Origin of the sequence: Kitasatospora sp. MAA4 (assembly GCF_029893355.1) — a bacterium.
Classification (GTDB): domain Bacteria; phylum Actinomycetota; class Actinomycetes; order Streptomycetales; family Streptomycetaceae; genus Kitasatospora.
This window is the reverse complement of sequence record NZ_JARZAI010000002.1, coordinates 1-55,839: the sequence shown is the minus strand read 5'-3', so window position 1 is coordinate 55,839 and position 55,839 is coordinate 1. Positions and strand designations below refer to the sequence as shown.

Genomic DNA, 55,839 nt, shown 5'->3' with positions numbered 1-55,839 from the left:
CTCGGCGGGCTCTCCAGATGGCCCGCCGCCTGCAGGATGTCGCGCGCCGCGCGGTCGGCGGCGGCGGCCGGAACACCCGGTCCCAGCGCCTCCCGGCCGGCCCGCTGGGCCTCGAAGACCAGCCGGTGCAGCTCCACCTGCCAGGTGGCCGGGGCGGCGCCGATCACGAAGGTGCGGGCCGTGGAGACGGCATATCCGCGGTACTGGGCGCCGAGCGAGACGGTCAGGAAGTCGCCCTCCTCGACCCGCCGGTCGGTGGGCGGGTGGCCCGCCCGGCCGGAGTGGCTGCCGGTGCCCACCGAGACCGGGAAGGCCGCCCGATCCGCGCCGTGGTCGATCATGCGCCGCTCCAGCTCCATCGCCAGGTGCCGCTCGGTGCGCCCGACCAGGATGGACTCCAGCAGCTCGCCGAGCGCCTGGTCGGCGATCTCGGCGGCGATCCGCAGGTCGCCGATCTCGTACTCGTCCTTGATCACCCGCTGCCGCTCGACGGCGAAGTCCAGATCGGAGAACCGCACCCCGGCGGCCTGCGCGGACAGCGCCCGGTGGCGGCTGACGGTGAGGTCGTGGTCCTCGACCACCAGGTGGCCGACCCCCAGGGTGAGGGCGGCCGCGGTGGCGGTGGCGGCGGTGTCCTCGTCCGGCGCGGCGGCCAGGTGGGCCAGGTCGTCGGCGTACGGGTGCTCGCCGGTGTCGTCCGGCGGCAGGTCCGCGGGCAGCGCCAGCAGCGCCCGCTCCCGGGTCAGCAGCAGGGTGGCCCCGCACGGAGCGCAGCCCGTCAGGTATCGGACGTTCGCCGCGCTGGTGATCAGCGCCGCGTCGGCACCGACGGCACCGCAGTGCTCTCGGAGCCGCTCTCGGCGGGCCGCGTGCGCATCGGACATGCTCCGAGCCTACGAAGAGACACGCCCGGGCGCCTGTTCAGCGGGCCACGGAGGGGCAAGAAGGCAGTCTCACCCCTTTTCGCGTCCTACTCGGTGAACACGCGCATCAGATATGTCCCGTCAGGGAGCGCGAACGACAGGGTCACGTCGCCGTTGCGCCCCAGGTTCTCGGCCACGCGCTGCACAGCGTCGGGGCGCGTGAGGTAGCAGCCGAACCAGTCGTGTTGGAGCTCGCCGAGAGGCAGCGCTCTCATGGACTCCCAGAGTGCGGTGAGCGCGTCGGGGAGCCGGTTGAAGGTGGCCGGGTCGGTGATGCCGCTGATCTCCACTGTGACCGGGCCTGCCCAGGGGGCGGTGTCACGCTCGGGGTGTGTCATGGCTGGTCTGTCCCTTCCGGCGGTCCGTCCGGTGTTCAACTGGCCACCGCCGCAGCGCCGTTCTCCGGGCCGATCTCTGTCCATACGATTTTTCCGACATGCGGGCGGGGGCAGCAGCCCCACCGCAGCGAGAGCGACTTGACCAGGAACAGGCCGCGACCGGACTCGGCGTCACTGGCGACCGCGCGCAGAACCGGTTAGCGGTCGGCCCGTGCGTCGTGGACCTCGATCCGCAACCGGTCCTTGTCGACGTCGAGCGAGAGCCAGACCAGCTTTTCGCGGGGCGTGGCGTGTACGACGGCATTCGTGACCAGCTCACTGACCAGCAACAGGCCGATGTCCAGGAAGCGGTGACCGCCCTCGATCTCGGCCAGCAGGCCAGCCAGCAACCGCCGAGCCATCCCCGGCGACTGGTTGCTACGCGGCAGCCAGCAGTTGTTTTCGCCCGCGAACGCGGGCGGTTCATCAAGCGTTTCAGGCATGGCAAAAGCTCCGCTCACGAGCACGGGAACACCCGTTGACTAACCGTCAAGATCAATAGACGGCCATCCAACCCACCTCTCTGACGGTTAGTCAGCGAGTGGTCTATGTCACTATGGCAGTAATCTAGATTGCCTCGCTACCGCTTCAAGTCAACTAGTACGCTCTGGCGTTGACAGCACACGGCACCACCTGCGGAGTTGCCCTCATGCCTGCTGAGAAGACGTTCACTCGAATTACCGACCACTACCGGCGGCTGATACTGACCGGGGCTCTTCCCGCAGGCACCAAGCTGCCCAGCAACAAGGAACTCGCCACCAAGTGGGGTGTCGCGGTCGAGACCGTCCGAAGGGCGCTCTCCCAGCTCCAGGTCGAGAAGCTGATCCGCACCAGCCCGCGCGGCACCTTCGTGGCGGACGAGACCCCTGCGACCTCCAGCCCGGCCGACCGGCTCGAAGCCGTGCGTAGCACTATGCGGACCTTCATGGACGGCGAGACGAGCATCGTGGCGGCTGCTCAGCTGGTGGTGCCGCCCGTGTACGTCGCCGATCTGTTCGATCTCGACCACGGGGACCAGGTGGTCAGGCGGGAGTATGTCGCGGGCCGCAGCAGCGTGCGGACGCTGTTCGCCGTGGACTGGTACCCCGCCCAGTTCGCTGTGCTGGTTCCGGACCTGCTCAGCACCTCTCCTGGCAAGAACGACGGCCTGACCGCCCGCATCCTGGAGGCGACAGACCGCCGCGTCACCGCAGCCCGCGACGACATGCACGGCCGGGCGGCTGACGCGCGTGAGGCTGCTGCCCTCGGGCTCCCCGTCGGTGCGCCGATCCTCGCCGGTGCCAGTCGTTGGGGCGACGCCACGGGGATCATCCAGTACTCCGAGTGGTGCCTGCCGACCCGGTTGACGATCGGGTACGACTACAGCCTCTGACGGACTCCGACAGGTCGCAGGGCTGTCCCGCTGACCCGGCGTACTCCTACGGCGCGGTGGCGCGCCAGCCGTAGCCGGGCCTGGTAGGGAGGGGCGCGTGCACTGGTTCACCGCCCCCGCGTACGGGCATAGCAGGCTGGTCCTCCAGAAGGTCACCGCCGAAGCCATGTCCCTGGAGAAGTCGCTCAAATTCATCACCGATCTGAAAGACAGGCTCACCAAATGACCCACTACTCCGACGCTTCCGTCCTTGGTCTGACCTTCCGAAAGTCCTCCTACAGCAACGGCCAGGAGAACTGCGTCGAGTACGCCGTCCAGTCGGCCGCCAGCGCGGCCGTAGTCCGGGACTCCAAGGACCCGCACGGGCCCGCCCTGGTCTTCGCTGCGGGCGCGTTCGCCTCGTTCGTGGCTGGGATCAAGGCCGGAGAGTTCGGCACGGTCTGACCGCATCGCCGTGAGACCCCATCACTGCCGGTCGAGTGGTGGGGTCTCGGCGTAGTGCTGCGGCGCGGTGCCGGGCAGGAGCTGGCCGGGCCTGGTAGGGAGGGGCGCGTGCACTGGTTCACCGCCCCCGCGTACGGGCTGAGCAGGCTGGTCCTGCTGCGGCTGCTGGCCGCCGTCTACCTGGTCGGCTTCCTGGTCGCGGCCCGGCAGTTCCGGGCGCTGATCGGGGCGCACGGGATGCTTCCGGTGCCGCGGTTCCTGGCCTACGCGCCGTTTCGGCGTGCGCCGAGCCTCTTCCAGTTCGGCTACAGCGACCTCGGCTTCGCCGTCGTCGCCTGGACGGGCGCCGCGCTGGCGGCGGCCGTGCTGGCGGGCGGCGCGGACGCGGTGCCGCTCTGGGCGTCGATGCTGCTCTGGGCGGCGCTGTGGGTGCTCTACCTGTCGATCGTCAACGTCGGCCAGGTCTGGTACGGCTTCGGCTGGGAGTCGCTGCTGCTGGAGGCGGGCTTCCTGGCCGTCTTCCTCGGCAACGCCTCGGTGGCGCCACCCACCCCCGTGCTCTGGCTGTTCCGCTGGCTGCTCTTCCGGGTCGAGTTCGGCGCCGGGCTGATCAAGCTGCGCGGCGACCCCTGCTGGCGGGACCTGACCTGCCTGAAGTACCACCACGAGACGCAGCCGATGCCCGGGCCGCTGAGCTGGTTCTTCCACCACCTGCCGCAGCCGCTGCACCGGGTCGAGGTGGCGGCCAACCATGTCGCCCAACTGCTGCTCCCTGTCTGCCTGTTCCTGCCGCAGCCGGTGGCGGGGACGGCGGGGGCGCTGATGGCCGTCACCCAGCTCTGGCTGGTGGCCTCCGGCAACTTCGCCTGGCTCAACTGGCTCACCATCGCACTGGCCTTCTCCGCCGTCGAACTGCCGCACGGCACCAGCACCGCCGGGTCCGGCCCGCACTGGTTCCAGGGCGCGGTGCTGGCCGCCACCGCGCTGGTGGTGGGCCTGAGTTACTGGCCCGTGCGCAACCTGCTCTCCCGCCACCAGGCGATGAACCGCTCCTTCAACCAGCTGCACCTGGTGAACACCTACGGCGCGTTCGGCAGCATCAACCGGGTCCGGATGGAACTGGTGCTGGAGGGCACCGCCGAGCCGCGGATCACCCGGGGGACGGTGTGGCGCGAGTACGGGTTCCACGGGAAGCCCGGGGACGTGCGCCGGCTGCCGCGCCAGTTCGCGCCGTACCACCTGCGGTTGGACTGGATGATGTGGTTCGCCGCGATCTCCCCCGGGTACGCGCGGCCGTGGCTGCGCCCGTTCGTGAACCGCTTGCTGGTGAACGACCCGGCCACCCTGCGGCTGCTGCGCGACAACCCGTTCCCGGGCGCCCCACCCCTCTACGTCCGGGCCGTGCTCTACCGCTACCGCTTCACCACCGCCCACGAGCGGCGCGAAACCGGCGCCTGGTGGCACCGCACCCGCGTGCGCGAGTACCTCGCGCCGGTCAGGAGGTGAGGAGCAGCACCTTACCGAGGTTGGCCCGGGAATCGGTCAGGCCTGCTGGCAGCGGGGGCACCAGAAGAGGTTGCGGGCCGCGTGGGACTCGGTGCGGATCTCGGTGCCGCAGACCAGGCACGGCATCGCGGCGCGGCGGTAGACGTAGACCTCGCCGCCGTGGTCGTCCACCCGGGGCGGGCGGCCCATCGCCTCGGGGGTGTGCTCGGGGCGCACGGTGTCGATCCGGCCGATCGCGGCGCCCCCGTGCATCAGCTCCACCAGGTCGCCCCAGATCGCGTCCCACTCGGCCCGGGAGAGGTCGCGGCCGGCCCGGTGCGGGCTGATCGCGTGGCGGAAGAGCACCTCGGCGCGGTAGACGTTGCCGACGCCCGCCAGCACCTTCTGGTCCATCAGGAGCGCCGCCACCGTGCTGCGGCTGCGCGAGATGCGCTGCCAGGCGGCCTGCGGGTCGGCGTCGGCGCGCAGCGGGTCCGGGCCGAGCCGGGCGTGCACGGCGTCCTTCTCGGCCGGGGTGATCAGCTCGCAGGTGGTCGGCCCGCGCAGGTCGGCGTGGTGCTCGGCGTTCTCCAGCCGCAGCCGGATCAGCCCGACCGGCGCGGGCGCCGGGCCCGCGCCGAAGCTGAAGGCGCCGTAGAGGCCCAGGTGGATGTGCAGCCAGGAGTCGCCGAAGCCGAGGAAGAGGTGCTTGCCGTCCGCCTCGGCGGCGTCCAGGGTGCGGCCGTCGAGCAGCGCCGCGCCCTCGGCGAACCGGCCCTGCGGGCTGGCGACGGCCACCGGGCGGCCGCCGAAGGCGCGCAGGTTCTCGGCGGCGAGCCGGTGCAGGATGTGGCCTTCGGGCATGGCGGGTCAACTCTCGTACGGTGCGGGATGGTTCAGCGAACCGGCTGGCCGGTGAGGCGGGCGGTGACCACCCGGTCCAGGGCCTCGGCGGTGGCGGTCACGTCGAGCTGGGAGTTGTCGATGATCGGCAGGCCGGAGTTGTACCAGCCTGCCATCCGGCCGTGGATCCGGGCCACCTCCTCGTCGCTGAGCCGCCGGTTGCCGCTGCGCCGGGCGTTGCGGGCGAGCACCGAGTCCAGGCCCGGGAGCAGCACCACCGGGATCATGCCGGGGCCGATGTGGCGCTTCCAGCCGCCCAGGCCGATCGCCGGGCGGTCCGGGAAGACCGCGTCGTCGATGATGCACGAGATGCCGTTGGCCAGGTAGTTGCGGCAGGCAAAGCCGCAGGTGCGGCGGGCCAACCGGTACTGCGCCTCGGACGCGTTGTTCCAGCCGGACTGCGGGTTGGCGAAGCCGGACTGCACCCACTCGCGGACGTCGTCCAGGCTGATGTGCGCGGTGGTGGTGGGACGGCGCTCGGCCCAGTGCCGGGCGACCGTGGTCTTGCCGGCGCCGGCCGGGCCGATCAGCAGGACGGCGATCGGACCGGTGTAGGCGTGCGGGACGTGCGCCGGCAGGTGGACCGGCGCGCCGGTGGGCATGACGAAGTGCCCGGTCCCGCCGGGCGGCACGGCGGCGGACGGCGCGGCGGCCTGGACCCGGCGGGGCCGGTCGGCCGGCGGCGGGACGGGCGCGGGCACGGGCGCGGGCGCGGGCACGGCGGCGGGAGGAGCGGCAGGAGCGGCGCGAGGCCCGGCAGGAGGCCCGGACAGCGCGGGCGCGGGGGGCGGCGGTGCGGACGGCAGCACGGGCGGCGGGCCCTGCGGGAGCGGCGCGCTGGGCAGCGGCGGCGGCGGTCCCGGCGGCAGCGCTGCCCGCCTCGGCGCCGCCGGGTACGGCTGCACGGTCTGGCGCGGCGGCACCGGCGGTGGCGGGGCCAGCGGCCGCGGGGGCACCTGTTCCCCCCCTGCGTACTGCGTCACGGACACACCTCCCGTCCGGGACATTACACGGCGGCCCGGCAGGCGGCCCAGTCCGCCTGCCGGGCCGCCGGCCTCCTCGAGCAGCCGTGCTACCCCTTGGTGAGCTGGTCGGCGAGGGCGCGCAGGGCCAGCTCGTAGGAGCCCAGGCCGAAGCCCGCGATGGTGCCGGAGGCGACCGCGGCGATCACCGAGGTGTGCCGGAACTCCTCGCGCGCGTACGGGTTGGAGATGTGCACCTCGATCAGCGGCGCGGTCCGCTGGGCGGCCGCGTCGCGCATCGCGTACGAGTAGTGCGTGAAGGCACCCGGGTTGATCACCACGGGGGTCTTCTCGTCGGCCGCGCGGTGCAGCCACTCGATCATCTGCTGCTCGGAGTTGGTCTCGCGGACCTCGACCTCGAAGCCCAGCTCGCTGCCGAGCGCCGTGCAGCGCTCGACCAGTCCGGCGTAGCTGGTGGCGCCGTAGACGTCCGGTTCGCGGCTGCCGAGGCGGCCGAGGTTCGGGCCGTTCAGCACCAGCACGGCGCTCACGCCGACACCTCGGCGTACGCGGCGACCAGCAGCGACGGGTCCGGTCCCTCCAGGACGGAGGTCTTGGCCAGGCCGTCGAGCACGATGAAGCGCAGCAGGTCGCCGCGCGACTTCTTGTCGATCTTCATGGCGTCCAGCAACTTCGGCCAGGCGTCCCCGCGGTAGCTGAGCGGCAGGCCCACCGAGGCGAGCACGGTGCGGTGCCGGTCGGCCGCCTCGTCGTCCAACCGCCCGGCCAGCCGGCCGAGTTCGGCGGCGAAGACCATGCCGACCGAGACCGCGGCGCCGTGCCGCCACTTGTAGCGCTCGTTGCGCTCGATGGCGTGCGCCAGGGTGTGGCCGTAGTTGAGGATCTCGCGGCGGCCGGACTCCTTGAGGTCGCCGGAGACCACGTCGGCCTTGACCTGGATGGCGCGCCGGATCAGCTCGACGGTGTGCGGGCCGGCCGGAGTGGTGGCACCGGCCGGGTCGGCCTCGACCAGGTCCAGGATCACCGGGTCGGCGATGAAGCCGCACTTGATGACCTCGGCCAGGCCCGAGACGTAGTCGTGCTTGGGCACGGTCTCCAGGGTCGCCAGGTCGGCGAGCACGCCGACCGGCGGGTGGAAGGCCCCGACCAGGTTCTTGCCCTCGGCGATGTTGATGCCGGTCTTGCCGCCGACCGCCGCGTCCACCATGCCGAGCAGCGTGGTGGGCATGGCGATCCAGCGCACGCCGCGCAGCCAGGTCGCGGCCACGAAGCCGGCCAGGTCGGTGGTGGCGCCGCCGCCGAGGCCGATGACCACGTCACTGCGGGTGAAGCCGGTCTGCCCGAGGACCGACCAGCAGTACGCGGCGACGTCCGCGCTCTTGGCCTCCTCGGCGTTGGGCACCTGGAGGGCGATCGCCTCGTACCCCTCGCCGGCCAGGTCCTCGCGGATCACCTCGGCGGTCGCCTCCAGCGCCTCCGGGTGGATGATCGCCACCCGGCGGGCCTGCGTGCCGATCAGCGCGCCGAGTTCGCCGAGCAGCTGGTGCCCGATCAGCACGTCATACGGCTCGTGGCCGTCCGCGCCCCCGACGTGGATGGTGACGGTGCTGCTGCTCATACTGCCTTCAACTCCAGGGATTCCAGCACCGCGTCCGCGACCTGCTCCGGGGTGAGCCCCTCGGTGCCGATCACGGCGGCGGCGACCTCCAGGTACAGCGGCCGACGGGCCTCCATCAGCTCGCGCCAAGCCGCCCGCGGGTTGACCGCGAGCAGCGGACGCGGGGCGTCCAGGCCGACCCGCTTGACCGCGTCGGCCAGCGCCACCTCAAGGTAGACCACCGGCCGACCGGCCAGCAGCAGCCGGGTGGCGTCCGCCATCACGGCTCCGCCGCCGAGCGCCAGCACGCCCGGGTGGCTCTCCAGCGCGGCGGCGACGGCCTGCGCCTCCAGGGCGCGGAAGTGCGGCTCGCCCTCGTCGATGAAGATCTCCGGGATCGGCTTGCCGGCCAGCTGCTCGATGTCGGCGTCGGTGTCGCGGAACTCCGCGCCGAGCCGCTCGGCCAGCAGCCGGCCGACGGTGCTCTTGCCGGCCCCGGGCGGGCCGACCAGCACGACCAGTGGGCCGCTCATCGGATGATCAGGTGGTCGAGGAAGCTCTGGACGTTGCGACGGGTCTCCGAGACGTTGTCGCCACCGAACTTCTCGCTCACCGCGTCGGCCAGCACCAGCGCGACCATCGCCTCGGCGACGATCCCGGCGGCCGGCACGGCACAGACGTCCGAGCGCTGGTGGTGCGCCTTGGCGGGCTCGCCGGTGCGCACGTCCAGGGTCTGCAGCGCGCGCGGCACGGTGGCGATCGGCTTCATCGCGGCCCGCACCCGCAGCAGCTCTCCGGTGGAGAGGCCGCCCTCGGTGCCGCCGGAGCGGCCGGAGGTGCGGCGGACGCCCTCGGGGGTCGGCACGATCTCGTCGTGCGCCTGCGAGCCGGGGATCCGTGCCAGCTCGAAGCCGTCGCCGACCTCGACGCCCTTGATCGCCTGGATGCCCATCAGCGCGGCGGCGAGCCGGGCGTCCAGGCGGCGGTCCCAGTGCACGTGCGAGCCCAGGCCCACCGGCACGTTGTACGCGAGCACCTCGACGACGCCGCCGAGCGTGTCGCCGTCCTTGTGGGCCTGGTCGATCTCGGCGACCATCCGCTTGGCGGCGTCCGCGTCCAGGCAGCGCACCGGGTCCTCGTCCAGGCGCGCCTCGTCGCCGGGCAGCGGCAGCACGCCGGCCGGGGCCTTGGCCGCGCCCAGCTCCACCACGTGCGAGACCAGCTCGATGCCGCAGGTCTCCTTGAGGTACGAGCGGGCGACGGCGCCCAGCGCGACCCGGGCGGCCGTCTCACGGGCGCTGGCGCGCTCCAGGATCGGGCGGGCCTCGTCGATGCTGTACTTCTGCATGCCGGCCAGGTCGGCGTGGCCGGGGCGCGGGCGGGTCAGCGCCTCGTTGCGGGCCAGGCCCGCGAGGATCTCGGGGTCGACCGGGTCGGCCGACATCACCTGCTCCCACTTGGGCCACTCGGTGTTGCCCACCATGACCGCGACCGGGCTGCCCATGGTCAGGCCGTGCCGAACACCGCCGAGGAAGGTGACCTCGTCCTGCTCGAACTTCATCCGGGCGCCGCGACCGTAGCCGAGCCGGCGACGCGCCAGGGCGTCCGCGACCATCGCGGTGGTCACGGGCACGCCCGCGGGCAGGCCCTCCAGAGTCGCGACCAGTGCGGGGCCGTGCGACTCCCCCGCCGTCAGCCAGCGCAACGTACCCAACGGTGCTCCTTCGTCAGCGGTCCGGTCGCGGCGGGTGAGGCTGCGGGTCCGACCGGGATTCGTCTGCGGGCTCCGGCGTGCGGTGCCCTCGCCCGAATCCTTTCACGACTGAGGGCGGTATCGGTCCACAGTCCGGTTGGCGGACAGCACTCTCAGGCATAATGGGGGTGACCGCCTTCCTGCGGCCACCGGACGAGACGCGCCGTACCCGGACAGACAAGACGACGCACACTGTCAGGAGTGTGCCGTCATGGAGCAGGCCGTCCAGATCCTCGGGTCGATCCTCATACTGATCCCCTTCGCGCTGGCCCAGTCGGGTCGGCTCAGCCCGCGGTCCAAGGGTTATCTGATCTTCAACCTGTGCGGCTCGGCAATCCTCGCCGCCCAGGCCGCCGTCACTCTCCAGTGGGGTTTCCTGCTGCTGGAGGGGGTCTGGGCGATCGTCTCGCTGCTCGGCCTGGTCACCGTCCTGCGCGGCCGCGAGCCCCGCACCGAGCACTGACGTCCGGACGCTATCCGGCGGCCAGGGCCTGCTCGCCGGCGGCGCGCATCGCCGCGAGCGGGCCAGGGGTGATGCGGGTGAAGCGTTCGCACTGGAGCACCGCCTGATGGACCAGCAGGTCGAGGCCCCCCAGGATGGTGCCACCGCGCTCCGCGCAGGCCGCCGCCAGGGCGGTCGGCCACGGGTGGTAGAGAACGTCGAAGAGCACCCCGGGTGCGGCCGTCAGGCCCTCGGCGAAGGCGTCGGTGGCGCCGACCGGCGTGGTGGAGACGGTCAGCGGTCCGGCGAGTGCCTCGGCGCCCTGCTCCCAGGGCGCGGTGCGGACCGCCAGCCCGAGCCGCTCCCCGAGCGCCAGCATCTCGCGCGCCCGCTCCAGGCTGCGCACGTACACCGTCACCTCGCCGGTGCACACCTGCGCCAGCGCGGCCAGCGCGGAGGAGGCGGTGGCCCCGGCCCCGAGCACGGCGGCGGCCGGCACCGACGCCACCCCGCGCTCGCGCAGCGCGGCGACCAGGCCGGGCACGTCGGTGTTGTCACCCGTACGGCGGCCGTCGGCCTCGAAGACCACCGTGTTCACCGCGTCCACGGCCCGCGCCGTGGCGCTCACCTCGTCCAGCAGCGGCATCACCGCGCGCTTGAGCGGCATGGTCAGCGACAGGCCCGCCCACAGGCCCGGCTCGAGCCCCGCGACGAAGCCGGGCAGCCCCGCCTCGTCCACCTCGAAGCGCCCGTACTCCCAGCCCTCCAGGCCGAGCGCGCGGTACGCCGCGTTGTGCAGCACCGGCGAGAGCGAGTGCGCGATCGGCGAGCCGAGCACGGCGGCCCGGCGCTGGGGTGTGCTCATCGGTTCCTCAGCCCTAGTTGCAACTGGTGTTCTTCGCGTTGAAGCTCTGGCCGTGCGCGGCGCAGTTGGCCTTGACGGCCTTCGCGAAGTCGTCCTGGTTGTTGAAGAACAGCGTCTGCGTCGGGCTCGTCGCGTAGAAGAACTTCCAGTCACCCGGCGTCGGGTTCAGCACCGCCTTGATCGCGTCCGCGCCCGGGTTGGCGATCGGCGTCGGCGGCAGGCCCTGGTTGAAGTAGGTGTTGTACTTGTTCGAACCGTCGTTGATCTGCGCCGAGGTCAGCGTCTTGGCACCCACCGAGTACTCCAGCGTGGTGTCCATGCCCAGCGGCATGTGGGTGGCCAGGCGGTTGGAGATGACGCGAGCCATCTGGCCGAAGTCCACCGAGTTGTTGCCCTCGCGCTGGAGGATGCTGGCCTCGGTGATGACGTCGTAGGCGTTCTTCAGGCCGACCGCCTGCGCCCCCGCGTCCAGGCCGAGGCTGGTGTAGTTGCTGTTGGCGTTGCTGACCATCTGCTTGAGCAGGTCCAGCGGCTTCATGCCGTCGCCGATCGAGTACTTGGTCGGCCAGAGGTAGCCCTCGGGGTTGCCGTTGGCGGAGGCCGGCAGGCCGAGACTGGCCACCTGGCTCTTCGCCACGCCGGCCGTGGTGCCCACCGGGAGCTTCAGCTTGTTGTCGATCAACGTGTAGACGGCGCTGGCCGGTTGGCCCTCGGGGACGATCAGCGCGTCGCCACCGGCCGCGCTCAGCATCAGCTGGATGGCGGCGGCGGCGGACATCTGGTGGTGCATGGTGTAGAACCCCGGCTGGATGCCTCCCGCCTTGGGGAGGTTCTTGTTGAACGCGTCGCTGAACGCCTGGGCGCTCTTCACCACGTCGGCGTTCTTCAGCACGGTGGCCATGTCGGTGCCGGCCGCACCGGAGGCGATCTCGACCTGCACCTCGCCGGTGCCGTCACCGACGTAGTCGGCCGGCGGACCGAAGTGGCTCTTGTAGTAGCCGTAGCCGAGGTAGCCGACACCGCCGGCGCCGCCGAGCATCACGAGGGCGACCACCAGGCAGGCGCCGCGGTTGCGGCGGCCGGACTTCTTGCCCTTCTCCTTGCGCTTGCGCTCGGACTCGCGGCTGGTGTCCTGCTCCTCGCCGCCGAAGAACGGCGCCCGGTCCTCGTCCTCGGCGTACTCGTCCTCGGTGTGCCCGTCGTGCTCCGCGAGCTCGCCCTCGGCGTACTCGCCCTCGGCGTACTCCCCTTCGGGGTACTCACCTTCGACGTACTCGCCCTCGGCGTAGTCGCCCTCGGCGTAGAGCTCTTCCTCGTACTGCTCCTGCGTACCGGCGGCCGGGTTGTCCAGGGCTGCCGCCTCGGCCTCCCAGTCGATGCCGTCGGGGCCGGGCCCGGAGGGCTGCGGCGCGACCGGCGCGACCTGCACCACCGGGACGGCCTGCGTGACGGGGACGGGCTGTTGCTGCTGGTACTGCTGCTGCTGCGGGAACGCGCCCTGCGAGTAGCCCTGCTGCTGTTGCTGCTGGGGATACGGCTGCTGCTGCCACTGCTGCTGCTGCTCGTACGAGACCTGCTGCATCTGCTGCATCGGCTGCTGCTGGCCGGGGTGCATCGGCTGCATGGGCTGCATCGGCTGGCCCTGCTGCTGCACGAACTGGCCCTGCTGGACGTAGCCCTGCTGCTGGCCGTACGGCTGGCCCTGCTGCGCGAACTGGTCCTGCCCGTACGGTCCCTGCTGGTGCGGGATGTGCTGCTGCTGCGCGTACGGGTCCTGCCCGACGTAGCCCTGCCCGTCGGGAACGACGACCTGCTGCGCCTGCTCCCCGTACCCGGGCTCGGCGGGGTTCCACGGCTGGGAGCCGTAGCCCCGACCCTGATCAGTCATCGAATCCCTTTTGCCGACGGAGACGGACGGTTGATCGGACCGGCCGTCCGGGACGGCGTCCCGGCAACGTCTCGAACCGGCGTGCTAGCGCAACGCCTGTTGGGAGACGTTACCGTACCGCACGGTAAAGCCTCGGATCCCGTCCTCGCGCACAGTGGCCCGCAGCGGCCTCAGGACGGGCTCGCGCTGGGCGAGGGAGCGTGTTGCGCCTGGTACGCGTTGAAATCGTCGACGTTCTTCTTGTGCTGTTGCTCACTATCGGTGAAGCGGGTGTCCCCCGGCTGCACGGTGACGAAGTAGAGCCAGTCCCCCTGCGCCGGATTCAGCACCGCGTCCAGCGCGTCGTGCCCGGGGCTGTCGATCGGCGTCGGCGGCAACCCGGGGTGCTGGTAGGTGTTGAACGGCGAGTCGAGCCTGGTGTCGGTCACCGTGGTGTGCAGCGTCGTGCGGCCGAGCGCGTAGTTCACCGTCGAGTCGAGCTGCAGCGGCATCCCCTTGGCCAGCCGGTTGTAGATCACCCGGGCCACCTTGGCCATGTCGTCGGGGTTGTCCGCCTCGCCCTGGACCAGGCTGGCCATCACCAGCGCCTGGTAGGCGGTGATCCCGTTGCCGGTCGCGTCGCCGTCCAGCTCGTCGGTGCCGGCCTCCACACCGGACTGCTTGACCATCTGCTGGAGCAGCGACAGCGGCGTGCTGTCGCTGGTGACGCTGTAGGTGGACGGGAAGTACAGGCCCTCGGGGTTGCCGCCCGCGTAGTCGGGCAGGCCGAGCTCGTCGCGGTGCTGGTCGGCGGCGTACTGCGCGCTGCCGGAGGGCAGTTTGAGCCGGCGGTCGATCGCGGCGTAGATCTGGGTGGCGCGCCAACCCTCGGGGACGGTCAGGCCGTTGGCGTTGGCCGGGTTGCCGAGCACGGTGAGCGCGGCGGCTGCGGACATCTGCCGCCTGAGCGTGTAGGTGCCGGGCGAGATCCGCTGGCCGGTGGCCTGGGCGGCGACCGTGGTGAAGGCCTTGGTGCTCGCCACCACCTTGTGCTGTACCAGTAGTTGCCCGATCCGGGTCAGGCTCGCGCCCTGCGGGACGGAGATCTCCACCGAGCCGGTGCCGGCGCCCGGGTAGTCGGCCGCCTGCGGTGTGCCCCGGTGGCCGAACAGCTGAACGCCGACCAGCAGGACGCCGCCGGCCAGCAGCGCGAGCAGCAGCGCGGTGAGGCCGCAGGCCAGGCCCGTGTGGTCGGGCCGGGCATCGGAGCGGGACGGCTGGGGCGTCGCCGGGCGTCGCTCCTGCGGCCCGGGCTCCAGGGCCGGTGCCCCGAGGTGCCCGGGGGTGAGGCCGGGGGCCGAGTCCTGGTCCATGGGTCGAGAGCCTCCGCGGCTGGGCGCAAACGTCAGGGGGCCCGTCCGGACGCGTCCGGACGGGCCCCCATCAGCAAGCTAGACCAGGCTGATCAGCTGATCGGCTCGACGCTCTCACCGGGCGCGTGCCCGCTCACTCGTTCGGTCTCAAGCGCGCTCTGCAGGATCACCACGGCCGCTGCCTGGTCGATCGCCGCTCGGCCCTTCTTGGCCTTCACACCGGCCGCCCGCATGCCCTGGGCTGCGGTGACGGTGGTCATCCGCTCGTCGACCAGCCGGACCGGGACCGGGGCGAGCAGTGCCGCCAGCCGGCCCGCGTAGCCGCGCACCTTCTCCGCGGCCGGGCCCTCCTTGCCGCTGAGCGAGCGCGGCAGGCCGACCACGACCTCGATCGCGTCGTACTCCTCGACGATCGCCTTGAGCCGCGCCTGGGAGCGGCCCCCGGCAGGGACCGTCTCCACGGGCGTGGCGATCAGCCCGTCGGGGTCGCAGGACGCGACCCCGATCCGGGCGTCGCCGACGTCGACGGCGATCCGCCGGCCCCTGCGCCAGGGCTTGGGCTCCTCCGTCAGGCTGTGCTCCATCAGGCGGTGCGCTCCGCGACCAGGGCGCGGACGGCCTCGACGGCCGCGTCCACGGCGGCCGGGTTGGTGCCACCGCCCTGGGCCACGTCGTCCTTGCCGCCACCGCCGCCGCCGAGGGCCTTGGCGGCGACCTTGACCAGATCGCCGGCCTTGATGCCGCGGGCGCGGGCGTCCTCGTTGGTGGCGATGACGGTCAGCGGGCGGTCGTTCGCGACCGTGAAGGCGGCGACCACGGCCGGCTTGGAGCCGAGGCGGTTGCGCACGTCCAGGACCAGCTTGCGCAGGTCGTCGGCGCCGGCGCCGTCCGGCACCCGGGCGGCCACCAGGGCCACGCCGTGGATGTCCTGGGCGGCGTCCACCAGACCGGCGGCGGCGGCCAGCACCTTCTCACCGCGGAACCGCTCGATCTCCTTCTCGGCGTCCTTGAGCTTGCCGAGCATGCCGGCGATCTTCTCCGGCAGCTCCTCCGGACGGCCCTTGACCAGCTCGGTCAGCTGGGCCACCACGGTGTGCTCGCGGGCCAGGAACTTGTAGGCGTCCACGCCGACCAGTGCCTCGACACGGCGCACACCGGCGCCGATCGAGGACTCGCCGAGCAGCTTCACCAGGCCCAGCTGGGCGGTGTTGCCGACGTGCGTGCCACCGCACAGCTCCTTGGAGAAGTCACCGATGGTGACCACTCGGACGGCGTCGCCGTACTTCTCGCCGAACATCGCGATGGCGCCGGCCTTGCGGGCCTGATCCATCGTCATCACCTCGGCGGTGACGTCGAGTTCGCGCGCCAGCACCTCGTTGATCTTCTGCTCGACGTCCACCAGCACCGAGCCCGGCACGGCGGTCGGCGAACCGAAGTCGAAGCGGAACCGGCCGGGGGCGTTCTCCGAACCGGCCTGGGCGGCCGTCGGGCCGAGCGCGTCACGCAGCGCCTGGTGGGTCAGGTGGGTGGCGCTGTGGGCGCGCGAGACGGCGCGGCGGCGGTCCAGGTCCAGCTGCGCGTACGCGGCGGCGCCGATCACCACCTCGCCGACCAGCACCGAGCCCTTGTGCACGATCACACCGGGAACCGGCTGCTGGACGTCGCGGACCTCGACCACGGCACCGGAGTCCAGCCGGATCCGGCCGTGGTCGGCGAGCTGGCCGCCACCCTCGGCGTAGAACGGCGTACGGTCCAGCACGAGTTCGACCTCGTCGCCCTCGTGCGCGGCCGGGGCCGGCACGCCGTCCACCAGCAGGCCGACCACGGTGGCCTCGCCGTGCGTCTCGGTGTAGCCGGTGAAGGCGGTGGCGCCTGCCTTGTCGGCCACCTCGCGGTAGGCCGAGACGTCGGCGTGGCCGTGCTTCTTGGCCCGCGCGTCGGCCTTGGCGGCGTCGCGCTGCTGCTTCATCAGACGGCGGAAGCCGTCCTCGTCCACCGAGAGGCCCTGCTCGGCCGCGATCTCCAGGGTGAGGTCGATCGGGAAGCCGTAGGTGTCGTGCAGCTGGAAGGCCTTGTCACCGGCGAGCATCGCGCTGCCGGAGGACTTGGTCTCGGCGACGGCGGTCTCCAGGATGGTGGTGCCGCTGCGCAGGGTCTGCAGGAACGACATCTCCTCGGCGACGATCACCGTCTCGATGCGCTTGCGCTCCTCGAAGAGCTCGGGGTACTGCGGGCCCATCGCCTCGATGGTGACCTCGGTGAGCGACTGGGCGACCGGCTCGGTGGCGCCCAGCAGGCGCATGTTGCGGATCGCGCGGCGCAGGATGCGGCGCAGCACGTAGCCGCGGCCCTCGTTGCCCGGGGTCACCCCGTCGGCGACCAGCATCACCGAGGTGCGGATGTGGTCGGCGACCACGCGCAGCGAGACGTCGGTCTTCTCGCCGGCGCCGTAGCGGTGGCCGGTCAGCTCGGCGGCCCGGCCCAGGATCATCCGGGTGGTGTCGATCTCGAAGAGGTTGTCGACGCCCTGCAGGATGGTGGCCAGGCGCTCCAGGCCGAGGCCGGTGTCGATGTTCTTGTTCGGCAGGTCGCCCAGGATCGGGAAGTCGTCCTTGCCGGTGCCCGCGCCACGCTCGTACTGCATGAAGACCAGGTTCCAGATCTCCATGTAGCGCTCGCCGTTGACGGCCGGGCCGCCCTCCTCGCCGTAGGCGGGGCCGCGGTCGTAGTTGATCTCCGAGCACGGGCCGCACGGGCCGGGGACGCCCATCGACCAGAAGTTGTCGGCCTTGCCCAGGCGCTGGATGCGCTCGGAGGGGACGCCGATCTTCTCCAGCCAGATCTTCTCGGCCTCGTCGTCGTCCTGGTAGACGGTGATCCAGAGCTTCTCCGGGTCCAGGCCGTAGCCGCCGTCCTCGACGGAGGAGGTCAGCAGCTCCCACGCGTAGCTGATGGCCCCTTCCTTGAAGTAGGCGCCGAAGGAGAAGTTGCCGCACATCTGGAAGAAGGTGCCGTGCCGGGTGGTCTTGCCGACCTCTTCGATGTCCGGCGTCCGCACGCACTTCTGCACGCTGGTCGCCGTCGTGAAGGTGGGCTTGACCTCGCCCAGGAAGTACGGCTTGAACGGCACCATGCCGGCGTTGACCAGCAGCAGGGTGGGGTCGTCGGCGACCAGGGACGCCGACGGAACGACGGTGTGGCCGCGGTCCTCGAAGAAGCGCAGCCAGCGGCGGCGAATCTCTGCCGACTCCATTAGTGGTCCTTCCGGTTGGGGGTGCTGCCCCGGCGCTGTTCGAGCTGACGGGGCTTTGACGCGATGACTTGGGGGGTGTTCCTACGCGACGGGGGCAGGGCGGCGCCCGGAGAGCCCGGGGCCGCCGAGATAGCTCGCTCTCCGGCGTCCGGAGCGGCGCTCAGGCGCCGGCGCGGCGGGTCCAGCACGGCTGTGCCGTCCAGCCCGAGGTCAGCGCGCAGCTCCTGCTCGCGCTCGGCCATCCCGGCCTTGACGTCCAGGGCGAAGCGCTTGGCCGCGTCGCCCAGGTGCAGCGCGCCGCGTGCCGCGGTGCCCGAGAGGCTGTCAGGGGTGAGCTTGCGGGCGGCCTCGTTGGCCTTGTTCATGGCCCAGACGGCGGTGCCGGCACCGACCGCCATCCAGAAGATGCGTCGAACCACGGTGCATCAGCCCTTCACGGCTCGCCGGACACGGGCCAGCAGGCCACCGCGGGGCGCCGTGGCGGCGCGCACCTCGGCCCGGATCAGACGGGTCAACGCGTCGCGCTCGACGCCCGGCTGAGGCAGCGTCAGGGGGCCGGCCTGCTGGCGGCCGACGGCCTTGCGGACGCCGTAGCTGAAGGCCGCGACCTTGACCAGCGGCCCGCCCAGCGTGGCGGCGACCGTCGAGGAGAGCGCATTGGCGTTGGCGGCGGCGTCCTGCACATTGGCGGTGATCTCGTCCACCCGCTCCAGCTGCTCGTGCGCGCTGCGCACGGCGGCGCTCGCGTCGGCCAGCAGCGGCACGGCCTGCTCGGTGACCGAGGAGACCAGCACGGTGGCCTCGCGCAGCACCCTGGAGAGCCTCACCAGGACGACGGCGAGCAGAGTGACCAGGACGGCCCAGCCCACGGCCACGATCAGGCCGGCCAGCTCTCCCACGGACACTTTGCGTGCTCCCTTCGCTCCTCCAGAAGGGAACCCTATCGCGCCCGGACCCCCGCTCCCGACCGGATATCCGCTGGCGGGGCCGCCGCTCCCGGAAAGCGCCGAACCCCCGCGGCCCGAAGGCTGCGGGGGTTCGGTGTGCCACTCTCGCGGGTCAGCGCGAGTAGTACTCGACGACGAGCTGCTCGTCGCAGATCACGGGGATCTCGCGACGCTGCGGGGCACGGTCCAGACGGAAGGCCAGCGCCTTGAGGTTGACCTCGAGGTACTTCGGGGTCGCACCCTCACCCGCGTAGCCACCCTCACGGGCGACCAGGAACGGGCCCTTGGCCTTGCTGCGCTCACGCACGGTGACGACGAAGCCGGGCTTCAGCTGGAACGAGGGCTTGTTGACCTTGTGGCCGTTGACCTCGATGTGACCGTGGACGACCATCTGGCGGGCCTGGTAGATCGTGCGGGCGATGCCCGAACGCAGGACCAGCGAGTCGAGGCGAACCTCGAGGTCGGCGACGAGAGCGTCACCGGTCTTGCCCTCGGCCTTCTTGGCGCGGTCGAAGGCGCGAGCCATCTGGGTCTCGCTCAGGTCGTACTGAGCGCGCAGACGCTGCTTCTCCATCAGACGGACCTTGTAGTCCGAGTTCTGCTTGCGCCCGCGGCCGTGCTGGCCGGGCGGGTACGGGCGGGCCTCGAAGTACTTGACGGACTTCGGGGTCAGCGGAATGCCCAGGGCACGGGCAATCTTGACCTTGGGGCGCTTCTGGTTCGCCATGAACCAAACCTCTCTTGCTTACGAATACGGCTTTCACCAGGTGTTGACGGAGGTCGCCTCTCGCGATCCGGAGAAAAACCACCCGAGGGTGATCAGCCGCTCTCCGGGACCGGGCACAGAAGTGCAAGCACACGAACGGCCCACCGCCCGGGAAGGGAGTGGGCTACCCGCGACACCGAAACGGTGCACGACGCTCCAGTTGCAACCCTCGAAAGGGTCAGGTCCAATGCCCCGCTGGTGCGGCCGGTCGGTCGGGTTCTCACCCGCCGCCGTGCCCGGGACCTGGCACTCCGACCGAGTATACCGTCTTCACTACTCCCCCGGAGACCGACGGTCAGTAGGGCCCGCGGCGTCGCGGGGCTGGGGCACGCACCTCGCCGCGTTGTCGTCGGTCGCCGCAGCTCCGCTGCTACTCCCTCCTCCGCCTTGCGATGCACGCACCCCAGCCCCGCTCCTTGATCCACGTTCCCTACTGACCGTCGGTCTTCAGCCGGGCCCTGGTCCACTCCGCGATGTCGGCGTAGCGGGCCTCGCCGCCGTGCCGGGTGGGCTGGTAGTAGACCCTGCCGTGCACCGCGTCCGGCGCGTACTGCTGGGCGGCGATGCCGCCGGGCAGGTCGTGCGGGTACTGGTAGCCCTGGCCGTGCCCCAGCTTGCCCGCGCCGCCGTAGTGCGCGTCGCGCAGGTGCGGCGGGACGGCGCCGGCCAGGCCCTGCCGGACGTCGGCGAGCGCGGCGTCGATGGCCAGGTAGGCCGCGTTCGACTTGGGCGCCAGTGCGAGGGCGATGGCGGCCTGCGAGAGGATGATCCGCGCCTCCGGGAAGCCGATCAGTGCCACCGCCTGGGCCGCCGCGACGGCGGTGGGCAGGGCCGTCGGGTCGGCCAGGCCGATGTCCTCGCTGGCCGAGATCATCAGGCGCCGGGCGATGAAGCGGGCGTCCTCGCCGGCCTCGATCATGCGGGCCAGGTAGTGCAGCGTCGCGTCCACGTCGCTGCCCCGGATCGACTTGATCAGCGCGCTGGCGACGTCGTAGTGCTGGTCGCCGTCCTTGTCGTAGCGGACGGCGGCCTGATTGACGGCGGTCTCGGTGGTGGCGAGCGTGATGACCGCCTCGCCCTTCTCCAGCGCCGCACCGGCCGCCGCCTCCAGCGTGGTCAGCGCCCGCCGGGCGTCCCCGCCGGCGAGGCGGACCAGGTGGTCCTCGGACTCCGGACTGAGCTCCAGCTGCCCCTCGAGACCGCGTTCGTCCACCAGGGCGCGGCGCAGCAGGGCGCGGATGTCGTCGTCGGTCAGCGATTCGAGGGTGAGCAGCAGCGAGCGGGAGAGCAGCGGGGAGATCACCGAGAAGTACGGGTTCTCGGTGGTGGCGGCGATCAGGGTGACCCAGCGGTTCTCCACGGCGGGGAGCAGCGAGTCCTGCTGGGCCTTGGAGAAGCGGTGGATCTCGTCCAGGAAGAGCACCGTCTCGCGGCCGCTCATGCCGACCGCCCGGCGGGCGCCCTCGATCACCGCCCGCACCTCCTTGACGCCGGCGGTGATCGCCGAGAGCTCGACGAACCGGCCCTCCACCGCCTGGCTGATCACGTGCGCCAGGGTGGTCTTGCCGGTGCCGGGCGGGCCCCAGAGGATCACCGAGCTGGTCGCGGCCGGTCCGCGCGCGCCGGACACCAGGCGGCGCAGCGGCGAGCCCTCCTTCAGCAGCTGCCGCTGGCCGGCCACCTCGTCCAGGGTGCGCGGGCGCATCCGCACGGCCAGCGGGGCCCGGCCGGGCTCCCTGGCCTGGAGATCCTCGGCGGCGGCGGTGAAGAGGTCCGGTTCGTCCACCCCCGCAGCCTACTTCCGCTTCTTCTCCAGCTTGGCCGCGTGGTCCGGGACGTACTTCTGCAGGTCGCGCGGCGGACGCTGGTAGCCGGTGGACGCCGGGCGGGGCGGCAGCTCCGGCGGGGGCTTGGTGACGTCGCGGTAGGGGACGGTGGAGAGCAGGTGGGCGATCATGTTGATCCGGGCCCGGCGCTTGTCCTCGCTCTCCACCACGTTCCACGGCGACTCCGGGATGTCGGTGTGGACGAACATCTCGTCCTTGGCCCGCGAGTAGTCCTCCCACCGGCTGATCGACTCGGTGTCCATCGGCGACAGCTTCCACTGCCGCATCGGGTCGGCCAGCCGGTCGCGGAAGCGGCGCTCCTGCTCGGCGTCGCTGACCGAGAACCAGTACTTGCGCAGCTCGATGCCGGCCTCGATCAGCATCCGCTCGAAGATCGGGGCCTGGTGCAGGAACTGCCAGTACTCCTCGGGGGTGCAGAAGCCCATCACGCGCTCCACGCCGGCCCGGTTGTACCAGCTGCGGTCGAAGAGCACGATCTCGCCGGCCGCCGGCAGCTGCTCCACGTAGCGCTGGAAGTACCACTGCCCGCGCTGGCGCTCGGTGGGCGCCGGCAGCGCGGCGATCCGGGCCACCCGGGGGTTGAGGAACTCGGTCACCCGCTTGATGGCGCCGCCCTTGCCGGCCGCGTCGCGCCCCTCGAACACCACCACCAGGCGGACGCCCTCCGCCCGCACCCACTCCTGCAGCTTGACCAGTTCGTTCTGGAGCCGCAGCAGTTCCTTTTCATACGGCTTCCTGGCCAGACGGGGCTGCACGGCGGGCTGGTCGGTCACGGTGGCGCCTCCTGCGCGTGGGGTGCTGATGACCCCTCACGTTAGGACGGATCACCCCCGCGCGCAGCACGAAGCCCCCGGACGCCGGGTGGCGTCCGGGGGCTTCGCGGACCGTCAGGAGTCCTGCGAGGTCTCCGACTTCGCGTCCTCGCGGACCTTGGGCTTGGCGTCGACGCCGGCCTCGCGGCGCTGGGCCGGGGTGATCGGGGTCGGCGCGCCGGTCAGCGGGTCACCGCCGGTGGACGTCTTCGGGAAGGCGATGACGTCGCGGATGGTGTCGTAGCCGCCGAGCAGCGTGACGATCCGGTCCAGGCCGAAGGCGACACCGCCGTGCGGCGGCGGGCCGTAGTTGAAGGCGTCCAGCAGGAAGCCGAACTGCGAGGCGGCCTCCTCCTCGGAGAGCCCGATCGCGTCGAACGCCCGCTTCTGCACGTCGCGCTGGTGGATACGGATCGACCCGCCGCCCAGCTCGCTGCCGTTCAGCACCAGGTCGTACGCGTTGGAGAGCGCGCTGCCCGGGTCGGTGTCGAAGGTGGCCAGCGACTCGGCGGTCGGGGCGGTGAAGGGGTGGTGCACCGCGTGCCAGCCCTGGAACTCGCCCTTGTCGTCCTCGATCGGCTCGAACATCGGGAAGTCCACGACCCACAGGAAGGCCCACTGCGACTCGTCGATCAGCTCGCAGCGGCGGCCGATCTCCAGACGGGCGGCGCCGAGCAGCTCCTGCGAGGGGGTCTTCTTGCCGGCGGCGAAGAAGATCGCGTCACCGTTCTTGGCCCCCGCGGCGGCGGCCAGGCCGGCCAGGTGCTCCGCGTTGAGGTTCTTGGCCACCGGGCCGCGCAGCTCGCCGGTGTCGGCGTCGATGACGACGTAGGCAAGGCCGCGGGCGCCGCGCGCCTTGGCCCAGTCCTGCCAGGCGTCCAGCTGCTTGCGGGGCTGCGAGGCGCCGCCGGGCATCACGACCGCGCCGACGTACGGCGCCTGGAAGACCCGGAACTCGGTGCCCTTGAAGTACTCGGTCAGGTCGGTGAGTTCCTGGCCGAAGCGGACGTCCGGCTTGTCGGAGCCGTAGCGGTTCATCGCGTCCGCGTAGGTCATCCGGGGCAGCGGGCTGGGCAGCTCGTAGCCGTGCACGTCCGACCAGATCCGCGAGACGACCTTCTCGCCGAGCGCCAGGATGTCCTCCTGGTCGACGAAGGAGGCCTCGATGTCCAGCTGGGTGAACTCCGGCTGGCGGTCGGCGCGGAAGTCCTCGTCGCGGAAGCAGCGGGCGATCTGGTAGTAGCGCTCCATGCCGGCCACCATCAGCAGCTGCTTGAAGAGCTGCGGGGACTGCGGCAGGGCGTACCAGTGGCCGGGCTGCAGGCGGACCGGGACCAGGAAGTCGCGGGCGCCCTCGGGGGTGGAGCGGGTGAGGTACGGCGTCTCGATGTCGAGGTAGTCGTTCTCCTCCATCACCGTGCGGATGATGTGGTTGACCTTCGAGCGCAGCCGCAGCGCGCGGGCCGGGCCCTCGCGGCGCAGGTCCAGGTAGCGGTAGCGCAGCCGGACCTCCTCGTTGACCGTGCCCGGCTCGTACTCGGCGACCTGGAACGGCAGCGGGGCGGCCTCGGAGAGCACCTCGATGGCGCTGACCACGACCTCGACCTTGCCGGTCGGGATGTCCGGGTTCTCGTTGCCCTCGGGGCGGACCCGGACGTCGCCGGTCACCTTGACGCAGTACTCGGCGCGCAGGCCGTGCACCGACTCCAGGTCGCGGACCACCACCTGCACGGTGCCGGAGGCATCGCGCAGGTCGATGAAGGCCACGCCGCCGTGGTCGCGGCGGCGAGCCACCCAGCCGGCCAGGGTGATGGTGGTGCCGGCGTGCTCCGCGCGGAGCGTGCCCGCGTCGTGCGTGCGGATCACTGCTGCTTCTCCTTCAGGGTGGTGACAAGTGCGTCGAGGGCGACGGGGGTCTGCTCGCCGGTGGTCATGTCCTTCAACTGGACGACGCCGTCGGCGAGATCACGGTCCCCGGCGACCAGCGCCCAGCGGGCGCCGGAGCGGTCGGCGGACTTCATGGCGTTCTTGATGCCCTTGACGCCGAAGGCGAGGTCGGTGGCGACGCCGGCCCGGCGCAGCTCGACCACCTTGGCGAAGAGCACGTTCTTGGCCTGCTCGCCGAGCGCCACGGCGTAGACCGCGGTGGTGCCGGGCAGGTCGAGGACGATGCCCTCGGCCTCCATCGCGAGGTAGGTGCGGTCCACGCCCAGGCCCCAGCCGACGGACGGCAGCGCCGGGCCGCCGAGCATCTCGGAGAGGCCGTCGTAGCGGCCGCCGCCGCCGATCGCGGACTGGGCGCCGAGGCCGTTGTGGACGAACTCGAAGGTGGTGCGGGTGTAGTAGTCGAGCCCGCGGACCAGCTTGGGGTCGTCGGTGAAGGCCACCCCGGCCGCCGTCAGCAGCTCGCGGACCTGCTCGTCGTAGACCTTGCAGTCCTCGCAGAGGAAGTCGCGCAGCCGCGGGGCGTCGGTGAGCTGGGCCTGCACGGCCTCGCGCTTGTCGTCCAGCACCCGCAGCGGGTTGATCTCGGCGCGCCGGCGGGTGTCCTCGTCCAGGTCCAGGCCGGTGAGGAACTCCTGCAGGGCGGCGCGGTAGACCGGGCGGCACTGCTTGTCGCCGAGGCTGTTGATCAGCAGCGTGTAGTCGCGCAGCCCCAGCGCCCGGAAGCTGTCGTCGGCCAGGATGATCAGCTCGGCGTCCAGCGCCGGGTCCTCGGCGCCGATCGCCTCGGCGCCGACCTGCGAGAACTGCCGGTAGCGGCCGGCCTGCGGGCGCTCGTAGCGGTAGAACGAGCCGGAGTACCAGAGCTTGACGGGCAGGTTGCCGAGCTTGTGCAGGTTGGCCTGGAGGGTCGCGCGGACCACCGAGGCGGTGCCCTCGGGGCGCAGCGCGAGGTCCTCCTTGCCGCGCTTGGTGAGCGAGAACATCTCCTTGGTGACGATGTCGGTGGACTCGCCGACGCCGCGGGAGAAGAGCTTGAGGTCCTCGAAGACGGGCGTCTCGATGTAGCCGTAGCCGGCTCGGCGCAGCGGCGCGGCCAGCGCCTCGCGGATCGCCAGGAAGGTCGCGGAGCTCGGCGGGAGCAGGTCGTAGGTGCCCTTGGGGGCGGTGAAGGTGCTCAACTTCTCTTCCGTCACATTCCTCGTCGTACCGGCCCGGGGCCAGCCGCTGCCCCCGCCGCCTGCTTGAGGTAGGGGTTGGTGGCGCGCTCACGGCCGATGGTGGTCTGGGTGCCGTGGCCGGAGAGGACCACGGTGGCGTCGTCGAGGGGCAGGCAGACCCGGGCCAGCGACCGCATGATCGCGTCATGGCTGCCGCCCGGGAGGTCCGTGCGCCCGATGGAGCCGGCGAAGAGCAGGTCGCCCGAGAACAGCACCGGCGGAAGGTCCGGCTGCTGCGGCGTCCTGAAGGTCACCGACCCCTTGGTATGGCCGGGGGCGTGGTCGACGGTGAGGCTCAGTCCGGCCAGCTCCAGCACGCTGCCGTCGGTCAGCTCGCGCACGTCGGACGGCTCGCCCACGGTGAGCTGGCCCAGCAGCTGCTGCCCGACCGAGCGGCCGAGCGCCTTCTCCGGGTCGGACATCATGTAGCGGTCCTCGGGGTGGATCCAGGCCGGGATGTCCCGGGCGCCGCAGACCGGCACCACCGAGGCGACGTGGTCGATGTGCCCGTGCGTGAGGACCACCGCGACCGGCTTCAACCGGTGCTCGCGCACCAGGTCCTCCACCCCGCCGGCGGCTTCGTGCCCCGGGTCGACGATCACGCACTCCTCGCCGGGAGCCGGTGCGACCAGGTAGCAGTTGGTGCCCCAGGCTCCGGCGGGAAATCCGGCGATGAACACGGCAGTCCTTCGGAGGTGTCGAGGGGTGGGAAGAGTCTTCGGTGCAGCCTACCGGCGGTAAGGCACCGGTTGCGAACCGGATAGGGCATGCCGCCCCACCGGTGAATCGTGACCTTGACCACGGACTGTTCACCTCGTACTTACAGACGGGGTCCCTACACTTGGCCGCCAGTGGATGCGATGATCCGATCCCAGTAGTTCCGCACCCCAGGGTCCAGCGCGACAGAGGAGACAACAGCCGGTGGTCAACAGCGAACAGCGGCGGCGCCAGCTCGCCCGCGAGAAGTACGAGCGGCAGCAGCAGAACCGGGTCGAGGCCCAGGCCAGGGCCCGCCGCCGCAACAGCATTCTCGGCGCCTCGCTCGCCGTCGTCGTCCTGGCCGGTGGCGGCCTGTGGGCGGGCGGTGTCTTCAAGAGCGACAAGAAGGCCACCACCGCCAACGCCGCGCCCGCCCAGAGCACGCCCGGCAGCAGCGCCTCGGCCGCCGCCCCCGTGTCGGTCAAGGGCTGCACGGCCCCGGCCCCGGGCACGCCGAACGGCAAGCAGTGGAAGACCGAGCCGGCCATGTCGGTGGACACCAACGCGAAGTACACCGCGACGCTGGAGACCAGCTGCGGCACCGTCACGCTCCAGCTGGACCCGTCCAAGGCGCCGCACACCGTCAACTCGTTCGCGTTCCTGTCGGGTGAGAACTACTTCGACCACGTGAAGTGCCACCGCCTCACCACCCAGGGCATCTACGTCCTGCAGTGCGGCGACCCGACCGGCTCCGGCAGCGGCGGCCCCGGCTACCAGTTCGCCGACGAGAACCTGACCGGCGCCACCTACCCCGCCGGCACCGTCGCGATGGCCAACGCGGGCCCGGGCACCAACGGCAGCCAGTTCTTCCTGGTCTACAAGGACACCCAGCTGCCGCCGAGCTACACCCCGTTCGGCAAGATCACCGGCGGCCTGGACGTGCTGAACAACATCGCGGCCGGCGGCGTGCAGGGCGGCACCGGCGACGGCGCCCCGAACGCGAACGTGGTGCTGAACAAGGTGACCACCGTCAAGAGCTGACCGGGGCAGAACAACGCCGCGTGAATTGGCCCGGCCGGGATGCGGACAGCACCAGGCCTGGTCCCCTATGTTGCTGTTGTATAGGGTGCCCTGACCCGATCGCCGTCACCCGCGGCAGTACAGCTGGACGGGCAGGAACGGCGGGCCCATCGGTCCGCCGCACATTCAACTGTGGACGACGATCCGCACGACAATGGTCGTGGACGGAACGTCATGTGGAGGAGGCGCTGTGAGCAGCGACCCGTGGGGCCGTGTCGACGAGCAGGGGACCGTCTACGTCAGGACCGCCGACGGCGAACGCGTCGTAGGTTCCTGGCAGGCGGGCTCTCCCGAGGAGGCTCTCGCCTACTTCGAGCGCAAGTACCAGGGCCTGGTTGCCGAGATCGGCCTGCTGGAGCACCGGGTCCGCAAGACGGACCTGGCCGCGAAGGACGCCCAGACCGCGCTGGACCACCTGCGCGCGCAGGTGGTCGAGGCGCACGCGGTCGGCGACCTGGCCTCGCTCGCCAAGCGCCTTGAGGTGCTCGCCGGCGAGATCGAGTCCCGGCAGGTCGAGCGCAAGGCGGCCCGCGCCAAGGCGGCCGACGAGACCCGGGTGGCCAAGGAGGCCCTGGTCACCGAGGCCGAGCAGCTCGCCGAGTCCACCCAGTGGCGGGAGGCCGGCGACCGGCTGCGCGCCCTGGTGGACATCTGGAAGGGTCTGCCCCGGCTGGACCGCAAGAGCGACGACGAGCTGTGGCACCGCTTCTCGCACGCACGGTCGGTCTTCTCCAAGCACCGCAAGGCGCACTTCGCCTCGCTGGACGCCGAGCGCGACCAGGCGCGGGCGCTGAAGGAGCGACTGGTCGCCGAGGCCGAGGCGCTCTCCAGCTCCACCGAGTGGGGCGACACCGCGGCGGCCTACCGCGACCTGATGGCGCAGTGGAAGGCGGCGGGCCGCGCGCAGCGGGACGCCGAGGACGAGCTGTGGGCGAAGTTCCGCGGCGCGCAGGACGTCTTCTTCCAGGCGCGTTCGGCGGTCTTCACCGAGCGCGACGCCGAGCAGGGCGAGAACCAGAAGCTGAAGGAGGCCCTGCTCGTCGAGGCCGAGGCGATCCTGCCGATCACCGACCTGAAGGCCGCCAAGGCGGCGCTGCGGGAGGTGAACGAGCGCTGGGAGGCGATCGGGCACGTGCCGCGCGACGCCCGTCCGAAGCTGGACGCCCGGCTGAACACCGTCGAGCGGGCGATCCGCGAGGCGGAGGAGGCCGAGTGGCAGCGCTCCAACCCGGAGGCCAAGGCCCGTGCGGCCGGCATGACCGGGCTGCTGCAGAGCGCCGTGGACAAGCTGCGCGCCGAGGCCGACAAGGCCCGTGCGGCGGGCAACGAGTCCAAGGCCGCGAAGCTGGAGAAGGAGCTGGCGGGCCGTCAGGAGCTGCTCGACCAGGCCCTGAAGAGCCTGCAGGAGTTCAGCGGCTGATCAGCGGTAACTGATAGGGGCCCCACCGCCGACGGCGGTGGGGCCCCTATCGCGTGCCGCTACTTCTTGGCCGAGGTCACCCGGTAGACGTCGTAGACGCCCTCGACGCCGCGCACCGCCTTGAGCACGTGGCCCAGGTGCTTGGGGTCTCCCATCTCGAAGGTGAAGCGGCTCATCGCCACCCGGTCGCGCGAGGTCTGCACCGCCGCCGACAGGATGTTGACGTGCTGGTCGGAGAGCACCCGGGTGACGTCCGAGAGCAGCCGCGCCCGGTCCAGCGCCTCGACCTGGATGGCCACCAGGAAGACCGAGGACTGGGTCGGCGCCCACTCGACCTCGATGATCCGCTCGGGCTGCTGGGTCAGCGAGTCCACGTTGACGCAGTCCGCCCGGTGCACCGAGACTCCGTTGCCGCGGGTCACGAAGCCGACGATCGGGTCGCCCGGCACCGGCGTGCAGCACCGCGAGAGCTTGACCCAGACGTCGTCGACGCCCTTGACGATGATCCCGGGGTCGCCCTTGGCCCGCCGGCGGCGGGCCGCCCGGCCGTCGCTGGTCGGCGTCGCGGTGTCGGCGAGGTCGTCGTTCGCGCTCTCCTCGCCGCCGAGCGCCTGCACCAGCTTCTGGACGATGTTCTGCGCGGCGACGTGGCCCTCACCGATCGCCGCGTAGAGCGAGGAGATGTCGGGGTAGCGCATCTCGTGCGCCAGCGTCACCAGCGAGTCGCCGGTGAGGATCCGCTGGATCGGCAGACCCTGCTTGCGCATCGCGCGGGCGATGGAGTCCTTGCCCTGCTCGATCGCCTCCTCGCGGCGCTCCTTGGAGAACCAGGCCTTGATCTTGTTGCGGGCCCGCGGCGACTTGACGAAGCCCAGCCAGTCCCGGGACGGCCCCGCACCCTCCGCCTTGGAGGTGAAGACCTCGACCAGGTCGCCGTTCTCCAACGTCGACTCCAGCGGCACCAGGCGCCCGTTGACCCGGGCTCCTATGCAGCGGTAGCCGACCTCGGTGTGCACGGCGAAGGCGAAGTCCACCGGGGTGGAGCTGGCCGGCAGCGCTATCACGTCGCCCTTGGGCGTGAAGACGAAGACCTCGTTGTTGGAGAGGTCGAAGCGCAGCGACTCCAGGAACTCGCTCGGGTCCTCGGTCTCCTTCTGCCAGTCGAGCAGCTGGCGCAGCCAGGCCATCTCGTTGACGGCGCCGGCCTTGTCGTCCTTGCGGACCTGGGAGGGCGTGTCGGTACGGACCTTGGAGGTGCCGGCCACCGCGCGCTGCTTGTACTTCCAGTGCGCGGCGATGCCGTACTCCGCGCGGCGGTGCATGTCGAAGGTGCGGATCTGGAGCTCGACCGGCTTGCCGCCGGGGCCGATCACCGTGGTGTGCAGCGACTGGTACATGTTGAACTTGGGCATCGCGATGTAGTCCTTGAACCGGCCGGGGACCGGGTTCCATCGCGCGTGGATGGTGCCGAGCGCCGCGTAGCAGTCGCGGACGGTGTCGACCAGGACCCGGATGCCCACCAGGTCGTAGATCTCCGCGAAGTCGCGGCCTCGGACGATCATCTTCTGGTAGACCGAGTAGTAGTGCTTGGGTCGGCCGGTCACCGAGGCCGAGATCCGGGCACCGCGCAGGTCGCCCTGGACCTGGTCGATCACGGTCGCCAGGTACTCGTCCCGCTTGGGCGCGCGCTCGGCGACCAGGCGGACGATCTCGTCGTACATCTTGGGGTAGAGGATGGCGAAGGCCAGGTCCTCCAGCTCCCACTTGATGGTGTTCATGCCCAGCCGGTGCGCCAGCGGGGCGTAGATCTCCAGCGTCTCGCGGGCCTTCTTCTCCTGCTTCTCCCGCTTGAGATAGCGCATGGTGCGCATGTTGTGCAGGCGGTCGGCGAGCTTGATCACCAGGACCCGCGGGTCCTTGGCCATCGCGACGACCATCTTGCGCACGGTCTCGGCCTGCGCGGCCTCGCCGAACTTGACCTTGTCCAGCTTGGTGACACCGTCCACCAGCAGGGCGACCGAGTCGCCGAAGTCCTGGCGCAGCGTCTCCAGGCCGTAGTCGGTGTCCTCGACGGTGTCGTGTAGCAGGCCGGCCATCAGGGTCGCCGCGTCCATGCCGAGTTCGGCGAGGATGGTCGCCACCGCCAGCGGGTGGGTGATGTAGGGGTCGCCGCTCTTGCGCTTCTGGCCGCGGTGCCACTTCTCGGCGACGGCGTAGGCGCGCTCGATGTCGCGCAGCAGGGCCGGGTCGGCCTTGGGGTCGCCGGCCCGGATGGTCCGGAAGAGCGGTTCGAGCACCGGGTTGAGCAGGGTGCTGCGCTGACCGCCGAAGCGGGCGAGGCGGGCCCGCATGCCGCCTCCGCCGGAGGAGGTGATCGACCGGACGGCGGGCGCGGCCGTCCGGGAGGCGCCGGACGGGACAACGGCCGGGACCGCTGCCGGGCGCGCCGGGGCGGCCCCCGAGGGCTTGGGCTGGTTGCTGGGGGCGCCGGACTCGGCCGTGGGCACTACCTCGTCGGGCAAGGACACTCCTCGGAACGCACCGGATGAACCTTCATCGTACCGAGCGTGAAGCGTCGGCGTTTCGCCGCCCGGTGGCTGACATGCCGAGAGCGGTGACCGCAGATGCGATCACCGCTCTCGTTTCAGATCGGCGCTCTTGTTGCCGAGCACCGCTCTTGTTCCAGAGCACCGCTCTTGTTCCAGAGCACCGCTCTCGTTTGAGATCAGCCGTCAGACCGTGATGAGGGTCTCCAGCGGAGCCGAGCCCAGGTGGGCGGCGAGCCGCTCGCGGCCGTCCAGGAAGCCGAGCTCCATCAGGACGACCACCCCGACCAGCTCCGCACCGGTGCGCTGGACCAGGTCCAGCGAGGCGGCGATGGTGCCGCCGGTGGCCAGCACGTCGTCGACCACCAGCACCCGCTCACCCGGCGCGAAGGCGTCGCACTGCACCTCCAGCGTCGCCGACCCGTACTCCAGGTCGTAGGACTGCGCGAACACCTCGCCGGGCAGCTTTCCCTTCTTGCGGATCGGCACGAAGCCGAGCCCGGCCGCGAAGGCCGCCGGAGCCGCCAGCACGAAGCCGCGCGCCTCCAGGCCCACCACCTTGGTCGCTCCCAGCGCCTTGGCCCGGTCCGCCAGCGCCTGGGTGAGAGCCGCGAAGGCCTCGGCGTCGGCGAGCAGCGGCGCGATGTCCTTGAACAGCACGCCCGGCTTCGGGTAGTCGGGGACGTCCCGGATCCTGCTGCTCAGCAGGGCGGCCAGGGCGGTGTCAGGGGTGTTCACGAACGTCCTTCTGCTGAAGCCGGAGGTGGGTCAGTGCTTGCCGGAGGGGCGGCCCTTGCCGCGGGCGCGGCTGACCGGCTGGTTGCGCTGGCCGACCATGCCGGCCGCCAGAGCGTCGTCCTCGCCGTCCTCGCCGTCCTCGACACCGGCGTCCTTGGGCGCCTCGGCCGCGGCCTTGGCGTCCGCGGCACGCCGCAGCGCGACCCGCTTGGCGAGCGCCTTCATCTCCGGCTGCTGCTCCTTGAGCTGCGCGAGCAGCGGGGTGGCGACGCAGATGGAGGAGTAGGCACCGGCGGAGAGGCCGATGAAGAGGGCGAGCGAGATGTCGTTCAGCGTGCCGGCACCGAGCAGCCCGCCACCGATGAAGAGCAGTGCGGCCACCGGCAGCAGGGCGACCACGGTGGTGTTCACGGAACGCACCAGGGTCTGGTTGAGGCCCGCGTTGGCGGCCTCGCTGTACGTGAGCTTGTTCTGCTTCTCCAGGTTCTTGGTGTTCTCCTTCACGGTGTCGAAGACGACGACCGTGTCGTAGAGCGAGTACCCGAGGATGGTGAGGAAGCCGATCACCGTACCGGGGCTGACCTCGAAGCCCACCAGGGCGTAGACGCCGATGGTGATCAGGAGGTCGTGGATGAGGGCGACCAGGGCGGCCACCGCCATCCGCCACTCGAAGGCGATCGCCAGGTAGATGGTCACCAGGACCATGAAGATCACCAGGCCCAGCAGGGCCTTCTGGGAGATCTCGTGGCCCCAGCTCGGGCCGACCACCTGGGTGTTGACGCTCGACACCGGGACGTCCAGGTCGCTGGAGAGCTTGTTGACGAAGGTCGAGGAGTCGACCTTCTCGGTCGAGCTGACCTGGATCCGGATCTGGCCCTGGCCGGTGGCCTGGACGAGCGCGGTGTTGTCACCGGTGATCTTGTTGGAGACGTCCTGCGCCTGGGCGACCGAGAGCCCGGGCTTGGAGACGGTGTAGACCGCGCCGCCCTTGAACTCGATGCTCAGGTGCAGTCCGATCACGGTCAGACCGATCAGCGCCACACCCGCGATGACCGCGGAGATGCTGTACCAGAGCTTGCGCCGACCGACGAAGTCGAAGCTGATCTCGCCCTGGTAGAGGCGGTGGCCGAGGTTGCCGAAGCGTGACATGGCGTCAGGCCTCCTTCACGGCAGACGTGGTGGCGGGCCGGCGGCGAGTGCTGCGGACCGGCGGGCGGGCGCCCAGGCGCTTCGGGTCCAGACCGGACCACGGGTGACCGTTGGAGAAGAACTTCTTGCGGGCCAGCAGGGTGATCAGCGGCTTGGTGAAGAGGAAGATCACCACGACGTCGAGCAGCGTGGTCAGGCCGAGGGTGAAGGCGAAGCCCTGCACCTTGCCGACCGAGACCACGTAGAGCACGCCGGCACAGAGGAAGGAGACGAAGTCGGACACCAGGATGGTGCGCCGGGCGCGCGGCCAGGCACGCTGGACGGCCGGGCGCAGCGGGGCGCCCTCGCGGACCTCGTCGCGGATGCGCTCGAAGTACACGATGAACGAGTCCGCCGTGATACCGATCGCCACGATCGCGCCGCAGACCGCTGGGAGGTTCAGCGCGAAGCCGATCCCCGCACCGAGCAGGCACATGATCGAGTAGGTCAGGATCGCCGAGACCACCAGGCCCGCGATCGAGACCAGGCCGAGGCCGCGGTAGTAGATCAGCGAGTAGAGCACCACGAGCAGCAGGCCGATGGCGCCGGCGATCAGGCCGGCGTGCAGCTGGTCGCCACCGAGCTGCGGGGTGACCGTGGTGACGTCGCTCTGCACGAAGCTGAGCGGCAGGGCGCCGAAGCTGAGCACGTTGGCCAGGCCGGTGGCCTCGTCCTGGGTGAAGCTGCCGGAGATCACGGCGTTGCCGCCGACGATCGACTGGCTGACGTACGGGTGCGAGATGACCTGGCCGTCCAGCACGATGGCGAACTGGTTCGCCGGCGACTGCTGGGTGGCGAGCTGGCCGGTGGTGGCGGCGAAGGCCTTGGTGCCGGCGCCGTTGAAGCCCAGCTGGACCTCCCAGCCGGCGCCGTTCTGGGTGTCGAAGCCGGCCTGCGCCTTGGAGACGTCCTTGCCGTTGATCGCCACCGGGCCCAGCGCGAGCTTGGTCCAGGCGCCCTGCTCCTTGTCGCGGGTGCAGGCGACGGAGTCCTTGGTCGGGTCGGTCTGGTAGTCCTTCGACCGCTGCTTGATGTCCGAGCAGTCCAGCGCGGTGAACTGCTGCTGGACGTCGGCCGGGACGGTGCCCTGGGTGAGCGCGGCCGAGATCTCGGCGGGGCTCGTCGGCTGCGGGGCGGCGGGCGCGCTGGGCATGCCGCTGGGGGCGGCGGCAGCACCGGTGGCCGGGGCGGACGGCGCCGTCGCGCCCGGGGTCCCGCTCGGGTCGGCGGCCTTCAGGCCGTCGGAGAGCGCGCGGCCCGCGGTGGAGGCGCCGGCGCTCGGGGTGCCGGCCGCACCGGCGCTGGTCGACGGCTGGGCCGAGGCTCCGGCACCGGCACTCGCGCTCGCGCCGGCGCTCGGCTTGGCGCTGCCGCTGGCCGCGGCGCTGGGGCTGCTGGTCGCGGGAGGAACGGTCACACCGGTGGGCGCGGTCGCCAGCACCGGGCGGAAGTACAGCTGGGCAGTCGTACCGACCTGCTTGGCCTCGTCCTGCGAGGCGCCGTTCTTCGGGATGTTGACGATGATGTTGTTGCTGCCCTGGGTCTGCACCTCCGCCTCGGAGACGCCGTACCCGTTGACTCGCTGCTGGATGATCCCGACCGCGGTGTTCATATTGGCCTGGTTGATCGCGGCCTTGTCCTTGGAGTCGGCCGTCAGCGTGATGCTGGTGCCGCCTGCAAGGTCGATCCCGAGGCGAGGCGTCGTGTGGCCCGTCCCGAACATGAGGGCGACCAGACCGACGGTGACCACCAGGATGAGGGCCAGCGCCCGTCCCGGGTAACCGTCGCGCGGACGCGACTTGGGTGCTGCCACCTTGCTCGTTTCTCCCTGTCCCATGCCGCCAGCTGCGCGCCGCCCGGCCCGGTAGGGCAGGCGGCAGCGCTAACCGCGGACAACCGTGAGGTGCTGCAGACCGTCCGTACTACTTCGCGGCGGGCGTGTCGCCACTGCCCTTGTCGAGACTGACCGGCTCCTCCGCCGTCGTCGTCTCGTCCTCCAGGACCTCGTCATCGAGATCGACCGACTCGTCCTCTTCGGGACGGCCGTTGATGATCTCGTCGTATTCCTGCTCGTCGATCACCGCGGCGATGGCGCTCTTGGCGTAGTGCGCGACCACGCCGGGCGCGATCTCCAGCTCCACAGTGGAGTCGTTGACCGACTTGACCAGCGCGTACATCCCACCGATGGTGCGCACCGCCGAGCCGGTCTCCATCGCCGACTGCATGGACGACGCCTGCTGCTGCCGCTTCTTCTGCGACCGGAACATCAGGAAGATCGCGGCGACGGGGAGGAGAAGAATGATGAGATTCACAGCAGACAGCGTCCTTTGGAAGCCACCCGGCGGATGGCCAGTGGAGATGGTCGCCCGTCAGGTGAGACGGGACGGTCCGGCGAAGTCTAGGAGACCTGCTCTGATCGGACAACGCCAAGCATCGCATCATGCGGCCGAAGGTGGCGAGTCCCTGGCATGGTCACTCTCAACCCGTGCCCGGGAAGGCGTTCCACGAGGTCACTCGGCACCCGGCCGGGCGGCGGCGCCCTGACCGAACAGCTCCTGCTGGGCGGGCAGCGGTCCGCGGCCGGCGCCCGGCTGGATCGGCGGGGTGAGGCCCATGTGCTGCCAGGCGGCCGCGGTGGCGATCCGGCCGCGCGGCGTACGGGCCAGCAGGCCCTCGCGGACCAGGAACGGCTCGGCGACCTCCTCGACCGTCTCGGCCTCCTCCCCCACCGCGACGGCCAGCGTCGACAGGCCCACCGGGCCGCCGCCGAACAGCTTCAGCAGGGCGGTGAGCACCGCGCGGTCCAGCCGGTCGAGGCCGCGCTCGTCCACCTCGTAGACCCGCAGGGCCTGTGCGGCGATCTCCTTGGTGACCACGCCGTCGTGCCTGACCTGGGCGTAGTCGCGGACCCGGCGCAGCAGCCGGTTGGCGATCCGGGGCGTGCCGCGCGAGCGCCCGGCGATCTCGGCCGCGCCGATCGGGTCGATCTCCACGTCCAGCAGCGCGGCCGAGCGGTGCACCACCCGCTCCAACTCGGCCGGGGCGTAGAACTCCATGTGGCCGGTGAAGCCGAAGCGGTCGCGCAGCGGCGGCGGCAGCAGCCCGGCCCGGGTGGTGGCGCCGACCAGGGTGAAGGGCGGCAGCTCCAGCGGGATCGCGGTGGCGCCGGGGCCCTTGCCGACGATCACGTCGACCCGGAAGTCCTCCATCGCCATGTAGAGCATCTCCTCGGCGGGCCGCGACATCCGGTGGATCTCGTCGAGGAAGAGCACCTCACCCTCGGTCAGCGAGGAGAGGATCGCCGCGAGGTCGCCGGCGTGCTGGATGGCCGGCCCGGAGGTGATCCGGATCGGGGCGTTCAGCTCGGCCGCGATGATCATCGACAGGGTGGTCTTGCCGAGCCCGGGCGGGCCGCTGAGCAGCACGTGGTCCGGCGAGGCGCCGCGCTTGCGGGCCGCCTGAAGGACGAGCGAGAGCTGCTCGCGGACCCGCTCCTGGCCGATGAACTCCTCGAGCAGCTTGGGCCGCAGCGCCGCCTCGACCGCCTGGTCCTCGCCGTCGGCGGAAGACGTGACCAGCCTGTCGGCGGGGTCGGAGTCGTACGGGCTCATCAGGGCGGGCTCCAAGTCGACATGGTGATGAATCGTCAGCGTACGGGACGCCGAAAAGCGGTTCAGCGCTGGCGGTTGAGGCTGCGCAGCGCGGACTTGAGCAGCGCACCGACGTCGGTGACCGCCTGCGCGTCGGCCTCGGGGGCGACGGCCGCGACGGCGTCGTCCGCCTCGCGCGGAGCGTACCCGAGGCCGACCAGCGCCGAGTGCAGCTGCTCGCTCCACGGCGCCGGGCCCGCCGCCAGCGGCTTCTGTGCGGGGACGCTGCCGTGCGGGGCGCCGAGCTTGTCCTTGTACTCCAGGAGCAGCTTGGCCGCCTTGGCCTTGCCGATCCCGGGCACCTGGATCAGCGCCCGCTCGTCGCCGCCGGCGATCGCCAGGCGCAGCGCGTCCGGGCTGTGCACGCCGAGCATGGCCTGGGCCAGGCGCGGTCCGACGCCGGGCGCCGCCTGGAGGATCTCGAAGGTGGCCCGCTCGTCGTCGTCGGCGAAGCCGAAGAGGGTGAGCGAGTCCTCGCGGACCACCAGCGAGGTGGCCAGCCGGGCGGGCTCGCCCAGGCGCAGCGCGGCCAGCGTGCTCGGGGTGCACTGCAATGCCAGGCCGACGCCGCCAACCTCGACGACCGCACTGGCGTGGCCGATGGCCGCCACCGGGCCCTGAACGAACGCGATCACGGGAGGTACTCCTTGCGGGGGGCGAGCCGGGGGGCGACGGTACGGGAGACGGCGGCGGAGGTGCGGGTGCGGGCCAGTGCGGCGGCGATCCGGTCGGTGGCCGCCCCGCGCCAGATGTGGCAGATGGCCAGCGCCAGCGCGTCGGCGGCGTCGGCCGGCTTGGGCGGTGCGTCCAGCCGCAGCAGCCTGGTCACCATGGCGGTGACCTGCGCCTTGTCGGCCCGGCCGGAGCCGGAGACGGCCGCCTTGACCTCGCTGGGGGTGTGCAGGAAGACCGGGATACCGCGCCGCGCCGCGCAGAGCATCGCGACGGCGCTGGCCTGCGCGGTGCCCATCACGGTACGGACGTTGTGCTGGGCGAAGACGCGCTCGATGGCGACGACCTCGGGACGGTGGGTGTCGATCCACTCCTCCAGGCCCGCCTCGATCGCCAGCAGCCGCAGCGGCACGTCCTCCTCGGCGGGCGTACGCACCACGCCGACGGCGACCATCGTCAGCGGGCGCCCGGGCGCGCCGTCCACCACACCGACGCCGCACCTGGTCAAACCCGGGTCCACGCCCAGTACCCGCACGTCACAAGCCCTTCGTCGGTGATGCCGACTCGCAGGGTATCGGCAGGGTCTGACAACTCCGCCGACGACACCGGCCCGGTGGTCCGCAGGGGACCACCGGGCCGGTGTCGGAACAGCAGATCGGATGCCTACTCGGCGTCGAGCTGCGCGCCGACCTCGTCGGAGATGTCGAAGTTGGCGAAGACGTTCTGCACGTCGTCGCTGTCCTCCAGCGCGTCGATCAGCTTGAAGATCTTGCGGGCGCCCTCGACGTCCAGCTCGACCTGGAGGTTCGGCACGAAGTTGGCGTCGGCGGAGTCGTAGTCGATCCCGGCGTCCACCAGCGCGGTGCGCACCGCGACCATGTCGGTCGGCGCGGAGATCACCTCGAAGCTGTCACCGAGGTCGTTGACCTCCTCGGCGCCGGCCTCCAGGACGACGTCGAGCACCTTCTCCTCGTCGATCCCGTCCGCCTTGGCGACGACGACGACGCCCTTGCGGTTGAACATGTACGACACCGAGCCCGGGTCGGCCATGTTGCCGCCGTTGCGGGTCATCGCCACGCGCACGTCCGAGGCGGCGCGGTTGCGGTTGTCGGTGAGGCACTCGATGAGCACCGCGACACCGTTGGGGCCGTAGCCCTCGTACATGATCGTCGAGTAGTCGGCCCCGCCGGCCTCGGCACCCGAACCGCGCTTGACGGCACGGTTGATGTTGTCGATCGGGACCGAGCTCTTCTTGGCCTTCTGGATGGCGTCGTAGAGCGTCGGGTTGCCGGCCGGGTCGCCGCCACCGGTGCGTGCCGCCACCTCGATGTTCTTGATCATCTTGGCGAAGAGCTTGCCGCGCTTGGCGTCGATCACGGCTTTCTTGTGCTTGGTGGTAGCCCACTTAGAGTGGCCGGACATCACCAGCTCCTTTACGTCGCCAAAGGGAAATGAACAGGAGAGATCTTACCGGTGTCGCCCGAGGCGGCGGGAACCGGATCAGCGCGCGGCGGCCGCGACGAGCTGCACGAAGTAGGCGTGCACCCGGTGGTCGCCGGTCAGCTCGGGGTGGAACGAGGTGGCCAGCAGGTTTCCCTGACGGACCGCCACGATCCGGCTCTCCGCGCCGTCCGCCGCCGGCAGCTCGGCCAGCACCTCGACGCCGGCGCCGACCGACTCCACCCAGGGGGCGCGGATGAAGACGCCGTGCACCGGGTCGCCCTGGAGGCCCTTGAACTCGATCGCCGACTCGAAGGACTCGTTCTGGCGGCCGAAGGCGTTGCGGCGCACGGTCATGTCGATGCCACCGACGGTCTGCTGGTCCTCGCGGCCGTCCAGGATCTTCTCCGCCAGCATGATCATGCCCGCGCAGGAGCCGTAGACCGGCATCCCGGCGGCGACCCGCTCGCGCAGCGGCGTCATCATGCCGAAGGCCAGCGCGAGGTTGGACATGGTGGTCGACTCGCCCCCGGGTATCACCAGGGCGTCGACCTCCGCCAGCTCCTCGGGACGGCGCACCGGGCGGGCGAGGGCGTCCGCCTCGGCGAGCGCGACCAGGTGCTCGCGGACGTCGCCCTGCAGGGCCAGGACGCCGATGACGGGGGTGCTGCTGGACACGGTGGGCTACCTTCTTCGCAGGATCTGATCCAGGGGGACACACAACGGTCCGCCGCGCCGAACTGCCGCGCGGCGGACCGAAGTTACGTTGTTACCAACCGCGGTTGGCGTACCGCTCGGACTCGGGCAGGGTGTCGCAGTTGATGCCGACCATGGCCTCGCCCAGGCCGCGCGAGACGTCCGCGATGACCTTCGGGTCGTCGAAGAAGGTGGTGGCCTTCACGACGGCGGCGGCACGCTTGGCCGGGTCGCCGGACTTGAAGATGCCGGAGCCCACGAAGACGCCCTCGGCACCCAGCTGCATCATCAGCGCGGCGTCGGCCGGGGTGGCCACACCACCGGCGGAGAACAGCACGACCGGGAGCTTGCCCAGCTGCGCGACCTCCTTGACCAGCTCGTAGGGGGCCTGCAGGTTCTTCGCCGCGACGTAGAGCTCGTTCTCGTCGAGGGTGGCCAGGCGGCGGATGTCGCCGTTGATCTGGCGCATGTGGCGGACGGCCTCGACCACGTTGCCGGTGCCGGCCTCGCCCTTGGAGCGGATCATGGCCGCGCCCTCGGCGATCCGGCGCAGGGCCTCGCCCAGGTTGGTGGCGCCGCAGACGAAGGGGGTCGTGAAGGCCCACTTGTCGGAGTGGTTGACCTCGTCGGCCGGGGTCAGCACCTCGGACTCGTCGATGTAGTCGACGCCGAGCGCCTGGAGGACCTGGGCCTCGACGAAGTGGCCGATGCGGGACTTGGCCATCACGGGGATGGAGACGGCGCTGATGATGCCGTCGATCATGTCGGGGTCGGACATCCGAGCCACGCCGCCGTCCTTGCGGATGTCGGCGGGGACGCGCTCCAGCGCCATGACGGCGACCGCACCGGCATCCTCGGCGATCTTGGCCTGCTCGGCGTTGACCACGTCCATGATCACACCGCCCTTGAGCTGCTCGGCCATGCCGCGCTTGACCCGGGCGGTACCGATCTGCGGCTGGTCAGCGGTGTTGACAGGGGTGGTGGACACGTAGGACCTCACTCGAAGACGTACCAGTGCTATCGCCCTATGGTAGGCCGTTCGAGCCGGTTTTTGGTGCGCCTCCAAGTCCACCCCGGCCGACCGGATACGACAAAGCGGCTGGAACTACACGGGCGAACCCTGCGGATTCAGTGCGGCGGGCGGCTCGTCGTCCATCTCGAAAGCCAGCGGAAACGGCGCCTTTCCGGCCAGCCGGAAGTACCTGACCAGCCGGTGCAGCCGCACCGCGCGGGCCGCCCGGACGGCGTCGTTGTGGAACCGCCGGGCCATCGGGACGCGGCGCACCGCCGAGGTCAGATCGCTCAGCGCCTCCTCGCCACCGGGCGCCGCTCGCAACTCCTCGACCTGCTCGGGCGCGGCGAACACCGCCCGCAGCGCCTGGCTCAACTCGCTCTCGGCCACCTCGCGCTGCTCCTCGTCGGCCTGCCGGGCCGCGTGCGAGGCCTGGTAGAGCAGGATCGAGGCGGCCGGGTCGAGCAGCGTGGAGGTCGCCAACTCCTGGGCCACCGAGGCCCGGCGCAGCAGCTGGGCGTCGAGCCCGGCCCGCGCGGCGTCGATCCGGGCGTGCAGCCGGTCGAGCCGGCCGGCCGTCCAACTGAGGTAGACGGCGAAGAGCACCACGGCAACGGCGGCCCAGATCCAGGTAGTCACGGGGGGCAACGCTACCGTCCCGGACCGTCGTGACCAGGCTCACACCGATTCGTCAAGGGCGCGGCAGGCCCAGCCGTTCGCGCCAGCTGATCCGCTGCTCGTCCTCGCGCACGCCGGCCGCGCCGTCGGCCACCGTCTCGTAGACCGCCAGGATGTCGGCGCCCACGGTCTTCCAGTCGAAGCGCTGGACGTGCCGCGAGGCCGCAACGCGCAGCTCGGCCAGCCGCTGCGGGTCGCCGAGCAGGCGGATCGCCGCCTCGGCCAGCGCGTCGGCGTCCTCCACCGGGAAGAGCTCGCCGGCCCGCCCGCCGTCCAGCACCTGCGCGAACGCGTCCAGGTCGCTGGCGAGCACCGGCGCCGCCGCCGACATCGCCTCCACCAGGATGATCCCGAAGCTCTCGCCGCCGGTGTTGGGCGCCACATAGAGGTCGACGCTGCGCAGCAGTCGGGCCTTCTCCTCGTCGGTGACCATGCCGAGGAACTCGATCCTGGCCCGCACCTCCGGCGCCAGGCCCGCCACCGCCTCCTCCTGGTCGCCCTTGCCCGCCACCAGCAGCCGGACGTCAGGACGGGCGGCCAGGATCGCCGGGAGCGCGGCCAGCAGCGTGGGCAGGCCCTTGCGCGGCTCGTTGATCCGGCCGATGAAGCCGATCGTGCCGCCGCTCCAGCGCGGGTCGGGCGCGGCGTCGGCGAAGAACGAGACGTCCACGCCGTTGGGGATCACCACCGCGTCGCCGCCCAGGTGCTCGACCAGGGTGCGCCGGGCGTACTCGCTGACCGCGATCCGGGCGCGGATCTTCTCCAGGCCCGGCTGCAGGATCGGCGAGGCCGCGATCATCGCCCGCGAGCGCGGGTTGGAGGTGTGGAAGGTCGCCACCATCGGCCCGGTCGCCGACCATGCGGCCAGTATCGACAGGCTCGGCGAGGTCGGCTCGTGGACGTGCAGGATGTCGAAGTCGCCGTCGTGCAGCCAGCGCCGCACCCGGGCCGCGGAGAGGATGCCGAAGCTCAGCCGCGCCACCGAGCCGTTGTACGGGACGGCCACCGCGCGGCCGGCCGAGACCACGTAGGGCGGCAGGCCCGACTCGTCGTCGGCCGGTGCGAGCACCGAGACCTCGTGCCCCAGCTCGATCAGGTGCTCGGCGAGGTCGCGGATGTGGAACTGCACCCCGCCGGGGACGTCCCAGTCGTACGGGCAGACGATACCGATCTTCACGTGGTTCCCCTCCGGGTCGTCGGACCGCGCTCAGGCACGAGGAGTCGGCTCGGCCGACTTTTCGTTCTCTTCGTGCTCCGGGCGCGCCGACTTGGCCGACGGAAGGTCCGCGAGCCAGTAGCGCTGCAGCATGTGCCAGTCCTGCGGGTGCTGCCGGATCCCCTCGGCCCAGATGTCCGCCAGGGTCTGCGTCATCGCGTGCGTGACAGCGTGCCGGTCCTCCCCCTCCGGGGGCTCCACCGGCGGGTGGATGGTCCCGCGCATCAGCGCACCGTCGTACCAGAGGGTGACCGGCAGCAGCGCCGCGCCGGTGCGCTGCGTCAGCGCGGCGGGACCGGCCGGCATCTTGGTGGTCTCGCCGAAGAAGGTCACCGGAACGCCGGCGTCCGACAGGTCGCGGTCGCCGACCAGGCAGACCAGCTGCCCGGCCCGCAGCCGGCGGGCGAGCGTGCCGGTCACCGAGACGCCGCCGCCGGTCAGCGCCAGCACCTCCATGCCCAGGCCCTCGCGGTAGGCCACGAAGCGGTCGAAGAGCGACTCGGGCTTGAGCCGCTCGGCGACGGTGGTGAAGGTGAACCCGAGGTGGCGCACCACCCAGGCCCCGGCCAGGTCCCAGTTGCCCATGTGCGGCAGCGCCACCAGCGCGCCGCGCCCGGACTCCATCGCCGCCACCAGGTGCTCGATGCCGTCCACCTGGACCCGGTCGGCGATCGTGCGGTCGTTCCAGGTCGGCAGCCGGAAGGACTCCATCCAGTACCGCAGGTAGGAGCGCATCCCGGCCCGCGAGAGTTCGCGCAGCTCGGCCGCCGCGGCCTCGGGCCGGACCCGGGCCAGGTTCGCCTGGAGCTGGCGCACCCCCTTGCCCTCCTTGCGCCAGACCGCGTCCGCGATCCGGTTGCCGAGACCGCGCGCCATCGGCTCCGGCAGCAGTTTCACGGTGGCCCACCCCGCCGCGTACCCGCCGTCGACCAGCTTCTCCCTCATCCGCTTCCCCGCCCTCTAGCTCTCGGTCGCCATGGCTGCTGCCTCGAAGGCCTCTCGGCGCACCGTCAGCATCCGCTGGAGCACCGTGATGACACTGCCCACCGCCACCAGCCACAGGGCCACCGGCAGCAGCCACTCGACGTACGGCACCCCGAAGGTGCTCAGCCCCGCCAGACCGGCCGCCACCAGGCTGATCACCAGCCGCTCGGCCCGCTCGACCAGCCCCGAGACGTTGCACGGCAGACCCAGGCTCTCCGCCCGCGCCTTGGTGTACGAGACCACCTGGCCGCTCGCCAGGCAGACCACCGCCATCGCGCAGAGCAGGTCGTTGTTCCCGTGCCCCGCGTACCAGAGCGCGATGCCGCCGAAGACCGCCGAGTCGGCGACCCGGTCCAGCGTGGAGTCCAGGAAGGCCCCCCACTTGCTGGACCGCCCGGACTGGCGCGCCATGTTGCCGTCGACCAGGTCCGAGAAGATGAACAGGGTGATCGTGATGGTGCCCCAGAAGAACTCGCCCCGCGGGAAGAACACCAGGGCGCCGGCCACCGAGCCGGCCGTCCCGACCAGGGTCACCGCGTCCGGGCTGACGCCCCAGCGCAGCAGCAGGGCGGCGAACGGCGTCAGGACACGTGTGAAGAAGGCACGCGCGTATTTGTTGAGCATGGCCTTCCGGACCGCTCCGATCTCACCTGGTGTTCACCGGCGGCCGAGAGCGGCGCCGGGCGGCCGAGCGGATCAGCCCACCCGGCTCACCCATGGTATCGAGCCGATACACCTGCCTTCGCCCGCCCACGCCCGTCCCGGCCCCGACGGGCTACTGCCGGGGCGGCAGCGCGCAGGCCGGGGTGCCACCGGGCATCCGGTGGCGGTTCGCCGCGATCAGCCGGTAGAACGCGGCGGCCACCGGGCGCACCGGGCCCAGCGCCAGCAGCCCGCCCAGGTACGCGGACACCCCACCGGTACGCATCAGCAGCCGGGCCACCGCCGGCGCACCGCCGTACACCGCGCCGGTCGGGGTGACCCAGAGCACCTCCTGCTCGGCCCGCTCCCGGGTTACGCCGAACTCGTTCAGGTCGGTGAACTGGAACGGCTGCGCGGTCCAGCCGCCGGAGGCCAGCGTCTGCCGCAGGTACTTCTCGGCCCACCGGACGCAGGAGGTGCAGAAGGCACAGTCCCCGTCATAGATCAGGACAGGATCGTTGGCACTCATACACCGATCCTGCCGCATCGGGATCGAACCGCCCACATCCGGGGAAGCATGTCGGCAGCGACCGGCCCGGTCCTGCCCGGTGACGGCACTTCAGACGATCATCGGCGGGACGGCACCGCGGCGCGATAGCCTGCCGCTGAAGAAAAAGGGGAGGAGGGGAGGCCGCATGAACAAGCTGGACATGACCCCGGGTGCGCAGATACCCCGTACGGACGCCGGCCCACAGACGGCGGTCACCCAGGCTCTCTCGTCGGTCGCCTACCGCGACGGTGACCCGAACGACTTCGCCAAAGCCGCCCAACCCGAACTCACCCTGAAGAACGGGCGGTTCAACCTCTTCCGACCCAACATCGGCGAGGCCTTCAGCAAGGCCGTGATCGCCCGCACGCTCGGCGCCGCGCGCAAGCCGCTGGTGCCGTCCTTCGGCACCGACCCCCGGATGGTGGTCGAACACTGCCTGGCCGCCGAGGAGGTGCGGGCCGCCCGCGACCGCAGGCTCACCCTGGTGACGCTGGTCAGCGGGCTGCTCTTCCTGCCCGGCACACTGGTCTGGCTCGCCGCCTTCCAGGTGCGGGTCATGCTGGGCAAGAACAACCCGGCCCGGGAGCGCACCTACGGCGCCGCGATCCTGGTCCTGCCGATGGCGCTGGCCCTGTTGTTCGTGCTGCGCCCGCCGTTCACCGGACTGCTCTCCCTCTACGCCCGCGTCGCGCTGCTGGTCCCGGTGGCCGGCTGGTACTGGGCGCGGCAGATCTGCCTGGCCACCACCAAGGACCTGCGGGCCCGCTGGGCCGGGCTGATCGACGGCAACGTGCTGGCCGCCGTGCTGCCCACCGCCGTTCCGCGGGACGAGAAGGACGCCAAGGCGGAGCTGCTGAAGAAGCAGCTGACCCGGCTCTCGATGGAGCAGGACACCAACGTCCTGCACTACGCGGGCGTCAACGGCATACTCGGCCTCGGCAAGCACTGGGGCTCCTGGGACGTCGCCGGGGACCTCCACCCCGCCGAGGGCCACCAGGACTTCCGTACCTTCCACGCCTGGGACCTGATCAAGAAGATCACCGACCGGTTGAACGGCCTGGGCCGAAGCGACGTGGGCAACGGCGGCATCCCGCACTCCTCCGTCCAGCAGTGGGTGATCCAGGAGGTCGGCGCGGGCGCCGCCGAGATCGCCCGCCCGGAGGGCCCGGAGATGGACGGCCCGCGGATGCGCGACCACGCGGTGGCCGACATCGCCAACCGGCAGACCTTCGGCGCGGCCGGCCTGCGGCACTACCTGGGCACCCAGTTCGTGCTGAACAACGGCCGGTTGATCGTCAGCCTGATGGTCACCGTGACGATCCTGGGCAACACCCTGCGGATCTCGGTGACCGGCTACACGCTGGGCCCGGTGCAGGGCACCTTCCACGACAAGCCCAAGCCCAAGGAGATCACCCGGCCCAAGTCGGGCAAGTTCTGGGTGGAGGAGACCGTCCAACTCCCGCTGATCGACAACGACGAGGTGGTGCGCCAGGCGGTCCGCGCGCCGTTCATGAAGGCGCCCGCGCTGCTCAACTGGCTCGGCGGCACGCTGCCCCTGCCGGAGCCGTTCGGTCTGCGCACCGCGTGGGCGACGGCGCCGTGGAACAGCCGGTTCATGACGGACGACTCGACCCGGATCGCCACCCCGGTGATGAGCGCGGTGCTCGCGGCCACCATCGAGTTCCTGCACGACCACGACATCGACACCGACCGGTTCAGCAACCGCTCGATGATCCTCAAGTCCGAGATGCAGACCGTCCGGCCGTTCAGGGCCGACGCCTACGACGCGGACTGACGGCCGGTAGACATGGAGAAGGGCCCCGCCGGAGTGTCCGGCAGGGCCCTTCGGTCATACCTGCGGCCAGGCGTCCGCGAGCATCTTGCGGGTGTCCGCGAGCAGCTGCGGCAGCACCTTGGTGTGGCCGACCACCGGCATGAAGTTGGTGTCGCCGCCCCAGCGCGGCACCACGTGCTGGTGCAGGTGCGCGGCGATGCCGGCGCCGGCCGCCTCGCCCTGGTTCATCCCGATGTTGAAGCCGTGCGCCCCGGAGGCCGCGCGCAGCGCCGTCATCGCCTGCTTGGTGAGGGTGGCGAGCTCGACCGTCTCGGGCTCGGTCAGCTCGGTGTAGTCGGCCACGTGCCGGTACGGGACCAGCATCAGGTGGCCGCCGTTGTAGGGGTACAGGTTGAGCACCGCGAACACGTGCTCCCCGCGCCGGACGACCAGCCCGTCCTCGTCGCTCAGCGACGGGATCGTGCAGAACGGACACCCGTCACCGGGGGCGGGCCCGGTGGGCTTGTTCTCGCCCTGGATGTAGGCCATCCGATGGGGCGTCCACAGGCGCCTGAAGCCGTCCGGCTCCCCCACGCCCTGCTGCAGTTCCGGCTCACTCGTCATGGTGATCAGCATATTCGGAGGATGCCCTGGGGAAACCAGCGCGGGGCAGACTCATCGAGCCTGCCCCGCGCCGATCATCCGGCTCAGACCTGGATCCGGCGCTCCACCGCGTCCACGATCTCGGCGATCGCCTCGTCGCGGGGGATGCCGTTCTTCTGCTCGCCGTTGCGGTAGCGGAACGACACCGCGCCCGCCTCGACGTCGTCGTTGCCCGCGATCAGCATGAACGGGGTCTTCGACTTCTGGGCGTTGCGAATTTTCTTCTGCATCCGCTCGTCCGAGGCGTCCACCTCGACCCGGATGCCGCGCTTCTTCAGCTCGGCCGCGACCTCCTGGAGGTACGGCACGTGCTCGTCGGTGATCGGGATACCGACGACGGTGACCGGCGCGAGCCACGGCGGCATGGCACCGGCGTAGTGCTCCAGGAGCACCGCGAAGAACCGCTCGATCGAGCCGAACAGCGCGCGGTGGATCATCACCGGGCGCTGCCGGTTGCCGTCCGCGCCCTGGAACTCCAGCTCGAAGCGCTGCGGCAGCTGGAAGTCGACCTGGATGGTCGACATCTGCCAGGTGCGCCCGATGGCGTCCCGCGCCTGCACGGAGATCTTCGGACCGTAGAAGGCGGCGCCCTCCGGGTCCATGGTGAGCTCCAGGCCCTGCTTCTCGGCCGCGTCGGCCAGCGCCTGGGTGGCCTCGGCCCAGTCCTCGTCCGAGCCGACCGACTTGTTCGGGTCCCGGGTGGAGAGCTCCAGGTAGAAGTCGTTCAGCCCGTAGTCGCGCAGCAGGTCCAGCACGAAGGTCAGCAGCGAGTCCAGCTCGCCGGCCATCTGGTCCTTGGTGCAGTAGATGTGCGCGTCGTCCTGGGTGAAGCCGCGGGCGCGGGTCAGGCCGTGCACCACGCCGGACTTCTCGTAGCGGTAGACCGTGCCGAACTCGAAGAGCCGCAGCGGGAGTTCGCGGTAGGAGCGACCCCGGGAGCGGAAGATCAGGTTGTGCATCGGGCAGTTCATCGGCTTGAGGTAGTAGTCGTTCTCGCCGTCGAGCTGCATGGGCGGGTACATCCCGTCGGCGTACCAGTCCAGGTGACCGGAGAGCTCGAACAGGGTGCCCTTGGTGGCGTGCGGGGTGTAGACGAACTCGTAGCCCGACTCCTCGTGCCGCTTGCGCGAGTAGTCCTCCATGGCCCGGCGCATCACGCCGCCCTTGGGGTGGAAGACCGCGAGGCCCGAGCCGATCTCCTCCGGGATGGAGAAGAGGTCCAGCTCGCTGCCGAGCTTGCGGTGGTCGCGCTTGGCCGCCTCGGTGAGGAAGTCCAGGTGCGCCTTGAGCTCGTCCTTGGTCGGCCAGGCGGTGCCGTAGAGGCGCTGCAGCTGCGGGTTCTTCTCGCTGCCGCGCCAGTAGGCGGCGGCCGAGCGCATGATCTTGAAGGCCGGGATCATCCGGGTGCTCGGCAGGTGCGGGCCGCGGCACAGGTCGCCCCAGCACAGCTCGCCGGTCTTCGGGTCCAGGTTGTCGTAGATGGTCAGCTCGGCGCCGCCCACCTCGACGTTGGCGCCGTCCTCCGAGGAGGCCGAGCCCTTGAGGCCGATCAGCTCCAGCTTGTACGGCTCGCCGGCCAGTTCGGTGCGGGCCGCCTCGTCGGTGACCACCCGGCGGGCGAACTTCTGCCCGCGCTTGATGATCTCCTGCATCTTCTTCTCGACGGCCTTGAGGTCGTCGGGGTGGAACGGCTTCTCGACGTCGAAGTCGTAGTAGAAGCCGTCCTTGATCGGCGGGCCGATGCCCAACTTGGCCTCGGGGAAGAGCTCCTGCACGGACTGCGCCATCACGTGCGCGGTGGAGTGCCGCAGGATGTTGAGGCCGTCCGGGCTGCCGAGCTCGACCGGCTCGACCTCGTCGCCCTCCTGCACCTGGTAGGCCAGGTCCTTGAGCACGCCGGCAACCCGGGCTGCGATGACGGAGCGGTCGTCCGCGAAGAGGTCGGCGGCCGTGGTGCCCGTAGTCACCACGCGCTCTTCCCGATCGGGTTCGCGGCTGATGGTTACCCGGACGTCGGTCACCGGTCTCTCCTGAATGTCTGGTGCACAGCACAGTGCTGTGACGAGACGATGGTACCGAGCCCACCGAGCCGACCGCGCACCCATATCCGCCGGTCGTCGCACCGGTCGCCCCGGCGGCGGGGTTGAAGGGGTACCTGCCCGGGGTATCACCTGCTCAGAACGGCGCCATGAGCCGGTGCACCGCCAGTCCTCGGCGGTGCACCAGGCGGGCCCGGGGGACCTGAGGGGTGGTCATGGAGCAACACCACTACTGGCACGAGGGCCCACTCGCCTCCTTCGACACCGAGACCACCGGCGTGGACGTGGAGAACGACCGGGTCGTCTCCGCCGCGCTGGTCGTCCAGACCGCGCCGGGCGGCGCCGCCGAGCGGCGGACCTGGCTGGCCGATCCGGGCATCGCCATCCCGGACGGCGCCCGCGCGGTGCACGGCATCACCGACGAACACGTCCGCGCCTTCGGCCGCCCGCCGCACACCGTGGTCGGCGAGATAGCCCGGGCGCTCGCCGAGCAGGCCCGGGCCGGGGTGCCGGTGGTGGTGATGAACGCCCCGTACGACCTGACCCTGCTGGACCGGGAGCTGCGCCGGCACCGGGAGAGCTCGCTGGAGGAGTTCCTGGACGGCGCCGCGCTGCTGGTGGTCGACCCGCGGGTGCTCGACAAGCACGTGGACCGCTACCGCCGGGGCCGGCGCACGCTGACCGACCTCTGCGCGCACTACGGAGTCGTCCTGGAGGGCGCGCACGACGCGGCGGCCGACGCCACGGCGTCCCTGGAGCTGGTCCGCGCGATCGGCGCCCGGCACCGGACGGCGCTGGGCGGCTTCTCTGCTGCCGAGCTGCACCTGCGGCAGGGCGTCTGGCACGCCGCACAGGCCCGCGGACTGCAGGACTGGTTCGACCGCGCCGGCACCCCGGAGCGGGTGGACCGCTCCTGGCCGCTGCGTCCCGCGGCAGCCTGACAATGCATCAGGGCCGCTGATCGGATATCCGATCAGCGGCCCTGATGTTGTCCGGTGGGCGATACTGGGATCGAACCAGTGACCCCTTCGGTGTGAACGAAGTGCTCTCCCGCTGAGCTAATCGCCCGGGCAACGAGATGAACAGTAGCACCGTGGGAGCGGTACCTCCAACGTGGTTGGCCGGCGGCCGCCCGACGGCCCGCCAGCGGGGTTCCGACAAAGGGACCATGACGTCGCCTCAGTTCCCCGAAGTGCCCCGAAGAGTTCCGGAACACCGAAAAGGCGTAGGACCCCGGTCAATTACTGACCGGGGTCCTACGCCTTACTCTGCAATCCGGTGGGCGATACTGGGATCGAACCAGTGACCCCTTCGGTGTGAACGAAGTGCTCTCCCGCTGAGCTAATCGCCCGGGTGCAGGGAAAACATTACCGCATCCCGAGGGGTGCTCCGCGCACCCCTGGGCCCAACGCCCCCAAGCCCGTCCCCACCAGCCCGGCAGCCACCAATCGTCACTTTCGGTAACCACTCCGGACGCCGTCAGGGCCGTCCCGTCCGACGCCCGGATAAGGCGTTCCAGGCCCCTTCCGACCCTTTGTGCAATGCGCCGGAAGAGTTACCGCCAGGCCCCGAATCGGGACAGAGGGGTTTACATCGGCGCCAGCGGTGGGATGGTCCGTTCGCCGACGTGCGATTCCCCGAGCGCACACTGAGCGAAAGGCCATGGCGCTTATGAACACCACGGTCAGCTGCGAGCTGCACCTGCGCCTCATCGTGTCCAGCGAGTCGTCACTGCCCGTCCCCGCGGGCCTGCGCTACGACACTGCGGACCCCTATGCCGTGCATGCCACGTTCCACACCGGTGCCGACGAGACCGTGGAGTGGGTGTTCGCCCGCGACCTCCTCGCGGAGGGGCTGCATCGACCCACCGGTACCGGCGACGTCCGGGTCTGGCCGTCGCGTAGCCACGGACAGGGTGTCGTCTGCATCGCGCTGAGCTCTCCGGAAGGAGAAGCACTGCTGGAAGCCCCGGCCCGGGCGCTTGAGTCGTTCCTCAAGCGCACCGACGCCGCCGTGCCCCCCGGCACCGAACATCGTCACTTCGATCTGGACCGGGAGCTGTCGCACATCCTTGCCGAGAGCTGACGCCCCGGGGGTGCACCCCCGGTGGCCCGGTCGATATTCCTGGTGGCTGTCCTACTCGGGGGCACGGCCACAGGCTCAGCCGCGTAGCGCGCGGCCTCGGGGCCGGTTGTCCACGGCGTTCGAGTGAGAAGTGCCGAAGGCACCCGGTGCCATGCCCGCCCGCTCCGCCACCTCGGCGGAAGGGCTCGGATGGCTCCGGGTGCCTTCGGCGTTCTGCGCGCCCGGCCCGGTAGAGTGCGGCGGTGATGACCGACGCGGGCGGGGCCGCCGCCCCCGGCGCACGCGAGGAGTTCCCACGTGCTGATCACCCATGACACCGAGTCCGCCCTGGGCATCCTGGTCGAGCTTCTCAACACCTCACCCGAGGCGGGCGGCTTCGAGCAGCTCCCCGACATCGCGGCGCTGGGCGCCCTGGTGGAGCGCCGGGAGATCAGCGAGATCGACGCGGTCACCGCCGAGGACCTGGCGGCCGTCCACGCGCTGCGGGCGCGGCTGCGGGCGGTCTTCACCGCTGCGTCCACCGCGGAGGCCGCCGAGCTGGTGAACGCGCTGGTGGCCGCCGTCAACGCGACACCGCGGCTCACCGAGCACGACGGCCACGGCTGGCACATGCACTACTTCGCCCCGCACGCGGCGCTGGCCGACCATCTCGCGGCCGAGCTGGGGATGGCCCTGGGGCTCATCCTGATGGCCGGCGAGCGGGAGCGGCTGCGGCGCTGCGAGGCGCCGGACTGCGCGCGCGTCTTCGTCGACCTCTCGCGCAACCGCTCTCGGCGCTACTGCGACAGCCGGACCTGCGGGAACCGGATGCACGTGGCCGCCTACCGGGCCCGCCAGCGCTCGGCGGCCGACGACGCCATGCCGCTGGGCGTGCACTGAGCGGGCGTCCCGATCGGTCCCCGCGTGGTGGAACACTGGCCGCATGACGACCGAAGCCTCTCTCCCCCGCCTGGAACTCTGGTGCGAGCTGCAGTGTCCGGACTGCCGCACCTCCCTCGACGACGTCCGCGCCCTGCGTGAGCGCTACGGCGACGCGCTGACGATCGAGTTCCGGCACTTCCCGCTGGAGCGGCACAAGCACGCCTACGAGGCCGCCGAGGCCGCCGAGGAGGCCTTCGCCCAGGGGCAGGGCTGGCCGTTCGTGGAGGCGGTGCTGGCGCGGACCGAGGAGCTCGCGGAGCGCGGCCAGGAGCTGCTGATCGAGGTGGCCGCCGGTCTCGGCCTGGACACCGAGGAGATCGAGCTGGCGCTGGTCGACGGCCGGCACACCCTGATCGTGGACGCCGACCAGGCCGAGGGGAAGGCGATCGGCGTGACCGGCACCCCGACGTACGTGGTGGCCGGGCAGCGACTGGACGGCGGGCAGAGCCAGGAGGGGCTGCGCGAGCGGATCGTGGCGCTGCTGGAGGCCTGATCCGGTCTCCTGGGGCCGCTTGGCGAGGCCCTAGAGCCGCTTGGCGAGGATCCGGCTGGTGATCCGGTAGCCCAGCGACTCGTAGAGCGTGATGGCGACGGTGTTCGCCGAGTAGACGTTCAGGCCGAGGTCGCGGACCCCGGCGGCGAGGCATTCGCGTTCGGCCGCGAGCATCAGCTCGCGGCCGTAGCCGTGTCCGCGCCGGTCGGCGTCGACGTCGACGGTCATCACCCAGGCCAGCGGCCGGCCGTCGGGGCGTTCGCCGATCTTCAGGTCGACCCAGAGACTGCCCACCGGCCCTCCCCCGCTGAGCAGTTGGCGCAGCGCCACGCCGGGGGTGGCGGCCCCCTGGGCGAGCAGCTCGGTGTGGTCGGCCTCGCACTTGTCGTACGCCTGCTGCGGGGTCAGCCCGGAGCGGACCAGGTGTTCGCGGTAGGTGGCCCGGATGTGCTCCAGCCAGCGCGGGAACTCGGCCTCACCGATCCGACGCAGCGTCAGATCCGGTGCGCAGGCCGGGGGTTGGCCGAGCTCCTTGGCAAGTTTGCGGTTGGTCTCGGTGTAACCGAGCGAACCGGCCAGGGCGAGCGCGGCCGACGCGTCGGCGGGGACGGAGAGTTCCAGTCGCCCGCAGCCCCAGCCGCGCAGCACCTCCTCGGCGGCGAGCATCGCGAACGTCCCCCGGCCGCGCCGCCGTTGCGGCGCGATGATCTCCAGGTCCGCGATCTGCCCGATCCAGCCGGGGCCCAGCGGGTGCGAGCCGGTGCGCACGGTGCCCACCGGGCGGCCGTTGGCGCAGACCTGCCAGCGGCGGTCGCGGCCGCCGTCCGGCCGTGAGGTCTCGGGACCGGCGGGGCGCAGCGTGGTGGTCATGGCAGCCCTCTTCCCCGTCAGGGTGGCCGTCTAACGGCTCACGGGTCCAGGTCGTCGGCCGCGCGGGCGGCGAACTGCGCCATCGCCCTGGCGGTGACCGGGCCAGGCGCCGGGAGTTCGTGGTCGTCGATCCGGTGCACGGCCTGGACGTCGCGCAGGCTGGAGGTGAGGAAGACCTCATCGGCCTCCTTCAGGACCGTGTACGGCAGGTCGGCCTCGGTCGCCCCGCACCACTCGGCGACCAGGGCGCGGGTGATGCCGGCCAGGCAGCCGGAGCTGAGCGGCGGGGTGAGCAGCTGCCCGTCCACCACGACGAAGACGTTGGAGCCGGTGCCCTCGCAGAGCCGGCCCGCGGTGTTGGCGAGCAGCGCCTCGGAGCCGCCGCGGCGGTGGGCGTAGGCCAGCGCGACGACGTTCTCGGCGTAGGAGGTGGTCTTCAGGCCGGCCACCGCGCTGTGTTCGTTGCGGGCCCACGGGACGGTGGCGACGGCGGTGCTGTCGGGGCGCTCGGCGGCGGTGCCCAGGGCGACGACCAGGGTGGGCGGGGTGTCGCCGCGCTCGGAGCCGAGCGGGGCGAGGCCGCCGGTGTAGGTGATCCGCAGTCGGCCGCGCGGCATCGGGTTGGCGGCGAGCACGGCGGCGCAGCCGGCCCGGACCTCGTCCAGGTCGGGGGCGGGCAGGCCCAGACCGGTGGCGGAGCGGACCAGGCGGTCGAGGTGGCGGGTGAGCGCGAAGGGCCGGCCGGCGGTGGCCTTGACCGTCTCGAACACGCCGTCGCCGACGGTCAGTCCGTGGTCGAGGACGGAGATCTCGGCGCGGTCCTCGGCGACCAGCGATCCGTTCAGCCAGATCATCGGGGGTTCCTCCAGAAGACACGGGCCCGGAGTGGACGGCTCTACTCCGGATGCTGCCCCGACGCTATCGCGACCAGCCGGGCGGCCTTCAGCTCGGTCTCCGCCCACTCGTGTTCGGGGTCGGATCCCCAGGTGATGCCCGCGCCCGTGCCGAAGTGCAGGACGGGGGCCGCGCCGGCGGTCCGCTCGATCCAGAACGTCCGGATGCCGACCGCGAGTTCGGCCTCGCTGCGGTCGGCGTCCACCCAGCCGACGGCGCCGGTGTACGGGCCGCGCGGGGCGGTCTCCAGCTCGTCGATGATCCGCAGCGCGCTGGACTTGGGGGCGCCGGTGACCGAGCCGGGCGGGAAGGTGGCGTCCAGCAGCTCGGGCCAGCCGGCGCCGTCCCGCAGGGTGCCGCGGACCAGCGAGACCAGGTGCACCAGCCCGGGGTGCTTCTCGACCGCGCAGAGGTCGGGGACGGTGATGCTGCCGATTGCGCAGGCGCGGCCGAGGTCGTTGCGGACCAGGTCGACGATCATCACGTTCTCGGCGTAGTCCTTCTCCAGCAGGTCGGCCTCGGTGCGGCCGGTGCCCTTGATCGGGCCGGAGGAGACGGTCCGACCGGTGCGCGAGAGGTAGAGCTCGGGCGAGGCGGTGGCGATCTCGATGCCGTGCTCCGGCAGCCGCAGGGTGCCCGCGTAAGGGGCTGGGTTGCCGTGGGCGAGCAGGCCGGTCAGCGCGTCGATGTCGCTGCGGGCCGGGTCGGGGTCCGGCAGCGGCGCGGTCATCACTCGGCAGAGATTGGCCTGGTAGACCTCGCCGGTCGCGATCCGCTCCCGGATCGCGCGGACGCCCGCGGTGTAGCCGGCGCGGTCCAGGGAGCTGTGCCAGCTGTCGGGGAACGGGCCGCGCCAGGCGCCGGGCGTACGGACGGGGGCCGGGACGGGGCGGACGTCGGCGAACCGGGCGCAGGTGAGGCGGCCCTCGAAGTCGTACGCGACCGCCCACCAGCCGTCGCTCTCCAGGGCGGCCGGGTCGGAGGTCACCTCGCACAGGCCCGTCGCGAGCCGGCCACCGAAGCGGGCCATCGGCTGGTCGGGGGCGGGGGCGGAGCTGGGGGCGGGCACGGTTCTCCTGCGGTGATCACGAGCTGCGCCGGGTGGGGGGTGGACCGGCGGCGGGGGGTCTGCGGTGCTGGAAAGTCTAGGCGCGGGGGGCCGTTCGGCGGCAGGTTCGGAGGGTGCCCGGGCCCTAGCTGCGGATACGGAATTTGAGCTGGCCAGGGTTTCCGCTAAAGTTCAACACGTCGCCGGGAAACGGAGCCGCTGAGAAGCGGTGAAGGGCTCGGAAGACAGGCGGACGTGGCTCAGTTGGTAGAGCATCACCTTGCCAAGGTGAGGGTCGCGAGTTCGAATCTCGTCGTCCGCTCGGTGCCGGTGAAGGACAGCATGATCGTTCTTCCTGGTATGTTTGACAAGTTGCCTGGTGGAGTGGCCGAGAGGCGAGGCAACGGCCTGCAAAGCCGTGTACACGGGTTCAAATCCCGTCTCCACCTCCAAGAGGTCCCCCGGTTCGACCGGGGGTCTTCCCGCGCGATTAGCTCAGCGGGAGAGCACTACCTTGACACGGTAGGGGTCACTGGTTCGATCCCAGTATCGCGCACACAGGTCCCTCGGGGCCTTCGGTGGCACCTCGCAGTGCCGCCACCAGCCCGGCCGACACCTCTGGTGACGGACAGGCGCGATTAGCTCAGCGGGAGAGCACTACCTTGACA

At 71.3% G+C, this 55,839-nt stretch carries 55 protein-coding genes, 5 tRNA genes and 1 riboswitch (1 of these 61 only partly in view); of the genes, 15 read left to right on the top strand and 45 right to left on the bottom strand.

The genetic code is table 11. The annotated features are described in order from the left end of the window. The 3 genes from P3T37_RS02680 to P3T37_RS02670 form a co-directional block, all read right to left on the bottom strand. Positions 1-884, bottom strand: the 5' portion of a protein-coding gene (locus tag P3T37_RS02680) for an aminopeptidase P family protein (RefSeq protein WP_280721744.1). Its footprint begins 223 nt before the window's first position; 884 of the gene's 1,107 nt are visible here — the first part of the coding sequence; its start codon is at positions 882-884; its stop codon lies off the left edge, out of view. Positions 885-970: 86 nt separating this feature from the next. Then, the gene (locus P3T37_RS02675) at positions 971-1,261 is read right to left on the bottom strand and encodes a hypothetical protein (RefSeq protein WP_280721743.1); all 291 of its coding nucleotides are present in this window, start codon (positions 1,259-1,261) and stop codon (positions 971-973) included. 197 nt (positions 1,262-1,458) lie between these two features. Further along, positions 1,459-1,743: an ATP-binding protein gene (locus P3T37_RS02670; RefSeq protein WP_280721742.1), complete on the bottom strand. Its 285-nt coding sequence runs from the start codon at positions 1,741-1,743 to the stop codon at positions 1,459-1,461. Positions 1,744-1,949: 206 nt separating this feature from the next. Here P3T37_RS02670 and P3T37_RS02665 point away from each other — a divergent pair, with 206 nt between their 5' ends. From P3T37_RS02665 to P3T37_RS02650, 4 genes are all read left to right on the top strand, one after another. After that, positions 1,950-2,672 carry a GntR family transcriptional regulator gene (locus P3T37_RS02665; RefSeq protein ID WP_280721741.1) on the top strand — a complete coding sequence of 241 codons (723 nt, stop codon included), beginning with the start codon at positions 1,950-1,952 and terminating at the stop codon, positions 2,670-2,672. A gap of 97 nt (positions 2,673-2,769) precedes the next feature. After that, positions 2,770-2,898, top strand: a complete 129-nt coding sequence (locus tag P3T37_RS02660) for a hypothetical protein (protein ID WP_280721740.1) — start codon at positions 2,770-2,772, stop codon at positions 2,896-2,898. Further along, positions 2,895-3,116 (top strand): DUF397 domain-containing protein, encoded by a 222-nt coding sequence (locus P3T37_RS02655; protein WP_280721739.1) that lies wholly within the window; start codon positions 2,895-2,897, stop codon positions 3,114-3,116. Before P3T37_RS02660 ends, P3T37_RS02655 begins: the two co-directional genes overlap by 4 nt. Before the next feature lie 108 nt (positions 3,117-3,224). Next, positions 3,225-4,622, top strand: coding sequence for a lipase maturation factor family protein (locus tag P3T37_RS02650; RefSeq protein ID WP_280721738.1), 1,398 nt, complete (start codon positions 3,225-3,227; stop codon positions 4,620-4,622). Between the two features lie 36 nt (positions 4,623-4,658). On the opposite strand, the gene P3T37_RS02645 is transcribed toward P3T37_RS02650, so the two are convergent. The 6 genes from P3T37_RS02645 to aroC all read right to left on the bottom strand — a co-directional run bounded on the left by P3T37_RS02645 (position 4,659) and on the right by aroC (position 9,798). Continuing rightward, positions 4,659-5,465, bottom strand: coding sequence for a zinc finger domain-containing protein (locus tag P3T37_RS02645; RefSeq protein WP_280721737.1), 807 nt, complete (start codon positions 5,463-5,465; stop codon positions 4,659-4,661). 32 nt (positions 5,466-5,497) lie between these two features. Further along, entirely contained in the window at positions 5,498-6,373 is an 876-nt protein-coding gene (locus tag P3T37_RS02640) for an AAA family ATPase (protein ID WP_280722103.1), read from the bottom strand. A gap of 203 nt (positions 6,374-6,576) precedes the next feature. Beyond that, positions 6,577-7,017, bottom strand: coding sequence for a type II 3-dehydroquinate dehydratase (gene aroQ, locus P3T37_RS02635; protein WP_280721736.1), 441 nt, complete (start codon positions 7,015-7,017; stop codon positions 6,577-6,579). After that, positions 7,014-8,105, bottom strand: coding sequence for a 3-dehydroquinate synthase (aroB, locus tag P3T37_RS02630; RefSeq protein WP_280721735.1), 1,092 nt, complete (start codon positions 8,103-8,105; stop codon positions 7,014-7,016). The genes aroQ and aroB overlap by 4 nt, the downstream gene beginning before the upstream one ends. Continuing rightward, positions 8,102-8,617 (bottom strand): shikimate kinase, encoded by a 516-nt coding sequence (locus P3T37_RS02625; protein ID WP_280721734.1) that lies wholly within the window; start codon positions 8,615-8,617, stop codon positions 8,102-8,104. Before P3T37_RS02625 ends, aroB begins: the two co-directional genes overlap by 4 nt. Continuing rightward, positions 8,614-9,798, bottom strand: a complete 1,185-nt coding sequence (gene aroC / locus P3T37_RS02620) for a chorismate synthase (RefSeq protein ID WP_280721733.1) — start codon at positions 9,796-9,798, stop codon at positions 8,614-8,616. Before aroC ends, P3T37_RS02625 begins: the two co-directional genes overlap by 4 nt. A 166-nt stretch (positions 9,799-9,964) precedes the next feature. Continuing rightward, positions 9,965-10,029: riboswitch (guanidine-III (ykkC-III) riboswitch) on the top strand. A gap of 19 nt (positions 10,030-10,048) precedes the next feature. Here aroC and P3T37_RS02615 point away from each other — a divergent pair. Continuing rightward, positions 10,049-10,300: a hypothetical protein gene (locus P3T37_RS02615; RefSeq protein ID WP_280721732.1), complete on the top strand. Its 252-nt coding sequence runs from the start codon at positions 10,049-10,051 to the stop codon at positions 10,298-10,300. 10 nt (positions 10,301-10,310) lie between these two features. On the opposite strand, the gene P3T37_RS02610 is transcribed toward P3T37_RS02615, so the two are convergent. The 13 genes from P3T37_RS02610 to P3T37_RS02550 all read right to left on the bottom strand — a co-directional run bounded on the left by P3T37_RS02610 (position 10,311) and on the right by P3T37_RS02550 (position 25,853). Continuing rightward, on the bottom strand, positions 10,311-11,144 hold the full coding sequence (locus tag P3T37_RS02610) for a shikimate dehydrogenase (protein ID WP_280721731.1): 834 nt from the start codon (positions 11,142-11,144) through the stop codon (positions 10,311-10,313). Between the two features lie 13 nt (positions 11,145-11,157). After that, positions 11,158-13,032 (bottom strand): endolytic transglycosylase MltG, encoded by a 1,875-nt coding sequence (mltG, locus tag P3T37_RS02605; RefSeq protein ID WP_280721730.1) that lies wholly within the window; start codon positions 13,030-13,032, stop codon positions 11,158-11,160. A gap of 170 nt (positions 13,033-13,202) precedes the next feature. Continuing rightward, positions 13,203-14,384 (bottom strand): endolytic transglycosylase MltG, encoded by a 1,182-nt coding sequence (gene mltG, locus P3T37_RS02600; RefSeq protein WP_280721729.1) that lies wholly within the window; start codon positions 14,382-14,384, stop codon positions 13,203-13,205. Positions 14,385-14,476: 92 nt separating this feature from the next. Next, complete coding sequence (ruvX, locus tag P3T37_RS02595) at positions 14,477-14,968, bottom strand: Holliday junction resolvase RuvX (protein WP_280721728.1); 492 nt, start codon at positions 14,966-14,968, stop codon at positions 14,477-14,479. After that, complete coding sequence (gene alaS / locus P3T37_RS02590) at positions 14,968-17,637, bottom strand: alanine--tRNA ligase (protein ID WP_280721727.1); 2,670 nt, start codon at positions 17,635-17,637, stop codon at positions 14,968-14,970. The genes ruvX and alaS overlap by 1 nt, the downstream gene beginning before the upstream one ends. Continuing rightward, a complete protein-coding gene (locus P3T37_RS02585; protein WP_280721726.1) occupies positions 17,637-18,056 on the bottom strand; it encodes a DUF6167 family protein in 420 nt (139 codons plus the stop codon). Before P3T37_RS02585 ends, alaS begins: the two co-directional genes overlap by 1 nt. A gap of 6 nt (positions 18,057-18,062) precedes the next feature. After that, a complete protein-coding gene (locus tag P3T37_RS02580; RefSeq protein ID WP_280721725.1) occupies positions 18,063-18,542 on the bottom strand; it encodes a DUF948 domain-containing protein in 480 nt (159 codons plus the stop codon). A 154-nt stretch (positions 18,543-18,696) separates the two neighbouring features. After that, positions 18,697-19,311 (bottom strand): 30S ribosomal protein S4, encoded by a 615-nt coding sequence (gene rpsD / locus P3T37_RS02575; protein ID WP_280721724.1) that lies wholly within the window; start codon positions 19,309-19,311, stop codon positions 18,697-18,699. A 469-nt stretch (positions 19,312-19,780) separates the two neighbouring features. Further along, entirely contained in the window at positions 19,781-21,136 is a 1,356-nt protein-coding gene (locus tag P3T37_RS02570; RefSeq protein WP_280721723.1) for a replication-associated recombination protein A, read from the bottom strand. A gap of 9 nt (positions 21,137-21,145) precedes the next feature. Continuing rightward, positions 21,146-21,970 (bottom strand): polyphosphate kinase 2, encoded by an 825-nt coding sequence (gene ppk2 / locus P3T37_RS02565; RefSeq protein WP_280721722.1) that lies wholly within the window; start codon positions 21,968-21,970, stop codon positions 21,146-21,148. Positions 21,971-22,084: 114 nt separating this feature from the next. Continuing rightward, entirely contained in the window at positions 22,085-23,875 is a 1,791-nt protein-coding gene (gene aspS / locus P3T37_RS02560) for an aspartate--tRNA ligase (protein ID WP_280721721.1), read from the bottom strand. Next, positions 23,872-25,134, bottom strand: a complete 1,263-nt coding sequence (gene hisS / locus P3T37_RS02555) for a histidine--tRNA ligase (protein WP_280721720.1) — start codon at positions 25,132-25,134, stop codon at positions 23,872-23,874. The genes aspS and hisS overlap by 4 nt, the downstream gene beginning before the upstream one ends. Before the next feature lie 11 nt (positions 25,135-25,145). Further along, positions 25,146-25,853 (bottom strand): MBL fold metallo-hydrolase, encoded by a 708-nt coding sequence (locus P3T37_RS02550; protein ID WP_280721719.1) that lies wholly within the window; start codon positions 25,851-25,853, stop codon positions 25,146-25,148. A 241-nt stretch (positions 25,854-26,094) separates the two neighbouring features. Between P3T37_RS02550 and P3T37_RS02545 the strand changes: the two genes are divergently transcribed. Both P3T37_RS02545 and P3T37_RS02540 read left to right on the top strand, forming a co-directional pair. Then, positions 26,095-26,913, top strand: coding sequence for a peptidylprolyl isomerase (locus P3T37_RS02545; protein ID WP_280721718.1), 819 nt, complete (start codon positions 26,095-26,097; stop codon positions 26,911-26,913). 229 nt (positions 26,914-27,142) lie between these two features. Further along, positions 27,143-28,372 (top strand): DUF349 domain-containing protein, encoded by a 1,230-nt coding sequence (locus P3T37_RS02540; RefSeq protein ID WP_280721717.1) that lies wholly within the window; start codon positions 27,143-27,145, stop codon positions 28,370-28,372. A 59-nt stretch (positions 28,373-28,431) separates the two neighbouring features. Here the strand turns inward: P3T37_RS02540 and P3T37_RS02535 are convergent, their stop codons facing one another. The 16 genes from P3T37_RS02535 to P3T37_RS02460 form a co-directional block, all read right to left on the bottom strand. Next, a complete protein-coding gene (locus tag P3T37_RS02535; protein WP_280721716.1) occupies positions 28,432-30,894 on the bottom strand; it encodes a bifunctional (p)ppGpp synthetase/guanosine-3',5'-bis(diphosphate) 3'-pyrophosphohydrolase in 2,463 nt (820 codons plus the stop codon). Positions 30,895-31,104: 210 nt separating this feature from the next. Then, complete coding sequence (locus tag P3T37_RS02530; RefSeq protein ID WP_280721715.1) at positions 31,105-31,656, bottom strand: adenine phosphoribosyltransferase; 552 nt, start codon at positions 31,654-31,656, stop codon at positions 31,105-31,107. A gap of 30 nt (positions 31,657-31,686) precedes the next feature. Continuing rightward, complete coding sequence (gene secF / locus P3T37_RS02525) at positions 31,687-32,805, bottom strand: protein translocase subunit SecF (protein ID WP_280721714.1); 1,119 nt, start codon at positions 32,803-32,805, stop codon at positions 31,687-31,689. Positions 32,806-32,809: 4 nt separating this feature from the next. Beyond that, positions 32,810-34,681, bottom strand: coding sequence for a protein translocase subunit SecD (gene secD / locus P3T37_RS02520; protein ID WP_280721713.1), 1,872 nt, complete (start codon positions 34,679-34,681; stop codon positions 32,810-32,812). Between the two features lie 85 nt (positions 34,682-34,766). Next, positions 34,767-35,156 carry a preprotein translocase subunit YajC gene (yajC, locus tag P3T37_RS02515; protein ID WP_280721712.1) on the bottom strand — a complete coding sequence of 130 codons (390 nt, stop codon included), beginning with the start codon at positions 35,154-35,156 and terminating at the stop codon, positions 34,767-34,769. Between the two features lie 198 nt (positions 35,157-35,354). Beyond that, complete coding sequence (ruvB, locus tag P3T37_RS02510) at positions 35,355-36,455, bottom strand: Holliday junction branch migration DNA helicase RuvB (RefSeq protein ID WP_280722102.1); 1,101 nt, start codon at positions 36,453-36,455, stop codon at positions 35,355-35,357. Positions 36,456-36,517: 62 nt separating this feature from the next. Then, positions 36,518-37,129 (bottom strand): Holliday junction branch migration protein RuvA, encoded by a 612-nt coding sequence (ruvA, locus tag P3T37_RS02505; protein ID WP_280721711.1) that lies wholly within the window; start codon positions 37,127-37,129, stop codon positions 36,518-36,520. Then, the gene (gene ruvC, locus P3T37_RS02500; RefSeq protein WP_280721710.1) at positions 37,126-37,701 is read right to left on the bottom strand and encodes a crossover junction endodeoxyribonuclease RuvC; all 576 of its coding nucleotides are present in this window, start codon (positions 37,699-37,701) and stop codon (positions 37,126-37,128) included. Before ruvC ends, ruvA begins: the two co-directional genes overlap by 4 nt. Before the next feature lie 128 nt (positions 37,702-37,829). Next, positions 37,830-38,588 carry a YebC/PmpR family DNA-binding transcriptional regulator gene (locus P3T37_RS02495; protein ID WP_280721709.1) on the bottom strand — a complete coding sequence of 253 codons (759 nt, stop codon included), beginning with the start codon at positions 38,586-38,588 and terminating at the stop codon, positions 37,830-37,832. Between the two features lie 78 nt (positions 38,589-38,666). Then, positions 38,667-39,284, bottom strand: a complete 618-nt coding sequence (gene pdxT / locus P3T37_RS02490; RefSeq protein ID WP_280721708.1) for a pyridoxal 5'-phosphate synthase glutaminase subunit PdxT — start codon at positions 39,282-39,284, stop codon at positions 38,667-38,669. 91 nt (positions 39,285-39,375) lie between these two features. Continuing rightward, a complete protein-coding gene (pdxS, locus tag P3T37_RS02485) occupies positions 39,376-40,290 on the bottom strand; it encodes a pyridoxal 5'-phosphate synthase lyase subunit PdxS (protein ID WP_035795860.1) in 915 nt (304 codons plus the stop codon). A gap of 117 nt (positions 40,291-40,407) precedes the next feature. Next, a complete protein-coding gene (locus P3T37_RS02480) occupies positions 40,408-40,953 on the bottom strand; it encodes a hypothetical protein (RefSeq protein ID WP_280721707.1) in 546 nt (181 codons plus the stop codon). Positions 40,954-41,005: 52 nt separating this feature from the next. Then, positions 41,006-42,169, bottom strand: a complete 1,164-nt coding sequence (locus P3T37_RS02475) for a glycosyltransferase family 4 protein (RefSeq protein ID WP_280721706.1) — start codon at positions 42,167-42,169, stop codon at positions 41,006-41,008. A gap of 30 nt (positions 42,170-42,199) precedes the next feature. Then, positions 42,200-43,153 carry a phosphatidylinositol mannoside acyltransferase gene (locus tag P3T37_RS02470; protein WP_280721705.1) on the bottom strand — a complete coding sequence of 318 codons (954 nt, stop codon included), beginning with the start codon at positions 43,151-43,153 and terminating at the stop codon, positions 42,200-42,202. A gap of 15 nt (positions 43,154-43,168) precedes the next feature. Next, a complete protein-coding gene (pgsA, locus tag P3T37_RS02465; RefSeq protein ID WP_280721704.1) occupies positions 43,169-43,816 on the bottom strand; it encodes a phosphatidylinositol phosphate synthase in 648 nt (215 codons plus the stop codon). Between the two features lie 151 nt (positions 43,817-43,967). Further along, complete coding sequence (locus tag P3T37_RS02460; protein WP_280721703.1) at positions 43,968-44,363, bottom strand: DUF393 domain-containing protein; 396 nt, start codon at positions 44,361-44,363, stop codon at positions 43,968-43,970. 166 nt (positions 44,364-44,529) lie between these two features. Between P3T37_RS02460 and P3T37_RS02455 the strand changes: the two genes are divergently transcribed. Continuing rightward, positions 44,530-46,179, top strand: coding sequence for a hypothetical protein (locus tag P3T37_RS02455; RefSeq protein WP_280721702.1), 1,650 nt, complete (start codon positions 44,530-44,532; stop codon positions 46,177-46,179). Between the two features lie 54 nt (positions 46,180-46,233). Here P3T37_RS02455 and P3T37_RS02450 read toward each other — a convergent pair whose 3' ends face one another. Both P3T37_RS02450 and thrS read right to left on the bottom strand, forming a co-directional pair. Then, positions 46,234-46,794 (bottom strand): HIT domain-containing protein, encoded by a 561-nt coding sequence (locus tag P3T37_RS02450; RefSeq protein ID WP_280721701.1) that lies wholly within the window; start codon positions 46,792-46,794, stop codon positions 46,234-46,236. A 71-nt stretch (positions 46,795-46,865) separates the two neighbouring features. Continuing rightward, positions 46,866-48,842, bottom strand: coding sequence for a threonine--tRNA ligase (gene thrS, locus P3T37_RS02445; protein WP_280721700.1), 1,977 nt, complete (start codon positions 48,840-48,842; stop codon positions 46,866-46,868). A gap of 233 nt (positions 48,843-49,075) precedes the next feature. Between thrS and P3T37_RS02440 the strand changes: the two genes are divergently transcribed. After that, a complete protein-coding gene (locus P3T37_RS02440) occupies positions 49,076-49,801 on the top strand; it encodes a 3'-5' exonuclease (RefSeq protein WP_280721699.1) in 726 nt (241 codons plus the stop codon). A gap of 55 nt (positions 49,802-49,856) precedes the next feature. On the opposite strand, the gene P3T37_RS02435 is transcribed toward P3T37_RS02440, so the two are convergent. Further along, positions 49,857-49,928: transfer RNA gene (locus tag P3T37_RS02435), tRNA-Val, on the bottom strand. Between the two features lie 211 nt (positions 49,929-50,139). Next, positions 50,140-50,211: transfer RNA gene (locus tag P3T37_RS02430), tRNA-Val, on the bottom strand. A gap of 320 nt (positions 50,212-50,531) precedes the next feature. Here P3T37_RS02430 and P3T37_RS02425 point away from each other — a divergent pair. The 3 genes from P3T37_RS02425 to P3T37_RS02415 all read left to right on the top strand — a co-directional run bounded on the left by P3T37_RS02425 (position 50,532) and on the right by P3T37_RS02415 (position 52,359). After that, on the top strand, positions 50,532-50,945 hold the full coding sequence (locus P3T37_RS02425) for an SsgA family sporulation/cell division regulator (RefSeq protein ID WP_030056266.1): 414 nt from the start codon (positions 50,532-50,534) through the stop codon (positions 50,943-50,945). Between the two features lie 297 nt (positions 50,946-51,242). Further along, on the top strand, positions 51,243-51,824 hold the full coding sequence (locus tag P3T37_RS02420) for a CGNR zinc finger domain-containing protein (protein WP_280721698.1): 582 nt from the start codon (positions 51,243-51,245) through the stop codon (positions 51,822-51,824). 43 nt (positions 51,825-51,867) lie between these two features. Further along, positions 51,868-52,359, top strand: coding sequence for a DsbA family protein (locus tag P3T37_RS02415; RefSeq protein WP_280721697.1), 492 nt, complete (start codon positions 51,868-51,870; stop codon positions 52,357-52,359). A gap of 30 nt (positions 52,360-52,389) precedes the next feature. Here the strand turns inward: P3T37_RS02415 and P3T37_RS02410 are convergent, their stop codons facing one another. From P3T37_RS02410 to P3T37_RS02400, 3 genes are read right to left on the bottom strand one after another with little or no spacing between them, the layout of a single operon-like run. Next, on the bottom strand, positions 52,390-53,229 hold the full coding sequence (locus tag P3T37_RS02410) for a GNAT family N-acetyltransferase (RefSeq protein WP_280721696.1): 840 nt from the start codon (positions 53,227-53,229) through the stop codon (positions 52,390-52,392). A gap of 38 nt (positions 53,230-53,267) precedes the next feature. Then, on the bottom strand, positions 53,268-54,083 hold the full coding sequence (locus P3T37_RS02405; RefSeq protein ID WP_280721695.1) for an aminodeoxychorismate lyase: 816 nt from the start codon (positions 54,081-54,083) through the stop codon (positions 53,268-53,270). A 41-nt stretch (positions 54,084-54,124) separates the two neighbouring features. Further along, entirely contained in the window at positions 54,125-55,153 is a 1,029-nt protein-coding gene (locus P3T37_RS02400; RefSeq protein WP_280722101.1) for a chorismate-binding protein, read from the bottom strand. 267 nt (positions 55,154-55,420) lie between these two features. Here P3T37_RS02400 and P3T37_RS02395 point away from each other — a divergent pair. From P3T37_RS02395 to P3T37_RS02385, 3 genes are all read left to right on the top strand, one after another. Then, positions 55,421-55,493: transfer RNA gene (locus tag P3T37_RS02395), tRNA-Gly, on the top strand. A 56-nt stretch (positions 55,494-55,549) separates the two neighbouring features. Continuing rightward, positions 55,550-55,623: transfer RNA gene (locus P3T37_RS02390), tRNA-Cys, on the top strand. A gap of 32 nt (positions 55,624-55,655) precedes the next feature. Further along, positions 55,656-55,727: transfer RNA gene (locus P3T37_RS02385), tRNA-Val, on the top strand. Positions 55,728-55,839: the final 112 nt, after the last annotated feature.

Bases quoted from the DNA above. Each gene is read 5' to 3' on its own strand.
- P3T37_RS02675 (WP_280721743.1), bottom strand. From the start codon at position 1,261: ATGACACACCCCGAGCGTGACACCGCCCCCTGGGCAGGCCCGGTCACA.
- P3T37_RS02670 (WP_280721742.1), bottom strand. From the start codon at position 1,743: ATGCCTGAAACGCTTGATGAACCGCCCGCGTTCGCGGGCGAAAACAAC.
- P3T37_RS02665 (WP_280721741.1), top strand. From the start codon at position 1,950: ATGCCTGCTGAGAAGACGTTCACTCGAATTACCGACCACTACCGGCGG.
- P3T37_RS02655 (WP_280721739.1), top strand. From the start codon at position 2,895: ATGACCCACTACTCCGACGCTTCCGTCCTTGGTCTGACCTTCCGAAAG.
- P3T37_RS02645 (WP_280721737.1), bottom strand. From the start codon at position 5,465: ATGCCCGAAGGCCACATCCTGCACCGGCTCGCCGCCGAGAACCTGCGC.
- aroB (WP_280721735.1), bottom strand. From the start codon at position 8,105: ATGAGCAGCAGCACCGTCACCATCCACGTCGGGGGCGCGGACGGCCAC.
- P3T37_RS02625 (WP_280721734.1), bottom strand. From the start codon at position 8,617: ATGAGCGGCCCACTGGTCGTGCTGGTCGGCCCGCCCGGGGCCGGCAAG.
- P3T37_RS02615 (WP_280721732.1), top strand. From the start codon at position 10,049: ATGGAGCAGGCCGTCCAGATCCTCGGGTCGATCCTCATACTGATCCCC.
- P3T37_RS02610 (WP_280721731.1), bottom strand. From the start codon at position 11,144: ATGAGCACACCCCAGCGCCGGGCCGCCGTGCTCGGCTCGCCGATCGCG.
- mltG (WP_280721730.1), bottom strand. From the start codon at position 13,032: ATGACTGATCAGGGTCGGGGCTACGGCTCCCAGCCGTGGAACCCCGCC.
- mltG (WP_280721729.1), bottom strand. From the start codon at position 14,384: ATGGACCAGGACTCGGCCCCCGGCCTCACCCCCGGGCACCTCGGGGCA.
- ruvX (WP_280721728.1), bottom strand. From the start codon at position 14,968: ATGGAGCACAGCCTGACGGAGGAGCCCAAGCCCTGGCGCAGGGGCCGG.
- alaS (WP_280721727.1), bottom strand. From the start codon at position 17,637: ATGGAGTCGGCAGAGATTCGCCGCCGCTGGCTGCGCTTCTTCGAGGAC.
- rpsD (WP_280721724.1), bottom strand. From the start codon at position 19,311: ATGGCGAACCAGAAGCGCCCCAAGGTCAAGATTGCCCGTGCCCTGGGC.
- secF (WP_280721714.1), bottom strand. From the start codon at position 32,805: ATGTCACGCTTCGGCAACCTCGGCCACCGCCTCTACCAGGGCGAGATC.
- secD (WP_280721713.1), bottom strand. From the start codon at position 34,681: ATGGGACAGGGAGAAACGAGCAAGGTGGCAGCACCCAAGTCGCGTCCG.
- ruvB (WP_280722102.1), bottom strand. From the start codon at position 36,455: ATGAGCCCGTACGACTCCGACCCCGCCGACAGGCTGGTCACGTCTTCC.
- P3T37_RS02495 (WP_280721709.1), bottom strand. From the start codon at position 38,588: ATGTCCGGCCACTCTAAGTGGGCTACCACCAAGCACAAGAAAGCCGTG.
- P3T37_RS02470 (WP_280721705.1), bottom strand. From the start codon at position 43,153: ATGAGGGAGAAGCTGGTCGACGGCGGGTACGCGGCGGGGTGGGCCACC.
- pgsA (WP_280721704.1), bottom strand. From the start codon at position 43,816: ATGCTCAACAAATACGCGCGTGCCTTCTTCACACGTGTCCTGACGCCG.
- P3T37_RS02460 (WP_280721703.1), bottom strand. From the start codon at position 44,363: ATGAGTGCCAACGATCCTGTCCTGATCTATGACGGGGACTGTGCCTTC.
- P3T37_RS02455 (WP_280721702.1), top strand. From the start codon at position 44,530: ATGAACAAGCTGGACATGACCCCGGGTGCGCAGATACCCCGTACGGAC.
- P3T37_RS02450 (WP_280721701.1), bottom strand. From the start codon at position 46,794: ATGCTGATCACCATGACGAGTGAGCCGGAACTGCAGCAGGGCGTGGGG.
- P3T37_RS02440 (WP_280721699.1), top strand. From the start codon at position 49,076: ATGGAGCAACACCACTACTGGCACGAGGGCCCACTCGCCTCCTTCGAC.
- P3T37_RS02425 (WP_030056266.1), top strand. From the start codon at position 50,532: ATGAACACCACGGTCAGCTGCGAGCTGCACCTGCGCCTCATCGTGTCC.
- P3T37_RS02415 (WP_280721697.1), top strand. From the start codon at position 51,868: ATGACGACCGAAGCCTCTCTCCCCCGCCTGGAACTCTGGTGCGAGCTG.
- P3T37_RS02410 (WP_280721696.1), bottom strand. From the start codon at position 53,229: ATGACCACCACGCTGCGCCCCGCCGGTCCCGAGACCTCACGGCCGGAC.
- P3T37_RS02405 (WP_280721695.1), bottom strand. From the start codon at position 54,083: ATGATCTGGCTGAACGGATCGCTGGTCGCCGAGGACCGCGCCGAGATC.
- P3T37_RS02400 (WP_280722101.1), bottom strand. From the start codon at position 55,153: ATGGCCCGCTTCGGTGGCCGGCTCGCGACGGGCCTGTGCGAGGTGACC.